Here is a 41408-nt window from a genome sequence, read left to right as displayed (position 1 = left end):
AATGTAAAACTATCCCTTAACGGGGATATTTCCAACTCCCATTTTTTATCTACAAAATTTTATTTTGGACGGATGTGGCGCAAACTCGATAAACCTTACTACATTGAAGGTGAAATTGATTTTGATAATGGTACCCTTACCATTGAACCGGGCACTATACTGAAATTTGATGCCAATGGGTCGTTCCACATAGGCTATTACAACAATTCCACCCTTATTGCCAATGGGAATTCAAGCAACTACATTGAGTTTACTTCAAGCGCTTCATCGCCGGCTGCCGGCGCATGGGATTGTGTACACCTTTGGGATAACAACACCTCTAATACCAGTTTCCAGTACTGCAAGTTCAAGTATGCAGGCAAAGGTACTTCCAGCGATAGGGCTGCCCTCAAAGCTTCGAGCACTTCTTTCTCATTAAATAACTGCGAGTTTAGCAACTCCGGGGGTTGGGGTATTTATCTGTTTAACTCTACCTATACAGGAAACGGCAATTCTTTTATATCCTGTACGCTGGGCGATGTTGGCCATAACTAAATTTTAACCTCTTATATTAGTTTTTCCAAGAGTAGCGCAAAGTTAAATACTTTGCGCTATTTATTATTTTTGCTAACTTTACAGGGCAAACCAATACCCACTTTAATTTTGGAAAGTTTTAGTAGTTTCCTTAATGAGATTGCCCAGGGAGTTATTGTAAAAACCCCATCACTTGAATTCTATTTTGGCCTATTGGTGTTAATTATACTACTATTTCTCTCGGCGCTTTTCAGCGGTTCCGAGGTAGCCTACTTTTCGTTAACACCAAAGGATTTTAAGGAACTTGAGAGCAGGAAAATACAATCAAAAACCCTAAAAAACATATCGCACCCCGAGTTACTCCTGGCAACCTTACTGGTTGCAAATAACCTTGTTAATGTAGCCATTGTAATACTTTCAACCTTTATAACCCTATCGGTTCTTGATTTTAGCCATGCACCCTTGCTCGGTTTTCTGTTTCAAACGGTTATAATTACTTTCATACTGCTTCTATTTGGTGAGATTCTTCCCAAAATATTGGCATCAAATAGGTCATTACAATTTGCCGAGCGATTTGCGCCCTTTATTGGGCTACTCATTTCAATGTTTAAGCCAATTACAAAATTACTCATTAAGTCGTCGGTCGTTATAAGCAGGCGGATGGCCACTCCCCAAAAAATCTCAATGGATGAGCTTGGCGATGCCATAGAGCTTACTTCCGATGGTCTAGCCGAGGAACGACAAATTCTTGAGGGAATAGTGTCGTTCACCAGCACCATGGTTAGTGAGATTATGAAACCCCGACTCGACGTGGTTGCACTTGACTACAACACCTCCTATAGTAGGCTTAAAGAGGTGGTTATTGAGTCGGGCTATAGCCGAATACCCATTTTTAATGAATCGTTCGATGATATAAAGGGAATACTTTACGTTAAGGATTTAATCCCCCACGTTGACAAGAGCGACGATTTTTCCTGGCAAACACTCATCAGACCACCCTATTTTGTACCGGAAAGCAAGCGAATTAACGACTTGCTCACTGAGTTCCAACAGAAACATATACACCTTGCTATAGTGGTAGACGAGTATGGCGGCACCAGCGGAATTGTTACCCTTGAGGATATACTTGAAGAGATTGTTGGCGAAATTGCTGATGAGTCCGACGAAGAGGAACGGCTTTACACAAAGGTTGACGATAACAATTACATTTTTGAGGCCAAGGTGATGCTCAACGACTTTTGTAAGGTTGTTGGGTGCGATGATGATATCTTTGACGATATTCGTGGCGAAGCCGAAACAATTGCAGGCTTAATTCTGGAAAACACCGGGCAAATCCCTAAGGTGAACTCAGTGGTAAAATGCAAACAGTTCACTTTCACTATTGATGCAGTGGACAACCGCAGAATTAAACGGGTTAAGGTTAATATTAGTCCCAATGAGAATAACTAAGGTAAGATTGATTTTTTTGCTTCTTTTTGTCGTGCTTGTGGCTTGTACTGAAAGTCCAGTTCCTAAGCCGCGTGGGTATTTCCGTATATCGTTCCCCGAAAAACAATACCGTTTATTCGATACCATTTACCCCTTTACTTTTGAGTATCCGGTTTATGGTTCCATTGTAAAGGAAGAAAACCGACAGGATGAGGGTGAATGGATAAGCGTGAGCTTTCCGGCCTATAAGGCCAAGATACACCTAAGCTATAAGGATATTTCGGGCAATTTGAGCCAGTTAACCGAAGATGCCCGTAACTTAGCCTATAAGCATACCTACAAGGCCGACGCCATTGATGAGCAGCTTTTCTCAAATCCCGATAAGAGGGTTTATGGCATATTGTACGACATCAAAGGAAACTCTGCCAGTTCAGTGCAGTTTTATGTTACTGACTCAAGCAGCCATTACCTACGTGGAGCACTCTACTTCCGCTGCCAGCCCAATAAGGACTCCCTTTCTCCAGCCATCGACTTTTTTAAAGCAGATGTGATTCATCTGATTGAAACCATCAGGTGGAAGTAGCGTTCTTATGCCCAAGGCTAACTCCATATCACATGACGATATACGGATAGCCACATGGCTAATCACAGAAAGTGTAGAGGAACTGATAACCTTTACGGGTTTTTCGGCTCCTTTGCCAAAGAGTGAATCGCGCCAAAGGGAACAACTTGCAACAGCAGCCCTGCTGCAATCCGAGGGTTTACCTGCAAGTTACAGCTACGACCAGGAAGGGCGGCCCATTATTCCTGAGTCAAATGTTTTTATCTCCATTACCCACACCGATGGTCTCGTAGCCATTGCTTACTCTGCCAATCAACCAGTTGGTGTTGATGTAGAGCACTTAGGTCGTGATTTCAAAAGGGTTTCAGGGAAATACCTCACTGAATGTGAATCTTTGCAATCATTTCAATACTCCGATGAGCACTTTGCCCTAACCTGGTGTGCCAAGGAATCCATCTATAAGCTACCATGGCCAAAAAGTTTAGTGTTTAGTCGTGATATTGAGGTGATATTTGATTCCGAAACGCTAAAACGTGGCTGGCTCTTTGCTAAAGTACAAAATGGTACAGGGTGGAAAACAATAAAAGTTTTTTTTACCTTTATCAATCAGTATTGCCTTACATGGGTGGGTATGAATAGTATTTTGAATGGGAACGCTATACGATAAAATAGTAAAGGGTGGCCTTGCCATACTGCTCGACCCCGACAAGGAGTCGCAGGTGGACTTTGATGCCATTGTTGCCAATGGGCAACAGGCTGGAGCGTCGATGTTTCTTGTAGGCGGGAGTTTGGTTTCCAAGCCGCTCGATAGCTTTGTAAACAACCTAAAGGGAAAAACATTGTTGCCTGTGGTGCTATTCCCCGGAAGCGCCATGCAGTTTACACCCGTTGCCGATGGAATCCTTTTTTTATCGTTAATATCGGGTCGTAATCCCGATTTTTTGATAGGCCACCATGTAACTGTAGCCCCAATGGTAAAGCAAAGTGGTATTGAGGTAATCCCAACCGGGTACATTCTAATTGATGGGGGAGCCCCCACATCGGTTCAGTACATGAGCCAAACCATGCCCATTCCCGCAAGTAAGCCCGACATAGCAGTGGCTACCGCCATTGCAGGCGAACTTCTGGGACTAAAAGCCATTTACCTTGAGGCGGGTAGTGGGGCAAAAAACGAAGTGCCTGCTAAGGTGATTGAGGCCGTAAGGAAAGCCATTTCGGTTCCACTCATTGTTGGTGGAGGCATACGCAGTAAGCAGCAGTTCACCGATGCTCTTAGTGCCGGAGCTAACCTTGTAGTGGTTGGAAACGGGCTTGAGACAAACCCGCGAATGTTTGGTTAACTACTCAATCATCTCCTTAATGGGCGTTCCGGTTGCGCCGTTAGGCCAGGTAATCCCAAGGAGTATGGAGAGAGTTGGTGCCAAATCGTTGATGTAAACCGGATTAAGTACCGATTTGCGTTTTGCCTTCCATCCATAGAATATTAATGGGACATGTGAGTCGTAGTCGTAGGGTGAGTTTGCCGAGGTTACTTTCCCGTTACGCTCAACCCATCCGGGTTCAAGGTTGATGATTACATCGCCTGAGCGGCGTTGGTTGTAGCTATTCTGGAACTTAACCATGATTCCGTTTGCGAAGTTGCCATTTTGTAGGTTATGCGCGGTGGTACTATTGGAAACACCGCTAAATTCTAGCATAAAATCAGCAACCTTTTGCTGGAAATCGGCAAGGTTAAGGTTGGAATCCTCAATAAGTTTACGGTTCAGGTAGATTTGTTTATCGTGATAGCCGGTAATCCAGTTTCCCTGTCCGTAGAGTGCATTAAGGTAGCTTCCTAGTAGTATCATAGCCTTTTTGGGGTCGAAGTAACCACCAGGAATCTTCGATTTTTCGAGGTAATCGGGGGTTGAGGCTACACCTTGGTCGGAGGTTAGTATAAAAAGACAGTTCTCCTTACCAACGGTTGAGTTGATAAACTCAAGGAAATGGGCAAGTTCCCTATCGAGGCGGAGGTAGGTATCCTCCATCTCAATGGAGTGTGGGCCAAATTTGCCACCAATAAACCGGTTAGCGCTAAAGGTAATGCAAAGCAAGTCGGGATGCTCATCGGCCCCAAGATTTTCACCCACAACCGCTGCTATGGCGAGGTCCTTGGTGAGTAGGTTGCCGTAGGGGTTTTCAAGTAAAACCTTAAAGTCGGTTTTGGGTTGGGGTTTTCCAATAATGCCATCCATCATACCTTTTAGCTTTTCAGCTAAACTTTTCTTCTTCTCAACTAACTTTACAGCAGCGGTGTCGGCTTCTTCATATTTCTGAATTGGCTGTAAAGCCTTCCATTCCCTGTCGGTATAGAGTTTAGCAAAACCTTTGCTATTAAACGTATCTACCCACGCCGGAAGTGCGTCGGTGTAGTAGCTGCTGCTAACCCATAAACCTTTTTCGGTGTCGAACCAGTACATACCATTTGCGCTATGTCCGCCTAAAAGGATTGCCGACCCGGCATCAAGGGCAATGCTAACTACCTTTGAGTTTGCATTATTCAGCTTTAGCTCATCGCCAAAGGTGCTGGTGACCAAATTCTTAGCAGAGTATTTACCGCTAAAAAAGCTGCCACCAACGGTATTCACCTTATCATCGGCAGTTGCTTCAACCTCATTCCCGGTATTACGGTTAAACCATTTATCGGCAATAATTCCATGCACTGATGGGTTAGCTCCTGTGGCAATGGTTGCCAAACCAGGGTAAGCTTGAGTAAGCAGGTAGTTATAACGGGCATTGCGGCAGTAGGTTCCTTCGTTAACAAGGAGTTTAAACCCGTTATCGCCAAACTTATCCCAGTAGCGCGAGATGTAATCGAATCGCATTTGGCTCACTACTAGTTGTACTATGAGCTTTGGCTTTTCCGAGGGTATGGAACGGTTTAGCTGTGCGGTTGAAGTTTCAATAAGTCCAAATACCAAGATTGTTGAAATAAATACTGAAAGGCGCATGGTTAAATCGGGTTTAATTAATAAAAACTACTTTTTTACGTAAAGAAAACTTTTTGCAATCAACCGCAAAAATATAAATGCCGGGTTGAATATTCATTGCCTTGCTATCGCCAAAAAATCGTGTTACTCCCGGATTAGCATTACCGGAATGGATGTAGGCAATGGTTTTACCCGTTAAATCGGTAAGTTTTACCTGAATGAATGTTCTTTCAGTAAGTGCTATATCAACCCAAAAATTCCCATCTATTGGGTTTGGGTAAACTGAAAAACACTCTTCAAATGGTTTTGTATCAACATTTGTGGGGTAGGTGGTGATTGTATATAGGGTATCGCTGGCTACCCTTACCGTGCCAGAGGCGGGATTATACCCATCTTTAATTGCTGAGTATGGGTGTTGTAAACCAAATGGAACATTGCTGAATAGCGCTCTACCGTTAAGGTCGGTTTGTTTCTGTTCGCCATTAAAGTTGATGATTGCATTTTGCAATGGGCTTCCCTTAGAGTTAACCTCAAATGTAACCTGGAAGTGAGAGCTGAGGTTAGCCCAGTAATTAACCCTTTGCCATGACAATTCAACCTGATTGCTACCTATAAGGTTGCTCTCGGAGTAGGCTTCAAGGTTTACAGTTGTATCGAGCGGATAGTTCAAGAATGCAACCATTCCGCTAGTGTTAGTTGTTCTGATGCTGTCGCCAAGGACGATTTTAAGATTCTCGTAGGCATTTGAGTTGATTGTGGTAGTTAGGTTTATTTGTCCATTGCACTTGGGTAGCGATAAATCATCGATAAAAACGCAGTCGGAACCTGCCGTTCCATCCCCATCCTTTATGTATACCCACTTAAGCAAATGCGCTCCAACATCAAGCGCTGTAGTAAACTTTTCCCAGTTGCCAATACCACTCCAAATGCCCTGAAGCTTACCATCAATATAAAACTTAAAAAAGTCGTAACCTGTTTCTGAAGAAACCTTATGATAGAAGTTAACTAGTCCCGGTTTTCTGACATCGATGTTTAGGGTACATTCGGTTGATTGTGAGTTAGCAATTGAGGGCGATTTTAGGCTATAGGTTCCAGTGTTTGCTGCAGTATTACTTGCAATCCAGGTTCCATTGGTAAATGTAAAACGTTCTGGTACACCCTGTTCAAAGCTTTCGGTTGCTTGAACTTCGTTGTCAGGCTCTAGTGTGAAATTTACCGTATGGTATTCATTTGCCGATACAGTTAGCTGTTCAATTTTACTTGGTTTGTAACCGTTTGCAATAGCTACAATTTGGTAAGTACCTGGCTCTATCATTCTGAAGTACTGTCCGTTTGAAGGGGTAGTTTTAACGGATGAGTTTAGCCTGTCGCGATTTAATACTATTACTTCAGCATCGATGGGCTCGTTCGAGGTATTCTTAACAGTTCCTCCAAACCCATAAAGGGCACTTTTTAGAAAGTTGATAAGCGAAGCGCTGTTGTAGTTCCAAAGGGTTGGTAGCAGTTCAGAGCCAAGTAGCTTTGTATTGGATAATTCAATGGTAATCTCGCGGCATCGGTGATAGTAATTCATGTAATCCTGCCTTCCACCAGTAACCACATACCAATCGCCCCCATTGGTTATTCCATTTTCAAATCCATCCATGTATGTTGATGGGCTGTATTTGTGAACAGTATCAACGTATGCCCTTGAAAGGGTTACAAACAAGTCGTTATCGGGGTGTTTTTCCTGTGCCGATGTCCAGGTATCCCAGGGGTAGTTTACCACTTCGGCACCTCCATGGAAGTTAGCCGAAAGCACTAATTGATGCTGCATCGCAAAGTTCATCATAGCCTGTGTTTCCGTTTGCCACTGGTTGTTGTCGGGGTGCTGGCCGGCTCGAGGGTCAGGGAAGTTGCGATTAATATCAATGCCGTTAGCATTGGAACGTCTTGCATTCACAACGGTTGAATTACCGCCGTAGTAAGTTCCATCGGGGTTGGCATTAGGGTTGATATAGATTTGCAGGTTATCAACCAGTTCCCTAACCTGGGGCAGGGCGTTGTAGTTCGATAGCAGGTAGTCAATAAGCATAAGCAGTAGGATGTATCCAGTGGTTTCATCGCCATGCATGGTACTGGTATAAAAGACCTCGGGTTCAGGCTCATTGCTTTCCACATTATCGGAAATTTTTAAAATATATAGTTTGCGTCCCTGAACGGTAGTTCCAATGGAATCGAGCTTACAAAGGGTAGGGTAGTCTGTTTCAAATTTTTTCATCATGGCCCTGTAAACCTCATAGGTGGGATACCTATCCCATCCTGCCATCTCCTCAATGGTTGTTGCCATTACAACTGCCTTGGCACTTAGGCTCGATGGATGTGGAAGCACTTCAACCTTATACCCTAACTTAAGAAAAGCGTCATATTCCTGCTGGTTGGCATAGGCATAAATAGTATCTCCCTTGATATTATCAATTGATACGGTTTGGGTGATTATGGTGTTTACCTTGTTGCGATTAGACTCAAGAAACCTAAAGTAATACTCGTTGTTTTGTGGGAAAACAAAACAGGGCAAACCAGTAATAAAAAAAAGAAGGAGGGTTTTGTTAAATGCCATATTAGGTGATTTTTGATGTTGTAAACTTAAGTAAAATTTGATAGATTTGAGTGAAATCCTTAAGTCAAAATGAAGTGTAATATCAACAAAATCAACCTGAAACTTTTACCAATATGTTTTGCCTCTATTACTTTGTGTTTAGGGTATCCGGCAAAAGCACAGGTTGACACTTCCTTAAGCCTTGCGGATTTGCTGTTACTACCCATTGAAAATTTAATTGAAATTCCGGTTGTAACCTCAGCTTTGTATGAGCAAAAGCTATGGGAATCCGCGTCAAAGACCTTTGTTATTACCCGTGCCGATATTGAAAATCGTGGATATTTTGATCTTACTGATGCGCTTAGGGATGCTCCATACTTTCAGCTGCAATCGGAATATGGGCACTGGATGAAAGGAGCAATAGTAAACCTTAGAGGGCATAGGAGTGGCGATTCGGGCAACAATAAGTTCCTTATACTTATTGATGGCGTAAAGCTTAGCGACGAAGCCGAGGAGGGCCTGTTTCTGGGGCTTAATAGCATTCCGCTTAGCAATGTGAAGCAGATTGAAATAGTTTACGGCCCCAATTCTACCCTTTACGGTCGCGATGCCTATGCCGGTATGATTAACATCATAACTGAAACGGACGATTATTCCTTTGGTAATTACTCATACGGTAGCTTCAATACTCAACGCATTGGCGCAGGATTAACTAAAAACGTTGGCACTTCAAAGTGGGTATCACTCAACTATTCTTCGTATACTAGCGATGAGCAAGATCCAACAAACAAATCAGTTACCTACAAGAACAGGCATGTTTTTCCTACACATCCCTATACCGAGAGGTTTTACCGGGGTACAAGAAACTCTATGTATAATGTTGGATTGGGTTGGGGGGGATTAAAAGTTCGATTCTTACAAAATAACATTGAGGCAAGCGAGACCTATGGTTGTAATCCAGACTTCTATGTTTCCGAGTACTCAACCGTAACAGCTCTTACTAACCAAATTCTACACCTGGAGTTCTCCAAAAATATTACTGCAAAAGGGACACTTTCATTTTCAGTTTACCATAAAAAGCACGAATTGGATCCTCGAACAGCTAACCTTTATACTGCCGACTTAGGACGCAGCGGAACAATTAACTTTGCCGATTCAACCGTTTTGGTTGATTCCCTATATGCCTACGGTGGTAGAAAATATTACTACTTTCGTACACTAACCACAGGTTTTAAAACTCGGTATTTTTATCAGCCATCCGCTAAGCTGAATATTACCTCAGGTATTGATTTTGATTTCATTAATGGTATTCCCATTATTAGCGAGGGTAAAGGCGGTAAACCAATTACAACTGAAGCCCAGCGCAGCAGATGGGAACATAGTTTTAATACCTTTGGTGCATACTCTGAGTTAAACTGGAAATTGGGTTCAAAATTCTTTGCTACTGCAGGTGGGCGTTTGGACTATTCTAGCGACTATGGCTTATGCTTTAACCCTCGTATGGCTTTAGTTTCACGCAAGAATAAATTTGTTTATAAGGTTATTTTTGCTCAGGGGTATTTGGCTCCAAGTGTTACCCAGCGGTATTTTGAGAGTAAAACTACATTCTCATGGATTAAACCCAATCCAAACCTTAGACCCGAACGGAATTACTCAATAGATATCGATGCAACATACATTGCTAATAACATTCAGGTTACAGCAAACCTTTTTGGAAACCATATTCGCGATGGCATTGTGGAATCGTACCAAACAGGCGATTCGGTTTATGTTCAAATTGGTAATGAACTATACTACGTGCCTTTAATTCAGAGTCTTAACCTTTTTAAAGGTTTCAGGTATGGTTGTAATATCGATGCTACTTTGATGCTTAATCCAAACTTCGATTTCTATGCGGGTTACTCTTTTCTGACTGGCCACGATGGTTTTAATGGCACAAGGGTTTTGTTGAGCAACAATCTGATTTCAACTCATACTATAACATCTAACTTGACATATAGGTACCATAAAATATTACTGAATGCTGGTATTCAATGGTATAGTTCACGAAAAATTTTATCGCCTCACGTGAATACGCTTTACTCCAATTTTGTTGACAGCAACGGTTACATAAATTTCGATCCAGTTCTTTTGGTAAATGTTAATGTAAAAGCGAATAATATCTGGAAAGGACTATCGGGTTTCCTGCACATCGAGAACTTACTCAACACCGAATACTATGGGCAAACCATAAATGCAAACTGGGGAAGCCCTAAAATACTTCAGGACCTCCGTAGAATTGATTTTGGGATTGAGATTAGGTTCTAGCCGACTTTTACTTTATGAGATTTATGGAAAGTGGGTACTCAAAACGCTCGCCATTCGACGATTTTACCGATGCTATAATGGTTAAAATAAGCCCTAAAAGGAAGATGGCACCCAGTAGTACGAAACCAACCAGAAATATTACAAGAATACCTGCTATAATTGAGTAAATGGTAAGCGATAGCTGAAAGTTTAATGCTGCTTTACCCTGCCGGTCAACCTCAGGGAATTCTTCTTTTTTTAGTAACCAAACAACAAGTGGCCCAATAATATGCCCAAAGGGAATTATTAATCCCGACAGCGCTGAAAGATGACAGAGCATGCTGAAAGTACGCTCATCGTTACTTGTGTAAGTAATGTTTTCCATAATGAAAGTATTTATACCAAAATTACGAAAATTTATCGTAATCTGCTGCATTGACTGTAAAATATTAAAAAATATGTCAGAACATATGGGTTAGTCCTAAATTATTGGGAAATTATTGAGAATTTAAAAAAGAGAGCCATACTTTTTGACTTGAGATTTTATGAACTTCAAGGTGAATTAAATTTCACGGGAAAAAATCAAACCATATCTTTCTTGCTTTCACAAAAAAGTCATAAAAAACTTTAGTCAGGAGCAATAGATAGTATAATGAATTGTTTTGCAAAATATTGCAATGAGTACAATTCATTGAATTAAGGTATTGTCCGAATTTTATTGTTTCTTTAACAAGTCGCGTATTTCAGTCAGTAGTATTTCTTCCTTTGAAGGTTCCGGAGGGGTAGAAGGAGTGGCCTCTTCTTTTCTTTTAAGTGAATTTATTGCTTTAATTACCATGAATATGGCAAATGCAACAATTAAAAAGTCAAAGGTAACCTGCAAAAAATTACCATAGTTAATTGTTACTGCAGGGGTGGTTCCTGTGGCTTCTTTTATTACAAATTTTAAATCTGTAAAGTTTACTCCCCCTATCAGAAAGCCAATGGGTGGCATTATAATATCGTTTACAACGGAAGAAACAATTTTTCCAAATGCTGCTCCAATTATTATACCTACTGCCATATCTATAACATTCCCTTTCATGGCAAAGGTTTTGAATTCATTAATTACTTTCATACACCATAAATTTTTAAGGTTATGGTTAAAGTTATTACATAATATTTACACAAGCAATTTTTTAAAGTTTATCTGCGATATGTTGTTTCGTTAAGTAGAAAAAACTCGTAAAAAACAAAGTTTCAAGTTGGCTATAGGGCAAACTAGTTGTCGTAATGGGTATATTTTGATTTCAATTTTAAAGATTTTCAGAATGTTAAGTTTTTCTATAATTTGGCCTTAACTTTTCAATATGAACAATAGGTATAAAAACAAGAATGATGCATAATCAAAAAAAATACCGGCCTTAAAGCCGGTATTTAGTTTATTCCATTAGCTTGCGGTACTTTATCCTATGGGGTGTATCGTCGCCAAGCCGTTTCTTTTTGTTTTCCTCATACTCCGAGTAGGTTCCTTCAAAGAAGTAAACCTGGGAGTTACCCTCAAAGGCAAGTATGTGAGTAGCAATACGGTCGAGAAACCAACGGTCGTGCGAGATTACCACGGCGCAGCCGGCAAAATCCTCCAATCCTTCCTCAAGGGCTCGCAGTGTGTTCACATCGATATCGTTGGTAGGCTCATCGAGCAGAATAACGTTTCCCTCCTCTTTAAGGGCAAGTGCAAGGTGAAGCCTGTTCCGCTCCCCACCCGATAGCATGCCACATTTCTTTTCCTGATCGGCACCGGAAAAGTTGAAACGCGCCACGTATGCACGGGCGTTTATTTGACGGCCGCCCAGCAAGATATTATCGGCGCCGCCCGATATCACCTCAAATACCGTTTTATCGGGGTCAATTGCTTTGTGTTGCTGGTCAACATAGGCTAGCTTTACGGTTTCGCCTACACGGAATTCGCCGCTATCGGGCTTTTCAAGCCCCATAATAAGGCGGAAGAGTGTGGTTTTACCTGCACCGTTGGGGCCAATAACACCTACTATTCCGTTTGGTGGAAGCTTAAACGAAAGGTTTTCGAAAAGCAGCTTATCGCCGAAAGCCTTGGAAACGTTGCTGGCTTCAATTACCAAATCGCCAAGTCGAGGCCCGTTGGGGATGAAAATTTCAAGCTTTTCTTCCTTCTGTTTTACGTCCTCGTTCAGGAGCTTATCGTATGCCGAGAGGCGGGCTTTTGACTTGGCATGACGGGCTTTAGGCGACATACGCACCCATTCCAGCTCGCGCTCAAGGGTTTTACGGCGTTTACTCTCCTGCTTCTCCTCCTGAGCCAGGCGTAACGATTTTTGCTCCAGCCATGAGGAGTAGTTCCCTTTCCAGGGAATTCCTTCGCCACGGTCGAGTTCCAGGATCCAACCTGCAACATTATCGAGGAAGTAACGGTCGTGGGTAATGGCTATAACAGTTCCTTTGTACTGCTGTAAGTGCATCTCGAGCCACTGAACCGACTCTGCGTCCAGATGGTTGGTCGGCTCATCCAGCAAAAGTACGTCGGGCTGCTGAAGCAGAAGCCTACAAAGGGCAACCCGGCGGCGCTCTCCCCCTGATAACACCTTTACGGGTGTATCGCCCTCCGGGCACCGGAGAGCATCCATAGCTCTTTCAAGTTTCGAGTCCAGGTTCCAGGCATCCAGATGTTCTAACTTGTCAGTTAGTTCGCCCTGTTTTTCAATGAGTTTGTTCATCTCATCGTCGCTCATAGGCTCTGCAAAGCGAGCATTTACCGCTTCGTATTCCTTGAGCAGGTCAACTACCTCCTGAACGCCCTCCTCAACAACCTCACGGACTGTTTTATTTTCGTCCAGTTGAGGTTCCTGTTCCAGGTAGCCCACTGTGTAGCCCGGTGAAAATACCACTTCCCCTTCGTACGATTTCTCAACCCCTGCAATAATCTTCATCAGGGTCGATTTACCCGAACCGTTTAAACCAATAATACCAATCTTAGCGCCGTAAAAAAACGACAGGTAGATGTTGTTCAGCACTTTCTTGTGGGGAGGGAAAGTTTTACTCACCCCCACCATGGAAAAGATAATTTTTTCGTCGGCCATTGTGTTTACATTTTCAGCTGCAAAAATAACCGCCGGCAGGCAAATACCCGTCGGCGGTAAAAAAATATTTTCAGATTCTACTACTTATTGATTTTTGCAAAGTCCTTGGATAGGAAACCATCGCCTTTTGATTTGGATATGGTATGCATATCGTAGTAGTAGAGTTGGTCGTCGCCGGCGCCCAGAATCATTTTCCAAACACGCCACTGTAAGCGACTGCCTTCCGGGCCAACCTTATGCAGGTAAAGCACATTTGGGTTCTTTTCCTGGATAGCCTTTTGTATATCCTCCGGGTTTACAACCTTGATGTTAAACTTGTAAACCTTACGGATTTCGGCAAGTGGGCGAACACTCTTTTCTAGTCCACTTTCGGTTACCCATAGTTCCTTGTTCTTAATCTGCTTAATGTTCTTGTTGTAGAACTTAAAGGCATCCTTCTTAATGAGCTTTGGATTCTCATTAATGGCGGTGATATAGTTTTGCATGAAACGGATAATACCCTCAAGTTTGTATGTGTATGTGTCCTCGGATAAATCCTTGTAGCTAAGTGGAACGGAGCAGATATCGGGCATATCGGTAATTTTTGAAACGGCAGCCCCCATCGATACGCTCAGGAAATTGTAAGTAGGAGCAATCTTGTCCTTGTCGAACCGCATTTGGATTAGCACCAAGAACGACTTGTCGATATCCTTGCGCATATCGTTAAACTCCTTAGCGGTAATGAACTTGTAAGGGGTAATTTTCCATGAACGTTCAACGGCTTCACGGATTTCGATATTAAATTGCGATGTAGGATTGTTTTCAAGTACCACATAGGTTGTTGAAGCCATAAATGCCTTTACATCCTCGGGCCTAACCAGGTTACGTTGTGCCATGCCCCATAGGGTTATGGTTACCAGTCCGATAATAAGTGATAGCTTCTTCATGATCATCTATTTTTATGGTTTTTGTGTTTTTCGATTGCCATTCACAAATTTAATACACTTTTCAATACTGATAGGTTCAAATCTGAAAATTCCTTCAATAACGATTTAATATTTTTTAAATCAATAATTTAATGATTGTCGCTAATAGGTTTTATTGGTAATTGAGAATCTAAAAAATGTTTTTTAGCATTTTTTCTTACCTTTGCGCATGGTGGAAACGATATAGCATGGTTTAACCTAACACAATTCCAATGACAGAAAGTAGAAATAAGATTGTCAATGCGGATGAGATCAAGAAGGCTGTAAACCTTGGCCCAATCATTGGTGATGGGTTTGCCCGTTTACTGATGTACATACTCCGATTCAATGAGCTTAACAAGAAGTACGCTAACGTGGCAAACCTTCAGGGGCTTGAATTTCTCAATGCAGCGCTCGATATCCTTGAGGTTAAGTTCGAGGTTAACCCCGAGGAGCTAAAACGAATTCCAAAGAATGGAGCGTTTATTTCGGTTTCGAACCACCCTTTTGGTGGAATGGATGGTATTTTGCTTCTAAAAATTATGCTTGAGCAGCAGCGCGATGACATTAGGCTGCTCTCAAATTTCTTGATCAAGCGTATTCCCCAGGTTGAAAAATTTGTATTTGCTGTTGACCCCTTCGAAAATGGTGGTTATCAAAAAAGTTCCAATATAAGCGGGTTAAAAGCGGCTTACACACACCTATCGGAGGGTGGTGCACTTGGTCTTTTCCCTGCCGGTGAGGTGTCAACCTACTACGACAACGTAGATGAAACCGGTGTGACAGACAGACATTGGCAAAGATCAATGATTAAGTTCATCAAGAATGCACGCGTTCCGGTTGTTCCCATTTACTTTCAGGGTGAGAATAGCCGCCTGTTCCACTTACTTGGACTAATTCACCCACTACTCCGTACTGCCAAGTTGCCTTCGGAGTTACTTAACAAAAAGAACCAAACCATCAGGGTGCGTATTGGTTACCCAATTAGCGTTGAGGAACAGGATAACTACTGCGATATAGAGAAATTTGGTCGGTTCCTTAGAGTTAAAACATACTCGTTGGGATCAACCATCGATGTGGATAAGTTCTTTAAGTATAAGCTAAAATCGGAACCTGAACCCGAACCTATCATTCCTCCTGTTCCACAGGAAGTGATAGAGGATGAGGTTTCAAAACTGATTGAAAATTACCTGCTGTTCCGTAGCAAGAACTATGCGGTTATTTGCGCCCCTTCAGTTGAGATGCCTAACCTGATGACTGAAATAGGTCGCCTACGCGAAATTACCTTCCGCGACGTGGGCGAGGGTACAAACCGAAAAATTGACGTGGACGAGTTTGACCTCTACTACTGGCAGCTATTTATTTGGGATGAGGACGAGCGACGTATTGTTGGTGCATACCGTGCCGGCAAAGGGAAAGAGATAATTGAAAAGTACGGCATTGAAGGATTTTACATCCAAACACTTTTTAAAATTGATAAAGCCTTTGCTCCAATTCTTGAGCAGTGCATTGAGCTTGGCCGTTCGTTCATTGTGCCCGATTATCAACGCAAGCCGCTACCGTTGTTCCTACTCTGGAAAGGGATTCTCTACTTCCTTATTAAAAACCCGGAGTACCGCTACCTTATTGGCCCTGTAAGTATATCGAACCGATTTTCCGATTACTCCAAGGGAGTAATTATCAGCTTCATGAAATCGAACTACTACGACCATGACTTTGCCCGATTTATAAAATCGCGCAATAAATTCAAGGTGCCTATTAAAGATGAGGAGTTCGATATCATTTTTAACAATAGCGACGATCTTGGGAAACTCGATAAGTTCATCCAGGAGGTTGAACCATACGATTACCGCATGCCCGTGCTACTGAAAAAGTATGTTAAGTTAAATGGCAAAATAATTGGCTTCAATGTCGATCCTAAGTTTAACAACGCGCTCGATGGCCTGCTAATACTCGATCTTTTCCAGGTACCTGCTGAAACTATCACTTCGCTTTCCAAGGAGATCAACGATAAATCGATACTGGAAAGGTTTAACATTACCGACTACACCTTTGAGGATCAGGCAGAGTAAAAAGAACAGAAAAGGCAGCAAAAGCGCTGCCTTTTTTTATGAGTAAACGTTTAAACTAATGGTTTGCGGTTTAGTCTATTAAAAAAAATCCATATGAACAGATATTTCTTAATCTTCATAGCTTTTGCTTTTTGGGGGTGTTCCAATCGTACCGTAACCGATGATGCAAAGCTCGAACAGCGTGCCAAAGCACTCCATTCCAAGATGATTACCATTGATACCCATACCGATACCCCTTTAAATTTTCTCCGCACCGGCTTCGACTTTACCGGCCAAAACAACACCGCAATTGGTAGCAAGGTGGATTTGGCAAAAATGGAGCAGGGTGGGTTAGATGCTGCCTTTTTTGCGGTATTCATTGGTCAACGCGAGTGCACACCTGAAATGTATGCTCAGGTTAATGCAAAAGCCAAAGAGATATTTGAAGCTATTTACACTACCGTTAACAAGCACAGCAACCGTGCATCAATTGCAACTAAACCCGACGATGTGTATAGGTTAAAAAAGGAGGGTAAACGCGCCATTTACATAGGGGTTGAGAATGGTTACCCCATAGGTGATGATCTCAGCCAGGTAAAGCTATTCTACGATATGGGAGCCCGTTACATCACCCTTTGCCATACACGGAATAACCAGATATGCGACTCATCAACGGATCCTGAAGGCCCACACCACAATGGGCTAAGCCAATTTGGCCGCGAGGTAGTTGCGGAAATGAACCGCCTGGGAATGATAGTGGATGTGTCGCACATATCCGATAAGGCCTTCTACGATGTGCTGGAGGTTTCAAAGGCCCCTGTTATTGCTTCGCACAGTTGTGCCCGCGCTATTTGCGATAACCCACGCAACCTTACCGATGATATGTTGCGTGCCTTGGCCAAAAATGGCGGTGTGGTGCAGATGTGTATCCTGAGCGAGTATGTAAAAAAAGGTGAACCCAACCCAGCCCGCGATAGCGCTTACCGTGCACTCCGCAGGAAGTGGAATAACTTCAGGGGCTTAACCCCTGAACAGGAAAAACAGGCCACTACAGAGTGGTATGAGCTTGAGGAGAAATACCCGGCATCGCTAGCTACTGTAGCCGATGTGGTTGACCACATCGATCATATGGTTAAAGTAATGGGAATTGACCATGTGGGCATAGGCACCGATTTTGACGGTGGTGGCGGAGTTGATGGTTGCCGCGATGCCTCGCAGATGTACCGCATAACCATGGAGCTCCTCCGTAGGGGATATTCCGAAAAGGATATCCGTAAAATCTGGGGCGAGAACTTCCTTCGGGTTTTCCGCGAGGTGGAAAAGAGAAAGGAACGGGGATAGGAAAAGCTCATATTGTTTGAAGAATCAGATGACATCTCACAAATTTGGAGTCAATATTGTCTAGTTAAGGATACTTGACAATACCTTTGTCTTCTTCACTCCCTTTGTCATGCTGAGCCCAGCCGAAGCATCTCTTTTCTCTTTTATTCTCTTTTGCCATTACCTGAGATCCTTCGCTTCGATCAGGATGACAAAAGGAAAGTCTGTTTTATTATCTAGTCGACATAGATTGGTGATATTAAACTATCAAGTAAAAAAGTAGCCAATAATGAGTAATATTCAGCCTCAACCTGCTTAATCAGCGTCATCAGTGTTCTATTACTCCCGAACAACGAGCAACGAATCACGAACAACGAAATTGGCCGACCCTCCCGCCCACAGGCGGGATGCGCTAACCAACTGATTGATTAGTTGTTGGTTGATGGTTGATAGTTGTTGGTTGAAGAGAGAGGCAAAAGATAAAACTTAAGGGAACTGAAATACTTGAATTTGGCTAAAATGAATGAAGGAGAAGAACTCACAAAAGAAAAAGGAGGCTTGACTACCTCCTTCTTTATCTTGGTCGGGGTGGTGCGAGATTGAACGGTCGACCCTCCCGCCCACAGGCGGGATGCGCTAACCAACATGGGAAAAATGAAAAAAGGAAGCGATTTGCTTCCTTATCACCTGTCGGGGTGGTGCGACTCGAACGCACGACCCCCTGCTCCCAAAGCAGGTGCGCTAACCAACTGCGCCACACCCCGAACTTTAAACTTTCAGCGGAGAGGGGGGGATTCGAACCCCCGGTACCCCTTGCGGAGTACGACGGTTTAGCAAACCGTTGGTTTAAGCCACTCACCCACCTCTCCGGGCTTGCTTAATCAGCCTTGCTTCCGCTAAAAGCAACGCAAAAGTATAAAATCTTATTTTATGTGCAAAATAATTACAAAAAAAAGAGGGATTGCTCCCTCTCTTCTATTGATTATCAGTTTACTTGTAGCTATTTCTTTTTAGGCTCGTTGCCCGATTTGGCAATGTTATCGCGCATGTTGGTGTCGGCCTCAATATTCTTAATACGATAGTAGTCCATCACACCAAGGTTACCGCTACGGAATGCCTCGGCAATAGCTTTAGGAATCTCAGCTTCAGCTTCAATTACCTTTGCACGGGCTTCCTGGGCTTTGGCTTTCATTTCCTGCTCAAGGGCCACTGCCATTGCCCTGCGCTCCTCGGCCTTAGCCTGTGCAATATTTTTATCGGCGTTAGCTTGATCCATTTGCAGTACGGCTCCAATGTTACGGCCTATATCAATATCGGCAATATCAATCGAAAGGATTTCGAAAGCGGTTCCTGCATCTAACCCCTTATCGAGAACGGTTTTGGATATTTTATCGGGATTTTCAAGCACTTCCTTGTGGCTAAGCGATGAACCTATGGCGGTAACAATACCCTCGCCAACACGAGCCAAAACGGTTTCCTCGCCGGCACCACCAACCAGTTGCTTGATGTTTGCCCTAACGGTTACGCGAGCTTTAGTAATGAGCTGAATACCATCCTTTGCAACGGCTGTTACAGGAGGTGTGTTAATCACCTTAGGATTAACTGACATCTGAACAGCTTCAAATACATCGCGGCCGGCAAGGTCAATGGCAGTAGCCATTTTAAAATCGAGGGGTATATTGGCCTTTTGGGCCGATACCAGGGCATGAACAACCTTAGAAACCCTACCACCAGCCAGGAAATGGGCCTCCATCTCGTTCCGGTTAAGGGTAAGGCCAGCCTTTGTTCCCTCAATCATGGCCTGTACAATAACCCGGGGTGGAACCTTGCGCCAACGCATAAAAATAAGCTGCAGGAGCGATATCCTAACTCCCGATACCAGCGCTTGGAACCATAGCCCAACGGGTACAAAGTAGAAAATTATCCATAAGCCTACAACGCTCAGGGCAATAATCAGAAGTAGTGCACCAACTTCATTCATAGTTTTGAGTTATTTAGGTTTAACAATGATTTTATTTGTTTCAACATGTACTACAACAATGGGTGTGTTTGGGTTAATAAGTTCACCTATGGTTGTGGCCTCGACGGTTTTACCCTTAATGGAGGCTTTGCCCATTGGTGCAAGACGGCTGATTGTAACCCCTTCATCGCCCACCTGTATTTCGTTCTCCAACTCTTCAACTGCTTTTGAACTGATGCTTGTTTCGAGCGAAACACGCTTCCAGGTTCTCGCCCTTAGCGAAAAAACAAGAGTTGCAATTGATGCAATAGCTGTAAAAAGGAGGGTTAAATGTCCTGCTGTGGTTCCATGGTCGGCGTATGCAGAGTAAACAGCGTATATAATGATTAAAAAACCACCAATGCCCGCAACTGTAACACCGGGAATCATAAAGAATTCCACCACCAGCAAAAACAGACCTAAAACGATAAGTGCAATAATCCAGAACATAGTTTAGCTATTAGTTTGATGCAATGGTAGCGCTAAGCCCGCGGCGGTGCAGTTCGTTCATCATACCCTCAAGCGTTTCAAAGTGGCCATGCTTGATATCGCACTTCCCTTTGAAATGTGTAATAAGGGCACACTGCTCTGCCTGATGGGGATCGTGGTTGCAAACCTCAACCAACGTATCAATTACAAAATCAAAGGTATTAACATCGTCGTTGTGAAGGATTAAAATGTACTCAAGTTCTGCCGAAGGCAGAAGTTTTCCTTTACCTTGAACCTTTTCCTTAACTGCCATATCACGTAAACATTTATTAGGCTAATATAGCTATTTTATGGTGTAATATCAATAACAACCGCCTTAAGCATTCCGCTTGCAATCAGATTTTCCTTAACGCGGTTGGCCTCATCGATACTGTTAAAATTCCCAATGATGTAAATGTGATCGCCATTGGAATCAACCTTACGGGTTAGCTCCTTTCCCTGTGAGAGGTTTCGAACAGTATTGATTTCCGAGTCGGTTAAAGGGGTTTTGTATCGTCCTACTTCTACTATGTACAAGCGGTTGTCAGTCTTTGACGGTTGAACCTGCTGTACTGCGTCCTCAAGTTGCTGAGCTCGTTGGGTTGTAATACGTGTCCCGTTGAGCCAGGCCACGATAAAAGCATCTTTGAAGCCCTTTTGCTTAACTGTAGCAAGCGCCTTTTCCGCATCGGAGTAGCGAGTAAGGTTACCAATGTAGTAGCGAATGATGTTTCCGGTTTTATATCCGTAAATAGGAACCATACCCTTAAAGAATGAAGGTTTTTGTGGGGTGCTGAAAGCGCCAATCTGAATACGATAGATTACCCCACTGGGAAGTGGTTCATCAATGGGGATTGGCTTTTCGTCGGAATAGTAGGGTTTATCGGTAACGCCAAAGTCAGCGGGCATTTCGTCAATTATGGCAATGGTTGGTGTGGCCTGTTTAATGGCCGGTTCACTTTTTAGCTTAGGGATGTCTACTGCAACCTCTTCCACGGTTTTGGTAGGTTTTTGTTCCTCCTGAGCTAGGTTTAGGCTTGATTGGCCAAAAATATTTCTTTCAAGCTTAATGACATTGCTTAGCAGCTGTTGTTCCATAAGGCGTAATCGCCAAATTTTTGCAAAGGCAAGGTCAAGCTGCATTAACCCTAAGTCCCTTAAAAGTGAAACCTCAAAAACGCTTTCAACCTGGCCGGTTGAATCGAGGTTGTTAAGAATGGCCATTGCGGCCCTAAAGTTGTTTTGGGCATCGGTGGTTAGCTTTCGAACTTCATTATCGCGGTTACCGCTTTTTACACGGGCCACCTCAATGCAATCGGAGTAAATTTGATATTTTTTATCCCAATACTTTTTAAAATGGTCCGAGTATTGTTTCATGGCTGCAACCAGCTGATTATATTCAGCTGTGCAAGCATTGTTATTGTTGTCATTAGCTGAGAGGCATCTATTGTAGGCCTCCCTCCTCTCAAGGGCTAAATTTCTGAAACGGATAAGCTGTGGTGTTAACTTTTCGGCTTCGGCAAGTCTATTGATTTCGTCGGTGCGGAAAACGGTTGAGGCAAACTGTGCCTGATAGATAAAATCGGGGTTATCGGCAACAAACGAGGTGTTGCTTTCGTCCTTTGGCTTGCGTTTTCCGGTAAGGTATTCCTGCTCAATTTGGCTGGCACTTGCAAAAAGCAAATCGGCCTCCTTTTGGGCGGCAAGCATATCATCCTCAACCTTGGTTACCTGCTTTTCAAGCCTAACCCGCTGCTCGGCTGTAGTTACATAATCGAAACGGCCTCGCAAGTCCTCTAACTTAATTTTAAGCGAATCGGCAAGTTTTTGTGCAGCAAAGCCTTTGGCTAAAACACGACTATACTCAGGGTCGTTTTCTACGGAGTTGAACTTTGCCGGTTTTTTATTCTCAGCGGCTTCAGCCTTAGGTTTATCGGTTTCAACTTTTGAACTGGGTACTTTAGGTGAGACGCTAAGTTTTGACTCAACAGGATTAAGCCTTGCTATTGAAAGTAATTCCTTGTAGCTATTTGGAGTGCGTCGGGTAGGGTTGATATCGTTTCGGATAAGGAAAACATTTAATGTATCGGGCATGTGTAGCCGGTTCGATGTGAAACATGCCAGGGTATCGTTGCTTCCGGTCAGGAATAGAAAGTCATCGTAGGTTGAGTTTATTGGGAAACCTAGATTTTCGGGGGTGCTCCACTGTTTTTTTTCCGGATTATAAACCGATTTGTAAATATCGTAGCCTCCCATTCCGTAATGACCCTTCGATGCAAAGTAAAGGGTAACGCCATCGGGCATAATAAATGGGTATTCCTCGTTCAACGAGGAATTGATAATATCGCCTAAATTCTCGGGTTTGCTCCACTTCCCGTTATCAAGTAGTTGAATGCGGAAAATATCGGTACCCCACGATGAAGACTTGCCATAACTGGAGTAGTAAAGGTAATCGCCAGGTTTTATATTCTTGGGGTAAAACATTAAAGAGGTGTAACCCATTTGCTTGTCGGTGGCAGTGCGAAGGTTTTCGGGGACTGGAGTAAAAGAGCCTTCGGGCAATAGCGATGAGTAGTAGTTCAGAAAGTTACTGGGGCTAGCCTGTTTTCTGTCGAAAACAGTAGGGCTATAAACGTAACGGGTGAGGAAGGAGCCGTTCTCACATGCAGTTACAAGTTTTTCAACTTCATCGATTTTAATGTCGGGCGATCCTCCGCTAACAACAAATCGGCGGTAGTAGTCAATGGCTTCGTTAAACTGGTACGACTGTCGCAAGGCCTCGGCAAGATAAAAGTAAACCATCGTATTGAGTTCGGAAGTTGATGCATCCTTCAGGTATTTCAGCGCCATCTCTACATCTCTTGTCCCTTTAAGGTAACATACACCCAATGCATACTTTATTTCAGGATCGCGGGGAAATTGGTCAAGCAGTTCCTTGTATTTAGGGATTGCCTTAGCGTAACTTTTTGCATTTAGTAATGAGTCAGCCATAGCTCTCTGCATGCCTCCGCTTTTTGCTCCGATGCTATCTACCTGACACCACGATGAAACTGATGAAAGGAAAAATGGGAGTAAGGCTATTATTTTCAACCACTTCATAACTTCAATGCGTTGGAATATTTTAAGACATTCAAAAATAGTGTATTAAAGCCAAATTGAAAAATATTAATTTTTTAAGTAGGGTATTTTTAAAAAGGGTTGTAATAAATGAAAAAGATAGTAACTTAACATAAAACTCCTTGCCATGAAACTAAATCAAAGCATAGCCATAAGCGAGAACGGGTTTATATTCAACCCAATTACAGGAGACACATTCACACTTAACGATTCCGGCTTTCAAATTTTAACAATGCTAAAATCCGGAAAATCGCAAGATGAAATTAAGGATAAGTTGCTTTCAGAGTATGAAGTTGACGAGTTAGTCCTGGAAAGGTATTTACAGGATTTTATTAGCGATTTGAAGCGAAATAATTTACTACTTGAGGAGTAGGACCATGGAACGTAAAAAAATAACAATAGCCATTACCGGCCTCAATAATATTGATAGCCCGGGGCCTGGTATGCCAGTAATTAGAGGCATAAAAGAGTCGACTGACTTTGATGCCAGAATAGTTGGTTTGGCTTACGATCACTTAGAACCCGGAATCTACATGAAGGAATGGGTGGATAAAACCTACATGATTCCATACCCCTCGAAAGGGAAAGAGGCTTTATTTAAAAGAATCAAGGAAATCAATGCTAAAGAAAACATCGATCTGATAATTCCCAACTTCGATGCTGAACTTTTCTCGTTTATAAAGCTTGAAAATCAGATTAATCAGCTTGGTATTAAAACATTTCTTCCTACCCTGGAGCAGTTTGAGGAGCGGCATAAATCAAGCTTGCCAGAGTACGGTAAAAAGTATGGCGTAAATGTTCCAAATAGCGAAGAGGCTTACAGTATGAATGACCTTGCAAATGTTTTACGTTCATACACTTACCCGGTCATGGTAAAGGGAAAATATTATGATGCCTACAAGGCATACTCTCAGGAACAGGCTCAAGCCTATTTTTCAAAGGTGTCAGCTAAGTGGGGGTATCCAGTAATTGTGCAGGAATTTGTTGAAGGAACCGAAGTGAACGTAATTGCCCTTGGCGATGGGAATGGGCAGGTGATTTCAGCGGTTGCCATGCGTAAGCAGTATATTACAGATAAAGGCAAAGCCTGGGGAGGGGTAACCATTTCGGACGATTCAATGCTTGAGCTAACTCATAAAATCATTTCACAAACAAAGTGGAGGGGTGGCATGGAGCTGGAGCTTATTCGTACAGCCGATAACAAGCTATATATCCTTGAAATAAATCCTCGAATTCCGGCTTGGGTTTACCTTGCTGTTGGTGCCGGACAAAATTTACCCGAAGCATTAGTAAAGCTTGCCATGGGAATGGATGTTAAGCCCTACACATCTTACGAAATTGGGAAAATGTTTATCCGTTACTCATGGGATATGATAGTAGATATTGACATGTTTTCAAAGCTGGTAACCAGTGGAGAATTGTAAAATACTAAAAGGTTAAACCAATGGAAAAGAAAAATTTTGAACGTCCAACCATCACAAAGCTAACGCCCGGAATGCCCTCAAAGCATGGCGTAGGCATTGCAGTAGCACCTGTGCAATTTATTGATGGTTTAAAAGTTGACGAACTAATTGAAAAGTATGGCTCCCCACTTTATATCTTTTCGGAATCGGTAATTCGCAAAAATGTTAATGATTTAAAACGCGCTTTTAGTGTCCGTTACCCAAAAGTGCAAGTTGCATGGAGCTATAAAACTAACTATTTAGATGCCATTTGCAGAGTTTTTCACCAGGAAGGATCATGGGCCGAAGTGGTTTCGGGATTTGAATACGAAAAGGCTCGACTCAATGGCATTCCCGGTGAACATATTATTTTTAACGGCCCCGGAAAAACAGAGGCCGAACTTTTAAGGGCAGCCAAGGAGGGTGCTTACATTCACATTGATCATTTTGATGAGCTTTTCCTCCTTGCAAAGGTATGTCAAGCCAATAGTGTTAATGCCCGGGTTGCTATTAGGGTCAACATGGATGTAGGTATTTATCCCAAATGGGATAGGTTTGGGTTTAACTATGAAAATGGCGAGGCTTGGGACGCAATTAACAGAATAATGGCAAATCCACAGCTTAAGTTAATGGGTTTGCACACCCATATCGGAACATATATAATGACAACCGATGCATACCGCATTGCTGCTGCAAAGCTGTCCGAACTAGCGGCCAGTATTGCGCAAAAGTTTAACCATAACATAGCATATATCGATATGGGTGGTGGTTTTGCATCGCGTAACACCCTGCGAGGTGCATACCTTTCTGGTGAAGATACAACCCCCTCGTTCGATGAGTATGCTGATGCCATAACCTCAGCAATTATCAACTCACAAATTAAACCCGATAAATTACCCACTGTAATTCTTGAAACGGGGAGAGCATTAATTGACGATGCCGGAAGTATAGCTGGTACAGTTATAGCAAATAAACGGCTTACCGATGGACGTAGGGCCTTAATTGTAGATGTTGGTGTTAACTTACTTTTTACATCGTTTTGGTACGACCACAAGATAAATCCCACACAGGCTCATTCGGGCTTAGTTGAGGAAACCGTAATATATGGCCCTCTCTGTATGAATATTGATGTATTACGCCCATCAATTATGTTTCCTCCCTTGAAAACAGGTGAGCACTTTTTGATATCCCGAACGGGTGCCTACAATAACACGCAGTGGTTACAGTTTATTACCACCAGGCCTAACGTTATACTAATTGATACTAACCGAAAAACACATATTATCCGTAAAGCTGAGAGCATTGATAGCATTGTTTCAAATGAGAATATTCCAGATCACCTAAAGTAAACCATCAGCATACTTTTTTATGAGAGCGATAAACGGATTAAATACAATCATTAAGGGACTAATCAGAAGCTACTCGCAAATCTTTTTTTCAAGCGAATACTCTTTAGCCATTCTTTTGTTACTCATAACGTTTATCGATTTTTCGATTGGTATTGCTGGGTTGGTTTCAGCATTAGTAGCTACACTTACATCTTATCTGATAAAGCTTGATAGGGAAACAACCGCTAAGGGCTTATATGGTTTTAATGCTTTACTGGTTGGATTTGGGTTAGGATTTTACTATGATATTAGCATTACGCTTCTGCTTTTGGCTGCCATTGCCGGATTTTTTACATTACTTGTTAATATTACACTACAGGGAGTTTTACGAAAGTACTACTTACCCTACCTATCGCTTCCATTTGTGTTAAGCATGTGGCTTGTGCTAAGTGCTACCTGGCAGTTGACATCAACCGAAATAAATCAGAGTAGTGTCTACCTACTCAATAGAATTTTTGATGTTGGCGGTTTTAATTTTATTGCCATTCACGACTGGTGGCTTAACCATGTAAAATCCAATTTCATTAATGGTTATTTTATCTCGTTGGGTTCAATATTCTTTCAGTTTAATGTGCTAGCCGGGGTTTTGGTAGCATTGACATTGATGGCATACTCACGAATTGCATTTTCGTTATCGGTTATTGGGTACAGCGTGGCTTATATTGCCTATTTAACTTTTGGTCTAGATTTGACTACGTTGGGGTATAGCTATATTGGGTTTAACTTTATTCTTAGCGCAATTGCCGTTGGGGGGTATTACTATATACCATCAACGGCTTCGTACTGGTGGGCTGTGGCCATTACACCTGTAATTGCAATGGTAACTATTGGGCTAGCAATTATTTTTAAAACGCTTGGCTTGCCAATCCTTTCGCTACCCTTTAATATTGTTGTTCTTATGTTTATTTACTCCATGCGTTTTAGGATGTCGGCTTCTGGGTTAAGGGAAGTGATGGTGCAGGAAGGGAAACCCGAACTAAATCTTTACTCCTATCAATCGTTTGCTAAACGTTTTCCCAACTATGGGTGGATTAGGATTAGGTTACCCTTTTACGGAGTTTGGACCGTAAATCAAGGTCATCATGGCAATTATACTCACAAAGGGGAGTGGGCGCATGCGTGGGATTTCATTGTTTTAGACTCCGATGGTAAACAGTTTAAAAGTGATGGTCATTTACAAACCGATTATTACTGTTACGGGAAAAATGTAATTGCTCCTGCCGATGGCGAAGTGGTTGAGGTTGACGACGGTGTTGATGATAATCCTGTAGGTGAAATAAATATTAATAAGAATTGGGGAAATACCGTAATAATTAGGCATGCAGCTGGTTTGTATTCCAAACTTTCGCACCTCAGAAAGGGTTCAATTACCGTTAAGGTTGGCGATAAAGTAAAGTTTGGAACAAAAGTAGGCGAGGTTGGCAATTCAGGGCGTTCAGCTTACCCCCACCTCCATTTTCAGATTCAGGCAACCGAGTACATTGGCTCAAAAACCATTAAATACCCATTATCATCATACATTGTTAATGATACTGAACTCAAAACATTCGATTATCCCGCTACTGACCAAAATGTTTGCAATATTGAAACCGACGCATTGCTTAATTCCATGCTAAACTTTAAACCTGGCAAGTTAATTAGCTGGGAAGTTCAACATGAAAATATTACTGAAAATATTACTTGGGAAGTTGGTATTAACTATTTAAATAAGCTATTTATAAAGTGCAACAAAACAAATTCTATAGCATTTTTTGAAATTGATGATGTGTATTTCTACTTTACCCATTTTGAGGGAAGTAAAAAATCACTGTTATACAAATTTTACCTTGCTGCATATAGGATACCCTTAACCTATTTTGAAGGGATAAAGGTATCTGATTCAATACCCGTAAATAAATGGTTTGGTGGAATAGCTCTTTACCTCCATGATTTTATTGCGCCATTCATTCAATTATTGCAAGCTGAATACAGGGTAAAGGTTACAAGAATTGGAAGCGAATTTGACATCGAAGGTTTTAGGCTCGAAACCACCGTAAAGGGCAGATTTCTAAATAGAACAGTTCTAACAGAACGATTTGATTTAGAAATTCGTGCAAACGGTAAAGTAGAAATTATTCAGGAACAAAATAAAACCCTTGCGAAATGCGAACTATAATTGTTATAGCGTCAGTTTTAATGTTAACCTACAGGCTAGGTGCACAAACCGATTTTGCATCGCTTGATAGGTTAAACTATCAATATTTCCTTGGCAAGGATTATAAGAATTTAAAAAGGACTGCCAAAAAAATTTTAAATCAGGGGAATGATTACTACTACCTAAGGATGAGGTTAGGTATTTTGGCCTATGAGAATCAAAGGTATGCCTATGCGTATCGAAATTTTACTCGCGCTAAACAGCAAAACCCTTTCGATACTGTAACAAACGAATATTTGTACTATTGCTACCTTTTGGCAGGCAGGCAGGCTGATGCACTTCAATTTCTCCGCACCCTTTCCGAGAACGATAAAAATAGTCATTTAAAGTCCTTACCCATGGCTAAGGCTCCTGAACTAATATTAAGCTATTCATATACAGGATACGATGTCAAAAAATATCAAACCAACCCCTTAAACTTTGAGGCCATTGAAAATCTGGCTGTATTAAATGCAGGATTAGCTTTCAATTTTTCAGAAAGAGCTAACGGTTTTTTCCAGTACTCAAATACCAGTAAAGTAGCTACTTTTTACTCACCCTCCGATCCCTCAGGCAATTACGATACATACAAACAAAATCAATTTTATTTTAGTTACAAAAGCCTAATTACTCAAGGTTTTGAGTTTTCAGGGTATACCCACTGGGTATTTTTTACCGATGTGTCGAACGTTTCTACTTATGGGCGCAGGAGTTCTTCCCTGAATTTATCAACCGAATCGTTATTTGGATTAAACTTTACATTAATAGGTTGGTATCTGAGAGGGGGTATAAATTTCAACTACAGCAACTTTGCAAATTCAAATCAGTTTGCTACGGAGGCTTATATAACCTATTTGCCTTTTTCAAATTTAAACCTGTATTCAACGGTTAGTGGTTTTTACCAATTGGACAAAAACTGGGGAAGCACTTATCAATCGAATTTTGATGTTGGTTTCAAAGTATTTAAATATTTATGGGTTGAATCCGGTGTGATGATTGGCAATTCTTTCTTGTATTCACGTAATTTTGGCATGGAGCTGAACAACTCATTTATCATTCCTTCTAAAAGTTTTTATGGTAGTTTAGTTATTCCTGCTAAAAAGTTTTCTTTAAGGGTTGGTGGTCATTACTCTGAGATGAACAACTATTCCTGGGATTTGGAGAATAATACTAAAACATCAAAGCTAGTAATTAATGCATTTGGAGTAAATGCTACATTAACCATTAAATTTCAATAGCTATGAAGGTCAAAAATCTAATCTTATTGGTGCTGACAACTTTGACGGTAAACTTAGCGGCTCAGGATTTTGCTAAACTATCAGTAGCATTCACTGAAAGCTATGCTAAGGAAAAGGAAGGCAAGTATGCCGATGCTGCAAAACCCCTAAAGGCCATGTACGATGAAAAATCGTATGAGGTTAATTTAAGGTTGGGATGGTTAACATACCTGCAAGGTCAATTTAGCGAATCGGTAGGCTACTACTCAAAAGCTATAGAGCTTATGCCCTATGCTATTGAACCCCGGTTGGGAATTGTACTCCCCGCATCAGCAATGGGTAATTGGGGTTCAGTAGTTGAGCAGTATAACAAGATACTTTCCATTGACCCTAATAATACTCTTGTGTTGTATCGTATGGGTATGATAAGCTATGAGAATAAGGATTTTAAAAAGGCTTACACTTACTTTGAAAAGGTAGTAAATCTTTACCCCTTTGATTATTACAGCGTACTAATGCTGGGTTGGACAAATTACCAGTTAGGGAAAACAAAGGAAGCCAAGATACTTTTCCAAAAGGCATTACTTTACGACCCTACAAGCGCAAGTGCTAAGGAGGGATTAAGCTTACTGAAATAGTATCAATTGTTTTGGCGATTTAACGTTTCATAGCCCGGTCCATTTCGCGCCGAGCATCTTTATGTTTAAGGTCTTCGCGCTTGTCATGTAACTGTTTACCACGTGCAAGGGCAATGTCAACCTTTGCAAGCCCACGCTGGTTGATGAATAGCTTTAGGGCAATGATGGTTAACCCTTTCTCCTCCGAACGTCGTTTCAGCTTAATGAGTTCCTTTCGGGTGAGCAGTAGTTTACGCTCCTGCTTAGGGTCGTGGTTATTGTATGTACCCCAGGCATACTCGGCAATGTGGAGTCCTTTAATCCAAAGCTCTTCGCCTATAAAGTGGCAGTAAGAGTCCACAAAGCTGGCTTTACCCATTCTTATCGATTTAATTTCGGTCCCTTTCAGCACTATTCCTGCGGTGAAGGTTTCAATAATCTCATACTGAAACGTGGCCTTTTTGTTTTTTATAACTATGTTATTCTTGTTTTCCATGTGTTTCAGGGGTTTTAAGTGGTTTACGGGTAATTCCTACTAGCCGGTAAACGTAAAGTATCAGCAGAATAGCAATAATTGCAATTAGCATATAGTTTTTTGCGATTAGTAGTGGCTGGCTAAAGAAGTTGGTTGCAATTAGTATGGCTGCTGTACCCGAAACAAGTAGTAATAAACCAAACCATACCAAACGGTTTAGCTCATTCAACTTGTTTGTCGGATTAGGGTGGCGTAACTTTACCATTGCTCACAACCTTTAGGTTTGCAAATTTAGCTATTTTTACCTGCATAACTACTGTTGTGTAGATGTTGGATAGTAAATATGATTTAGTTGCCATAGTTGGCCCAACGGCAAGTGGTAAAACCCAACTCGCCGCTCACCTGGCCGCCCGGGTAAATGGCGAAATAATTAGCGCCGATTCCCGACAGGTATATAGGGGTATGACCATAGGAACCGGAAAGGATTTGGACGATTATATTGTTGAAGGGAGGTTAATCCCTTACCATCTTATTGATATTGTTGATGCGGGCTTTAAGTATAATGTCTTTGAGTATCAACAGCATTTTATTGATGCATACAACGATATAAAAAAACGCAACCGCCTACCAATACTTTGTGGTGGGAGTGGCCTCTATATCGATGCGGTGCTGCGAGGGTATAAGCTATTGCCTGTTCCTGAAAATCATGAACTCCGACGAGAACTGGAAGCTAAGACAGATGAAGAGTTGGCTACCATTCTTGCATCGTACAAAAAATTGCATAATACCACCGATTTGGATACCCGCAAAAGGACAATCAGGGCGATTGAGATAGAGGAGTACTACCAACGTCAACCTGTTGATCCTAAGCCATTCCCGCAAATTAGGAGCATAATTTTTGGTGTGAAACACCAGCGTGCTGTCGAGATGAAACGTATCAGGGAGCGTCTTGCTCAGCGCTTAAATGCTGGCATGATTGATGAGGTGAAGGCGCTCCTGAATGCAGGTCTCACTCCCGACGATCTTATTTACTATGGGCTTGAATACAAGTATATTACCGAATATCTAATTGGAAAACTTTCCTACGACGAAATGTTTGAAAAGCTTTACATTGCCATACGGCAATTTGCTAAAAGGCAAATGACCTGGTTCCGGGGGATGGAACGCAAGGGGTTTACCATTAACTGGATACCGGGTGAGTTGACCCTTGATGAAAAAATTTCGTTGGTTCTTAATAAAATCAACGAATAGCCTTACGCTCGTTTCTTTTGAATATCAGTAAATCGTTGTCGGAATAAACCTTGGTAAAGTGCTGGCTTTGGCTTAAAGTATCGATCGATTTTTTAAAGTCATCGGCGCTTAATGGCCATGTGTTGCTTTTCGGTAGCAGCAAAATATATTCAGCATCCTTTACAAAAGGGTAGGAGTATATTTTGCGGGCATTAAGATGTGGTGCAAGCCTTGAACTTGCCGATACGGTTTTTGAACCATCGGTAATCCTAATAGCTTCATTAATTCTTTTTATGTCGAACTCGGTTTGGTAGTGTTGTTTACTATAGAAACGTGTGTTAATCCCATCGTACCACTTTGAAACTCTATTTTCCATTGTAAAAGCTGTGGCTGCTGCTGTAACAATTGCAAGGGCAATTGCAAAGGGTAACCGATAATTTATCTTAAGCTCCGATATTGTAGATATAGCGGCTATACTTAGCATTGGAACAAACTCAATGGAATACTGGTTGTTGATTCCCCAAAAGTTGTAGTCATTAGGGATCATCTTTAGCAGGTAAATGGGGATGAGCATGAAAAGGAAGCGTGGCCTTAAAAGGAAAAGTATTCCACCTGACACCAAAACCATTATATGAAATTCCAACTTGATGTAATTGTAAGCCACGTCGCTTGTAGTGTTGACGAAAAGAACTTTAAAGAGATTGATTGGTGAAAGAATCAGGTTTAAAACTACTTGCATGGGTGTTTCTCCAAGCCATAGGTATCTTTCGAATTGCATGTTGGTGCTAGTGCTTTGCAGCAATGGCATGGCTACCCAAATAATAATTATTGCCGATAGAACACAAAATGCAAAAAGTGGAATATCAACCTGAACTAACTTTTTTCGGTTGTAGCTGCTTATGGCAAGAGCGGCAATAACAAAAGCAAGCCATATGGCCATGTTCTCAATGGTTAAAACAGCTAGAATCACAACTATAAATGCATGCTTGAACTGTTTTCGTTCATAAAATAGGAATAGCCATGGAATCAGCATTGCGCCTAAAACATTGCTATGAAAATCATACGTAAGCGCTGAATAAATACCCCAAATGCTTAAAAAGTGAATAAGCGCTACTATTGGTGTAACACTATCGCTGTTCATTCGGTGTTTGGAGTATAGGAAAATACCAGCTCCACCAAAAAGAATTGCAACAATTTGCACTATCAGTAAGGTATAATTTCCGAAGATAAAGTATAGGGGAGCAAACAGAAAAATAATTGGAGAGAAGTGCGTTGCAAGGAAAGGGATTTCCTCTCCTGCTATGCCAAGAGTAAATGTAGGTTTTTGAAGCTGTGCAGCATTCCTTAAGGCCTGATTAAACATGCCCAAATCCAGAGCGTAGGTTCGGAATAGGTAATGGTTAACTAACGATATTGAACAAAATACGATAAAGAATACCGTGAGAACTACTACAAACCAATAAATTTGTTTCCTGTTCCGGTGCATTTCAAATATTTACATGATGTAAATATAAAAAAAAACGGGAGCAACCCTTAAGGAACTCCCGTTTTATTATGGATTTGATTCAGTATTTACTTTAACCACTTATCGAGCCAGCCGAAAAACTCGCGTTGCCAAACAACGGCTTCCTGTGGTTTTGTAACAAAATGGGTGCCGTTGGGGAAGAATAGCAGTTTACTTGGTACGCCGAGTAATTGCGCAGCCCCAAATGCTTCGAGGCTTTGGGTGTAAGGAATACGGTAATCATGTTCACCCACTATAATCATAATAGGAGTATCCCAGTTTTTAACAAACTTATGGGGCGAGTTGGCGTAGCTACGCTGTGCTACTTTGTTATCGGTTTCCCATGGCGCGCCGCCAAGGTCGAATGTGGGGAAAAATAGTTCCTCGGTTTGGGGGTAGAACGATTCCAGGTTAAACATGCCGCAGTGGGCAATAAACGCTTTAAAGCGTTTCTGGTGGTGTCCGGCAAGGTAGAATACTGAGTAACCACCGTAGCTTGCGCCTACACAGCCCAACTTATCCTCATTAACCCAAGGTTCTTTCTTAACATCATCTATGGCGCTTAGGTAATCCTTAATGTTTTGTCCGCTGTAATCGCCAGAAATTTGGCGGTTCCATTCCTGCCCAAACGATGGAACACCACGGCGGTTAGGAGCCACCACAACGTAACCATTGGCTGCCATAATCTGGAAGTTCCAGCGATAGCTCCAGAACTGGCTTACGGTGCTCTGCGGGCCACCCTGGCAGTAGAGTAGGGCGGGATACTTCTTTGTGGAGTCGAAATCGGGAGGAAGGATTACCCAAACAAGCATCTTTTTCCCATCGGTTGTGGTAACCCAGCGTTCACGAACTTCGCCCATCTTAATATGGTCGTAAATATGCTTATTGGTAAAGGTTAGCTGAGTGGCTTTGCCGGTTTGCTCATCAATCCGGTAAAGCTCGGTGGCCATGCTCATGCTCATGCGGCTTGCAGTAAGTACGCCGTTGGAGTACTGGCAGCTGGTATAGTCGTGCTTGCCGGTAGTGAGCTGGGTGATTTTTGATGTGGCAACATCAATCTTGTAGAGCTGTTCAGTACCCTTAATCCCACTAGTAAAGTAAATATTTCGGCTATCGTTGTCCCAAACGTAGTACTCAACATTCTGGTCAAAACCCTCGGTAAGATAGGTTTTCTTGTTGTTATTGGTGTTGAGAATAAAAAGTCTTTTCTGATCCGATTCGTAAAGCGGAGTGGCCATGCTCCACCAGCTAATGAATACACCGTTGGGCGAGAATCGGGGGTAGCGGTCGTATCCGGGATTTCCATCGGATAGGTTTGTGGTGATTCGGGTTTTTAGATCGTACAGGTAGATATCGGAGTTGGTGCTCATGGCGTAATCCTTGCCATACAGTTTCTTTGAGGCGTAAACAATCTTATCGCTGTTTGGGCTCCACTGGACTTCTTCCATATCGAAATCGGTGGCCATGGGGGTATCCCACTTCTCGCCCTCGTTAATATCTATGGCATTTTCAACGCCATTGTCGGTGTAATCGGCCACAAAAAGGTGGCTATACTTGCCATCTTCCCAGTAATCCCAGTGGCGATACATCAAATCATCAATTATCCGTACCTTGGCCTTTGGCATGTCCGGATGTATATCCTCGGTCTGGTCAACCATTTTCACATCCTTGGCATACACTAATTTTTTACCATCGGGCGAAAAGGCAAAGCCGTTAATATCAAAATCGAAGTTGGTAAGCTGTTTGAGGCCGGTTCCATCGGTCTTAACTTCCCAGATTTGCGACGAACCACTGCGGGTTGACAGGAAGCGTATGGCTTGGCCATCGGCGCTCCACTGAATATTAGATTCCGAGCCTTGCTCATCGGTCAGCTTTACTGGCTCGCCACCCTCGGTAGGAATTAGGTAGATATTTGTTACTCCCTTGTTCTCCTGTAGGTTGTAGTAGGTTGTGGTGTAGGCAAGTAGTTTGCCATCGGGCGAGATGACCGAACTCCCTATACGTCCGAATTTCCACATGATCTCAGGTGTGAGAAGGCCCTTGTCCTTTTCCTCCTGGGTTAACGATACGTCAACCTTTAGAGGTTCCTTAACTTGTTTTTCGGTATCGGTGCAGCCCGAACCGCCAATAATTATTGCCATTGCAGCAAGACAGATTGGTTTTACAATTCGTTTCATGGTGCTTTGGGTTAGGTTACACAATTTTGACCCTAAAGTTAGCATTTGGTTAAATATCAACCTATGATTTTTACTTTACTTCTTTTTTTAGTCAAATTAAAAGACTAGGGATAAATTAATTTTTACTTTTGTTCAAAACTACTAATGCCATGCGAAAACTATTTTCTTTGATACTGCTTCTACCTGTCCTATCAGGTTGCAATAGCAGCAATAAGCTGGACACAAATGCCATATCCTACGGCGATGTGGAACACGATATAATGGTTCTTTCGGCCGATAGCATGATGGGACGTGCGCCATTTACCGTGGGCGAAGTAAGAGCGACCGCATACATTCAAAACCGGATGAAGGACTTAGGGCTTGCGCCCGCTTTTGGCGATACATATTTTCAGGATGTTCCTATGGTTTCCATTACAACCCATTTGCCCGCACAGGTTGATGTAAGCCTGGCAAGCGGTAAGCTTAGCCTTAAGGTTGATGACGATATCTGCCTGTGGAGTCCAACCACTCGGGCAAAGGTTGCAATATCCAAAGCACCCTTGCTATTTTTAGGTTTTGGAATAAACGCACCAGAGTATGGCTGGAACGATTTCAGGGATATAGATGTAAAGGGCAAGATCATTGTGGTTCTGGTGAACGACCCCGGTTACTACCTGCTCGACTCATCGCTTTTTACCGGCTTTGCCATGACCTACTACGGACGCTGGCGCTATAAGTTTGAGGAAGCCGAACGCCAAGGAGCGCTTGGCTGCATAATTGTTCATGAGGATGGCCCTGCAGGTTACCCATGGGCGGTTGCAGGAAGCAAGAGCAACAGCCCAATACTTTACGTTGATAGTAAAGAACTCGATACTCCGGCGTGCACTCTTAATGGCTGGATTACCCGTGAGGCCGCCGAGCAACTATTCAGCCGCTGTGGCTATAGCTACGAGGCTATAAAGAAACAGGCTACCAGTAAGGATTTTAAACCTATAAACCTAAACGCAACATTGTCTTTAAGCCTAAGTAATACTGTAGAGCGTTCAGTATCAAAGAATGTTGCAGGTTACATTAAGGGGGCTGAAAAACCCGATGAGTTTATTGTATATACCGCTCACTGGGATCACCTTGGGGTTGGGCGCCCACTAAATGGCGATTCCATCTACAATGGAGCATCGGATAATGCTGCCGCAATAGCATGGATGCTATCCATTGCTAAGGCATTCAAGCAGGCCGATACACCCAAACGTTCAATTATCTTCCTTTCGCCTACCGCCGAGGAGTCGGGCCTGTTTGGTTCAGAGTACTTTGTTAAGCATTGCCCGTTCGATATAACAAAGGCAATAGCCTGCATAAACTACGATGTGGTTCTTTTCCTCGGAAAGTTTAAGGATGTAACCGTAACCGGTTACGGACACTCGAATCTCGATAGCCTTTTGCAGGTGGTTGCAGGGGAACACGACCGCTACATTGCCCTTGACCCAAATCCCGAAAATGGAATGTTTTACCGGTCCGACCAGCTACCATTTCTTAAAGCCGGTGTTCCTGCAATTTTTGCTAAAGGGTATACGCATCAAGCTGAGTTGGGGAAAGAAAAAACCCTTGAGCTGATTAAGGATTACTGGCAAAACGTTTACCATAAACCCTCCGACGAGTATAACCCGCAGCGCGATAGGTTAGATGGTTTGGTTGACGATGCGGTGCTATTCTACGAGGTGGGTAACCGTTTAGTAAATGTAAACATTTATTCCCAATGGCGCAAAACATCGGAGTTTTACAGGTAATTTGCCGACGTTTAAATATTAATGTTATTTTTATGCCGGGATTCGATGTTTCAATTCGTGTTTTCTATTTTTACTATTTGCTTAAACAACAGTAACTAAACCATACTAGCATGAACTTTAACCGTTTCATTAAATCCTTGAGCGAGGTTAGCGAAAGGCGACTGATGTATGCGCTTATTGCGGTTATACTTGTTATCAATATGGCAATTCTGGTTTTCGGCAATGGCTATTCTGGCGGATCATACTCTGTAATGCACTACCAGTTTGCCCGTTGGGCATTTGCTAACCCCGAAAACCTATTAAATTCTTGGGCAAACCCTCTTTTTACATTACTTGCCGCACCCTTTGCCTTGCTTGGCTTTAAATCGCTCCAGCTAATGAATATCATTCTGGGTATACTATCGGGGTACTTTGCGTTCAGGGTGGCCAAGGAGCTGAAAATGAAAACCCCGCTGCTGGCATTGGTTATATGTAGCTTTACCCCCGTTTTTATGATGACATTCTATGGGGGCACAACCGAAATCATGTTTGCCTTTTTCGCGATACTTGGGACATTCCTTCTAATTAAGGATAAATTCTTGGCAGGAGCAATAGTTATATCGCTTTTACCGCTTATCCGTCTCGATGGTTTTATCCTATTGCCAGTTTACGCAATCTATTTTATCCGCTGGCGCAGGGCTAAGTATTTGCCCCTTCTTTTTAGTGCAACCGTACTATATAGCTTAATAGGATTGATGCTTGGTAAGAACCTTTTCTGGCTATTTGATGGGGTAACGCTGTTGAGCGATAGTATTTTTGGACATGGCTCTTTTACCCAGTTTATTGTTCGTAGCCCTGGATTTTTTGGAATACCCAACGAAATATTCTTTGTAACCGGTTTGGTAGCCGGATTTTGGTTATACCTACGTGAGCGGAGGGAGTACTCACAGGAGTTTGTGCTTGTGGTTTTACCATTTGTAATCTATTTTCTGGCCCACTCATTTGCATGGTGGCAGGGTATGGGCAATTCGCAGGGTTTATCCCGCTACATGGCTGCAATTGTTCCATTTATGGCTGTAATGGCTACCCGTGGTTTATACCTGGTTGCCAAAATGTTTTTCATTATCTTCAAGAACGAGGCTGTACGTATTGGTGCACTTATTCTGGGCTTTGCATCAATCATTCATATACCTTTTGCCATTCAGAATTATCCCGTTTCACTCTCGTCAACCGATTGGGCTTTATCCGATGTTGCCAGCTACATTAATGAAAATGGTTTAACCGATAAAAGGATATACTATACTGACCCAACAGTATTCTACTACCTCAATAAGAATCCAAAATGTAGTAGCTGCATTGAGGTAAAGAACGCAGCTGTGCTTAATTCAATGCAGAATGGCGATTTGTTTATTTTCGATGTTACACTGGGTGCAGTGAACAAAATCGACTTTGAATCGTTGCTTACCTCTGCCCAATTCAGATTGATACAGGTATTTAACCCCGAAACGCCGGTATATACATTTGGTAAACCTTACCAGGTTGCCTTACTGGAGCGTACAAACCCCGACACCCTAAACGTAAGCGAGAATCATAAGATTGTTTCGGGCGCAAATAAAACTTTCATTACTCTTGTTAGGTACGATTTTGATACTGCAACGCCTACCGATACCGTCACTGTGTCAACCTCAAAGATTAACCGTACAGCGTATTTCCGCATACCCAAAAGGAAAGAGAATTACCTGGTTAGCGCCCTTAAACTCGATTCCATCCAGCCCCTCCAGCCCATTGAGTTAAAGGTATCGTACCGTCAGTTCCGAAAAACCTCCGATGAGAACCTAAGGTATTTTGTCGAGGCCATTTCCAACGGGGATTCTATGTATGAAAGGGTTTTTGAGGTAAATACCCCCGATACGGCCAACCCCGATGAGTGGCACGATGTAAGTTTTAACATAATCCTGCACAACATTGAGGTAGCCCCTGAACTTACTATCAGAACGGGATTCTGGAACAAGCGTAAGGGTGAGTTCCTTATTGACGACTATAGGGTTGAGGTTGCAGTGAAATAGCTAGTCTGATGCCTATTTGTCTTGTATCGGTATAAATTTTAGCAAAAACTTTTAAGCCAAAAACCATGTGCATATGCAAATGCACATGGTTTTTCAATCTGACTTATTTGTGGTGAGTACCTTTATATTATTAAAAGCATTATTTGTATAATGCAGAACAACATTAAAACCACTTATTTAATAGATTTTTGATACTTCTAAAGTAGAACGCTATAAGTACTCCCAGAAAGATAATGACACTGATTATTTTAATAGTGACAGAATGGGAGTTAGCAAGTATAACTAACAATACCAAAAATAGACCAAAAACTCTTGTACCTTTTGAACCTTTCATGTTACATAAAAAATTATAAACAAAAATATTAGCAGCCTAAACAGGCAAGTGTGCCTATTCCAAATAAAACGCCTGCAGCTACACCACATGGACCGCAACCAAAACCCGATACAATACCAAGACCCGTTATTGCTTGTCCCATAAATTCATTCGTATCGAGCATGCAACCCACACATGTACTGAAGCATTCACCATAGGTTCTTGCCTCAGAATAATTACATGGAGCCAAAGACTTGTTGGCAGAATCAAGTTTAATAATATCCTTAATCATATATTTTTCATCCTTAGTTTTCTCTATTATAAATAGATATGTAACATTACCACCAAGTTGGTCCTTGTAGTTAACATAAGTGGTATAAAGCAAAGCGCTATCCTTTTTATTATCAATATTTTGCGTTGCTGATTCTACTACTATTTTACCTTTTGTTTCATCTAAAGCTTCAAATGAAAATGATTGATAACCATTTTTGATGTTTTTACCCATGAATTTATAAATTTCGGATTCTTGATTAAGCTTTTGGTCTGTCTTTAAGATTATAAATTTTCGACTATTTACATCAAAGAATTGGGACAAGAACTCCTTCATAATTACAGTTTCTTTATTTAAGTCTTCTGTTTTTTTCTGATTTACATGAAGCTAAAATTAACAAAGGAAACGCAATAAATATTATTTTTTTCATTTTTCTAGTTTATTAAATTGATCCTACTCTTTTCAAGGTTTTCGGTTCCCCTTTTGATTAATTTTGGCCAATACTAATCATGTACAAAAAAAAATAATAAAAAACATGAAAAAAAATTAACACAAATTAACACGCTAATGTTTAACATAAAAAATTAAAGGAGTCGTTTCCGATAATTAGTACGCAGTTTTAAAATAATTAAATAAAGTAGATTGTGGTAATAGGCAGATTGTCAATCTGCTAGAATCAAGTCAATCAGTGTTATCTGTGTTCCATTATTTGGCTATCGCTATACAATTTAGCACAGACAATTTATGAAACAAAATATTATCGATAGTCGTAAAATAAGTTTACTTAAAAGCATTATATTTGCAGTTCAATCAGCCAGGGGGCTGACGTGGTTTTGACAGCAAGTAGAATGGGTTTGTAAGCATGCCGAGCGTCGTGAGGCCGGCTCGTTAATCCCGGGCACAAACCAATAAACGGCGAAACTAACTACGCTCTCGCTGCCTAATAACTCCAGGAGTTAAGGCTTAATCCCTGCGCCAAGGATGTGCGGGGACGAGATGTCCCGCCGGAAATTACGCCCTGTTGTTTCCGGCATATGGGGCACCGATCAAACGGGGATAGTTGGGGCGACACCTTTAAACCCCGATGAAACAACCAAAGGTTAAGGATTGGTTCGGTCGCCTTTCACCTGGCCAATCCCGACAACCAAGAAAGGCTAAGCATGTAGAAAGCAAACTGGTTCCTTGTTTGGACGAGGGTTCGATTCCCTCCAGCTCCACAAAAACTGACACAAAAAATTCAAGACACCCTAAAACATCTAATTTTAGGGTGTCTTTGTTTTTTGCATTTCAAAAAAAGTATTTTTTGACTAAATAGACATTTTTCAGGCTGACATAGTGCTTAACTCCAATAACTATCGAACTTTGGAGAATTTGAAAGCCTTGATTGAAAAATTTGCTTTTTTTCAAAGTGTCAAGCTGAAAACAAAAAGAAATGCTTTTAAATGGGTTTTATAAGGCATCTG

The 41408-nt window shown here is 41.9% G+C and carries 32 protein-coding genes, 2 tRNA genes, 1 other RNA gene and 1 pseudogene; 18 read left to right on the top strand and 18 right to left on the bottom strand.

The features are described from left to right. The 5 genes and pseudogenes from WHS63_RS09970 to WHS63_RS09950 form a co-directional block, all read left to right on the top strand. A pseudogene (locus WHS63_RS09970) lies at nt 1-534 on the top strand (hypothetical protein); the annotation flags it as partial. A 108-nt stretch (nt 535-642) separates the two neighbouring features. Beyond that, nucleotides 643-1962: a gliding motility-associated protein GldE gene (gldE, locus tag WHS63_RS09965; protein WP_445204985.1), complete on the top strand. Its 1320-nt coding sequence runs from the start codon at nt 643-645 to the stop codon at nt 1960-1962. After that, a complete protein-coding gene (gene gldD, locus WHS63_RS09960; RefSeq protein WP_445204984.1) occupies nt 1949-2524 on the top strand; it encodes a gliding motility lipoprotein GldD in 576 nt (191 codons plus the stop codon). The genes gldE and gldD overlap by 14 nt, the downstream gene beginning before the upstream one ends. Nucleotides 2525-2531: 7 nt before the next feature. After that, nucleotides 2532-3170 carry a 4'-phosphopantetheinyl transferase superfamily protein gene (locus WHS63_RS09955; RefSeq protein WP_445204983.1) on the top strand — a complete coding sequence of 213 codons (639 nt, stop codon included), beginning with the start codon at nt 2532-2534 and terminating at the stop codon, nt 3168-3170. After that, the gene (locus tag WHS63_RS09950) at nt 3151-3843 is read left to right on the top strand and encodes a geranylgeranylglyceryl/heptaprenylglyceryl phosphate synthase (RefSeq protein WP_445204982.1); all 693 of its coding nucleotides are present in this window, start codon (nt 3151-3153) and stop codon (nt 3841-3843) included. The genes WHS63_RS09955 and WHS63_RS09950 overlap by 20 nt, the downstream gene beginning before the upstream one ends. On the opposite strand, the gene WHS63_RS09945 is transcribed toward WHS63_RS09950, so the two are convergent. Further along, nucleotides 3844-5493, bottom strand: a complete 1650-nt coding sequence (locus WHS63_RS09945) for an alkaline phosphatase family protein (RefSeq protein WP_445204981.1) — start codon at nt 5491-5493, stop codon at nt 3844-3846. Nucleotides 5494-5506: 13 nt separating this feature from the next. Then, a complete protein-coding gene (locus tag WHS63_RS09940; protein WP_445204980.1) occupies nt 5507-8071 on the bottom strand; it encodes a M14 family zinc carboxypeptidase in 2565 nt (854 codons plus the stop codon). 69 nt (nt 8072-8140) lie between these two features. On the opposite strand from WHS63_RS09940, the gene WHS63_RS09935 reads away from it, so the two are divergent. Beyond that, a complete protein-coding gene (locus WHS63_RS09935) occupies nt 8141-10357 on the top strand; it encodes a TonB-dependent receptor plug domain-containing protein (protein ID WP_445204979.1) in 2217 nt (738 codons plus the stop codon). 7 nt (nt 10358-10364) lie between these two features. On the opposite strand, the gene WHS63_RS09930 is transcribed toward WHS63_RS09935, so the two are convergent. The 4 genes from WHS63_RS09930 to WHS63_RS09915 form a co-directional block, all read right to left on the bottom strand. Further along, entirely contained in the window at nt 10365-10721 is a 357-nt protein-coding gene (locus WHS63_RS09930; RefSeq protein WP_445204978.1) for a DUF4870 domain-containing protein, read from the bottom strand. Between the two features lie 330 nt (nt 10722-11051). Then, nucleotides 11052-11453: a large-conductance mechanosensitive channel protein MscL gene (gene mscL, locus WHS63_RS09925; RefSeq protein WP_445204977.1), complete on the bottom strand. Its 402-nt coding sequence runs from the start codon at nt 11451-11453 to the stop codon at nt 11052-11054. A gap of 304 nt (nt 11454-11757) precedes the next feature. After that, nucleotides 11758-13431 (bottom strand): energy-dependent translational throttle protein EttA, encoded by a 1674-nt coding sequence (gene ettA, locus WHS63_RS09920; protein ID WP_445199328.1) that lies wholly within the window; start codon nt 13429-13431, stop codon nt 11758-11760. 80 nt (nt 13432-13511) lie between these two features. Continuing rightward, nucleotides 13512-14357 carry a hypothetical protein gene (locus WHS63_RS09915; RefSeq protein WP_445204976.1) on the bottom strand — a complete coding sequence of 282 codons (846 nt, stop codon included), beginning with the start codon at nt 14355-14357 and terminating at the stop codon, nt 13512-13514. Between the two features lie 251 nt (nt 14358-14608). Here WHS63_RS09915 and WHS63_RS09910 point away from each other — a divergent pair, with 251 nt between their 5' ends. After that, the gene (locus tag WHS63_RS09910) at nt 14609-16447 is read left to right on the top strand and encodes a GNAT family N-acyltransferase (RefSeq protein ID WP_369489986.1); all 1839 of its coding nucleotides are present in this window, start codon (nt 14609-14611) and stop codon (nt 16445-16447) included. Nucleotides 16448-16540: 93 nt separating this feature from the next. Then, complete coding sequence (locus WHS63_RS09905; RefSeq protein WP_445204975.1) at nt 16541-17767, top strand: dipeptidase; 1227 nt, start codon at nt 16541-16543, stop codon at nt 17765-17767. Between the two features lie 669 nt (nt 17768-18436). Here the strand turns inward: WHS63_RS09905 and WHS63_RS09900 are convergent. The 6 genes from WHS63_RS09900 to WHS63_RS09875 all read right to left on the bottom strand — a co-directional run bounded on the left by WHS63_RS09900 (nt 18437) and on the right by WHS63_RS09875 (nt 23312). Then, nucleotides 18437-18510: transfer RNA gene (locus WHS63_RS09900), tRNA-Pro, on the bottom strand. A gap of 16 nt (nt 18511-18526) precedes the next feature. Further along, a tRNA-Ser gene (locus WHS63_RS09895) sits at nt 18527-18615 on the bottom strand. Between the two features lie 131 nt (nt 18616-18746). Continuing rightward, nucleotides 18747-19727, bottom strand: a complete 981-nt coding sequence (gene floA, locus WHS63_RS09890) for a flotillin-like protein FloA (protein ID WP_445204974.1) — start codon at nt 19725-19727, stop codon at nt 18747-18749. Between the two features lie 9 nt (nt 19728-19736). Continuing rightward, nucleotides 19737-20195, bottom strand: coding sequence for an NfeD family protein (locus WHS63_RS09885; RefSeq protein WP_445204973.1), 459 nt, complete (start codon nt 20193-20195; stop codon nt 19737-19739). A gap of 10 nt (nt 20196-20205) precedes the next feature. Next, nucleotides 20206-20487: an ATP-dependent Clp protease adaptor ClpS gene (locus WHS63_RS09880; RefSeq protein ID WP_445204972.1), complete on the bottom strand. Its 282-nt coding sequence runs from the start codon at nt 20485-20487 to the stop codon at nt 20206-20208. Nucleotides 20488-20522: 35 nt separating this feature from the next. Further along, nucleotides 20523-23312 (bottom strand): tetratricopeptide repeat protein, encoded by a 2790-nt coding sequence (locus WHS63_RS09875; RefSeq protein WP_445204971.1) that lies wholly within the window; start codon nt 23310-23312, stop codon nt 20523-20525. 145 nt (nt 23313-23457) lie between these two features. On the opposite strand from WHS63_RS09875, the gene WHS63_RS09870 reads away from it, so the two are divergent. The 6 genes from WHS63_RS09870 to WHS63_RS09845 are packed head-to-tail and all read left to right on the top strand — an operon-like array spanning nt 23458 to nt 30188. Further along, nucleotides 23458-23703: an HPr-rel-A system PqqD family peptide chaperone gene (locus WHS63_RS09870; RefSeq protein WP_445204970.1), complete on the top strand. Its 246-nt coding sequence runs from the start codon at nt 23458-23460 to the stop codon at nt 23701-23703. Between the two features lie 4 nt (nt 23704-23707). After that, nucleotides 23708-24754 (top strand): ATP-grasp domain-containing protein, encoded by a 1047-nt coding sequence (locus tag WHS63_RS09865; protein ID WP_445204969.1) that lies wholly within the window; start codon nt 23708-23710, stop codon nt 24752-24754. A gap of 20 nt (nt 24755-24774) precedes the next feature. Next, a complete protein-coding gene (locus tag WHS63_RS09860) occupies nt 24775-26121 on the top strand; it encodes an alanine racemase (protein WP_445204968.1) in 1347 nt (448 codons plus the stop codon). A 19-nt stretch (nt 26122-26140) separates the two neighbouring features. Further along, the gene (locus WHS63_RS09855) at nt 26141-28315 is read left to right on the top strand and encodes an urea transporter (RefSeq protein ID WP_445204967.1); all 2175 of its coding nucleotides are present in this window, start codon (nt 26141-26143) and stop codon (nt 28313-28315) included. Then, nucleotides 28303-29571: a tetratricopeptide repeat protein gene (locus WHS63_RS09850; RefSeq protein WP_445204966.1), complete on the top strand. Its 1269-nt coding sequence runs from the start codon at nt 28303-28305 to the stop codon at nt 29569-29571. The genes WHS63_RS09855 and WHS63_RS09850 overlap by 13 nt, the downstream gene beginning before the upstream one ends. A gap of 2 nt (nt 29572-29573) precedes the next feature. Continuing rightward, nucleotides 29574-30188 (top strand): tetratricopeptide repeat protein, encoded by a 615-nt coding sequence (locus WHS63_RS09845; RefSeq protein WP_445204965.1) that lies wholly within the window; start codon nt 29574-29576, stop codon nt 30186-30188. 19 nt (nt 30189-30207) lie between these two features. Here the strand turns inward: WHS63_RS09845 and smpB are convergent, their stop codons facing one another. Next, a complete protein-coding gene (gene smpB / locus WHS63_RS09840) occupies nt 30208-30663 on the bottom strand; it encodes an SsrA-binding protein SmpB (protein ID WP_369489998.1) in 456 nt (151 codons plus the stop codon). Next, the gene (locus WHS63_RS09835; protein ID WP_445204964.1) at nt 30647-30907 is read right to left on the bottom strand and encodes a hypothetical protein; all 261 of its coding nucleotides are present in this window, start codon (nt 30905-30907) and stop codon (nt 30647-30649) included. Before WHS63_RS09835 ends, smpB begins: the two co-directional genes overlap by 17 nt. Nucleotides 30908-30969: 62 nt before the next feature. Here WHS63_RS09835 and miaA point away from each other — a divergent pair, with 62 nt between their 5' ends. After that, a complete protein-coding gene (gene miaA / locus WHS63_RS09830) occupies nt 30970-31893 on the top strand; it encodes a tRNA (adenosine(37)-N6)-dimethylallyltransferase MiaA (protein WP_445204963.1) in 924 nt (307 codons plus the stop codon). Here the strand turns inward: miaA and WHS63_RS09825 are convergent. Both WHS63_RS09825 and WHS63_RS09820 read right to left on the bottom strand, forming a co-directional pair. Continuing rightward, nucleotides 31883-33358 carry a DUF2079 domain-containing protein gene (locus tag WHS63_RS09825; RefSeq protein WP_445204962.1) on the bottom strand — a complete coding sequence of 492 codons (1476 nt, stop codon included), beginning with the start codon at nt 33356-33358 and terminating at the stop codon, nt 31883-31885. The two genes, miaA and WHS63_RS09825, sit on opposite strands and share 11 nt — an antisense overlap. Nucleotides 33359-33444: 86 nt before the next feature. Then, the gene (locus tag WHS63_RS09820; protein ID WP_445204961.1) at nt 33445-35553 is read right to left on the bottom strand and encodes an alpha/beta fold hydrolase; all 2109 of its coding nucleotides are present in this window, start codon (nt 35551-35553) and stop codon (nt 33445-33447) included. 149 nt (nt 35554-35702) lie between these two features. Here WHS63_RS09820 and WHS63_RS09815 point away from each other — a divergent pair, with 149 nt between their 5' ends. After that, nucleotides 35703-37316, top strand: a complete 1614-nt coding sequence (locus tag WHS63_RS09815) for a M28 family peptidase (protein ID WP_445204960.1) — start codon at nt 35703-35705, stop codon at nt 37314-37316. A 110-nt stretch (nt 37317-37426) separates the two neighbouring features. Next, nucleotides 37427-39361, top strand: coding sequence for a hypothetical protein (locus WHS63_RS09810; protein ID WP_445204959.1), 1935 nt, complete (start codon nt 37427-37429; stop codon nt 39359-39361). 362 nt (nt 39362-39723) lie between these two features. On the opposite strand, the gene WHS63_RS09805 is transcribed toward WHS63_RS09810, so the two are convergent. Next, the gene (locus WHS63_RS09805; RefSeq protein ID WP_445204958.1) at nt 39724-40281 is read right to left on the bottom strand and encodes a hypothetical protein; all 558 of its coding nucleotides are present in this window, start codon (nt 40279-40281) and stop codon (nt 39724-39726) included. 13 nt (nt 40282-40294) lie between these two features. Then, nucleotides 40295-40375, bottom strand: coding sequence for a lipoprotein (locus WHS63_RS09800; RefSeq protein WP_445204986.1), 81 nt, complete (start codon nt 40373-40375; stop codon nt 40295-40297). A 388-nt stretch (nt 40376-40763) separates the two neighbouring features. On the opposite strand from WHS63_RS09800, the gene ssrA reads away from it, so the two are divergent. After that, nucleotides 40764-41165: a transfer-messenger RNA gene (gene ssrA, locus WHS63_RS09795) on the top strand. Nucleotides 41166-41408: the final 243 nt, after the last annotated feature.

This window comes from Tenuifilum sp. (assembly GCF_037481895.1).
Classification (GTDB): Bacteria; Bacteroidota; Bacteroidia; order Bacteroidales; family Tenuifilaceae; genus Tenuifilum; species Tenuifilum osseticum.
This window is presented reverse-complemented; position numbering and strand designations above follow the sequence as displayed.

Excerpts from the sequence above, each read along its gene's own strand:
- WHS63_RS09820 (WP_445204961.1), bottom strand. The coding sequence starts at position 35,553 with ATGAAACGAATTGTAAAACCAATCTGTCTTGCTGCAATGGCAATAATT.
- WHS63_RS09905 (WP_445204975.1), top strand. The coding sequence starts at position 16,541 with ATGAACAGATATTTCTTAATCTTCATAGCTTTTGCTTTTTGGGGGTGT.
- WHS63_RS09815 (WP_445204960.1), top strand. The coding sequence starts at position 35,703 with ATGCGAAAACTATTTTCTTTGATACTGCTTCTACCTGTCCTATCAGGT.
- WHS63_RS09865 (WP_445204969.1), top strand. The coding sequence starts at position 23,708 with ATGGAACGTAAAAAAATAACAATAGCCATTACCGGCCTCAATAATATT.
- ettA (WP_445199328.1), bottom strand. The coding sequence starts at position 13,431 with ATGGCCGACGAAAAAATTATCTTTTCCATGGTGGGGGTGAGTAAAACT.
- WHS63_RS09835 (WP_445204964.1), bottom strand. The coding sequence starts at position 30,907 with ATGGTAAAGTTACGCCACCCTAATCCGACAAACAAGTTGAATGAGCTA.
- WHS63_RS09910 (WP_369489986.1), top strand. The coding sequence starts at position 14,609 with ATGACAGAAAGTAGAAATAAGATTGTCAATGCGGATGAGATCAAGAAG.
- WHS63_RS09825 (WP_445204962.1), bottom strand. The coding sequence starts at position 33,358 with ATGCACCGGAACAGGAAACAAATTTATTGGTTTGTAGTAGTTCTCACG.
- WHS63_RS09850 (WP_445204966.1), top strand. The coding sequence starts at position 28,303 with ATGCGAACTATAATTGTTATAGCGTCAGTTTTAATGTTAACCTACAGG.
- mscL (WP_445204977.1), bottom strand. The coding sequence starts at position 11,453 with ATGAAAGTAATTAATGAATTCAAAACCTTTGCCATGAAAGGGAATGTT.
- floA (WP_445204974.1), bottom strand. The coding sequence starts at position 19,727 with ATGAATGAAGTTGGTGCACTACTTCTGATTATTGCCCTGAGCGTTGTA.
- gldD (WP_445204984.1), top strand. The coding sequence starts at position 1,949 with ATGAGAATAACTAAGGTAAGATTGATTTTTTTGCTTCTTTTTGTCGTG.
- smpB (WP_369489998.1), bottom strand. The coding sequence starts at position 30,663 with ATGGAAAACAAGAATAACATAGTTATAAAAAACAAAAAGGCCACGTTT.
- WHS63_RS09860 (WP_445204968.1), top strand. The coding sequence starts at position 24,775 with ATGGAAAAGAAAAATTTTGAACGTCCAACCATCACAAAGCTAACGCCC.
- WHS63_RS09940 (WP_445204980.1), bottom strand. The coding sequence starts at position 8,071 with ATGGCATTTAACAAAACCCTCCTTCTTTTTTTTATTACTGGTTTGCCC.
- WHS63_RS09945 (WP_445204981.1), bottom strand. The coding sequence starts at position 5,493 with ATGCGCCTTTCAGTATTTATTTCAACAATCTTGGTATTTGGACTTATT.
- WHS63_RS09935 (WP_445204979.1), top strand. The coding sequence starts at position 8,141 with ATGAAGTGTAATATCAACAAAATCAACCTGAAACTTTTACCAATATGT.
- WHS63_RS09880 (WP_445204972.1), bottom strand. The coding sequence starts at position 20,487 with ATGGCAGTTAAGGAAAAGGTTCAAGGTAAAGGAAAACTTCTGCCTTCG.
- WHS63_RS09845 (WP_445204965.1), top strand. The coding sequence starts at position 29,574 with ATGAAGGTCAAAAATCTAATCTTATTGGTGCTGACAACTTTGACGGTA.
- WHS63_RS09875 (WP_445204971.1), bottom strand. The coding sequence starts at position 23,312 with ATGAAGTGGTTGAAAATAATAGCCTTACTCCCATTTTTCCTTTCATCA.
- WHS63_RS09800 (WP_445204986.1), bottom strand. The coding sequence starts at position 40,375 with ATGAAAAAAATAATATTTATTGCGTTTCCTTTGTTAATTTTAGCTTCA.
- WHS63_RS09955 (WP_445204983.1), top strand. The coding sequence starts at position 2,532 with ATGCCCAAGGCTAACTCCATATCACATGACGATATACGGATAGCCACA.
- WHS63_RS09915 (WP_445204976.1), bottom strand. The coding sequence starts at position 14,357 with ATGAAGAAGCTATCACTTATTATCGGACTGGTAACCATAACCCTATGG.
- WHS63_RS09885 (WP_445204973.1), bottom strand. The coding sequence starts at position 20,195 with ATGTTCTGGATTATTGCACTTATCGTTTTAGGTCTGTTTTTGCTGGTG.
- WHS63_RS09870 (WP_445204970.1), top strand. The coding sequence starts at position 23,458 with ATGAAACTAAATCAAAGCATAGCCATAAGCGAGAACGGGTTTATATTC.
- WHS63_RS09950 (WP_445204982.1), top strand. The coding sequence starts at position 3,151 with ATGGGAACGCTATACGATAAAATAGTAAAGGGTGGCCTTGCCATACTG.
- miaA (WP_445204963.1), top strand. The coding sequence starts at position 30,970 with ATGTTGGATAGTAAATATGATTTAGTTGCCATAGTTGGCCCAACGGCA.
- WHS63_RS09805 (WP_445204958.1), bottom strand. The coding sequence starts at position 40,281 with ATGAAGGAGTTCTTGTCCCAATTCTTTGATGTAAATAGTCGAAAATTT.
- WHS63_RS09930 (WP_445204978.1), bottom strand. The coding sequence starts at position 10,721 with ATGGAAAACATTACTTACACAAGTAACGATGAGCGTACTTTCAGCATG.
- WHS63_RS09855 (WP_445204967.1), top strand. The coding sequence starts at position 26,141 with ATGAGAGCGATAAACGGATTAAATACAATCATTAAGGGACTAATCAGA.
- WHS63_RS09810 (WP_445204959.1), top strand. The coding sequence starts at position 37,427 with ATGAACTTTAACCGTTTCATTAAATCCTTGAGCGAGGTTAGCGAAAGG.